The organism is Embleya sp. NPDC005971 (assembly GCF_040629175.1).
Taxonomy (GTDB): Bacteria; Actinomycetota; Actinomycetes; order Streptomycetales; family Streptomycetaceae; genus Embleya.
Window position 1 is genome coordinate 57672 of sequence record NZ_JBEXUX010000031.1, and the last position, 57529, is coordinate 115200.

50 protein-coding genes (1 of these 50 running past the window's edge) are annotated in these 57529 nt (G+C 71.4%); 24 read left to right on the plus strand and 26 right to left on the minus strand.

The window, feature by feature from the left end:
* Positions 1-352: 352 nt before the first annotated feature.
* Complete coding sequence (locus tag ABZ374_RS25915) at positions 353-646, plus strand: hypothetical protein (RefSeq protein WP_360315011.1); 294 nt, start codon at positions 353-355, stop codon at positions 644-646.
* A gap of 308 nt (positions 647-954) precedes the next feature.
* Here the strand turns inward: ABZ374_RS25915 and ABZ374_RS25920 are convergent, their stop codons facing one another.
* Positions 955-1638 carry a hypothetical protein gene (locus ABZ374_RS25920; RefSeq protein ID WP_360315013.1) on the minus strand — a complete coding sequence of 228 codons (684 nt, stop codon included), beginning with the start codon at positions 1636-1638 and terminating at the stop codon, positions 955-957.
* Positions 1635-2735: an RNA polymerase sigma factor gene (locus tag ABZ374_RS25925; RefSeq protein WP_360315015.1), complete on the minus strand. Its 1101-nt coding sequence runs from the start codon at positions 2733-2735 to the stop codon at positions 1635-1637. Before ABZ374_RS25925 ends, ABZ374_RS25920 begins: the two co-directional genes overlap by 4 nt.
* A 749-nt stretch (positions 2736-3484) precedes the next feature.
* Here ABZ374_RS25925 and ABZ374_RS25930 point away from each other — a divergent pair.
* A complete protein-coding gene (locus tag ABZ374_RS25930) occupies positions 3485-3733 on the plus strand; it encodes a hypothetical protein (RefSeq protein ID WP_360315017.1) in 249 nt (82 codons plus the stop codon).
* Between the two features lie 521 nt (positions 3734-4254).
* Positions 4255-5604 (plus strand): cytochrome P450, encoded by a 1350-nt coding sequence (locus ABZ374_RS25935; protein WP_360315018.1) that lies wholly within the window; start codon positions 4255-4257, stop codon positions 5602-5604.
* Here the strand turns inward: ABZ374_RS25935 and ABZ374_RS25940 are convergent.
* Complete coding sequence (locus tag ABZ374_RS25940; RefSeq protein WP_360315019.1) at positions 5549-6841, minus strand: wax ester/triacylglycerol synthase domain-containing protein; 1293 nt, start codon at positions 6839-6841, stop codon at positions 5549-5551. The two genes, ABZ374_RS25935 and ABZ374_RS25940, sit on opposite strands and share 56 nt — an antisense overlap.
* Positions 6842-7062: 221 nt before the next feature.
* On the opposite strand from ABZ374_RS25940, the gene ABZ374_RS25945 reads away from it, so the two are divergent.
* The 3 genes from ABZ374_RS25945 to ABZ374_RS25955 all read left to right on the plus strand — a co-directional run bounded on the left by ABZ374_RS25945 (position 7063) and on the right by ABZ374_RS25955 (position 10249).
* Positions 7063-8109, plus strand: a complete 1047-nt coding sequence (locus ABZ374_RS25945; RefSeq protein ID WP_360315021.1) for a polyprenyl synthetase family protein — start codon at positions 7063-7065, stop codon at positions 8107-8109.
* A 30-nt stretch (positions 8110-8139) separates the two neighbouring features.
* Entirely contained in the window at positions 8140-9045 is a 906-nt protein-coding gene (locus ABZ374_RS25950; RefSeq protein ID WP_360315023.1) for a UbiA family prenyltransferase, read from the plus strand.
* A gap of 229 nt (positions 9046-9274) precedes the next feature.
* Positions 9275-10249: an NAD(P)-dependent alcohol dehydrogenase gene (locus tag ABZ374_RS25955; RefSeq protein WP_360315025.1), complete on the plus strand. Its 975-nt coding sequence runs from the start codon at positions 9275-9277 to the stop codon at positions 10247-10249.
* 12 nt (positions 10250-10261) lie between these two features.
* Here the strand turns inward: ABZ374_RS25955 and ABZ374_RS25960 are convergent, their stop codons facing one another.
* The 3 genes from ABZ374_RS25960 to ABZ374_RS25970 form a co-directional block, all read right to left on the minus strand.
* A complete protein-coding gene (locus ABZ374_RS25960) occupies positions 10262-10609 on the minus strand; it encodes a WYL domain-containing protein (protein ID WP_360315111.1) in 348 nt (115 codons plus the stop codon).
* A 178-nt stretch (positions 10610-10787) separates the two neighbouring features.
* A complete protein-coding gene (locus ABZ374_RS25965; protein ID WP_360315027.1) occupies positions 10788-12488 on the minus strand; it encodes a DUF885 domain-containing protein in 1701 nt (566 codons plus the stop codon).
* A gap of 110 nt (positions 12489-12598) precedes the next feature.
* Positions 12599-14425, minus strand: coding sequence for a hypothetical protein (locus ABZ374_RS25970; RefSeq protein ID WP_360315029.1), 1827 nt, complete (start codon positions 14423-14425; stop codon positions 12599-12601).
* A 194-nt stretch (positions 14426-14619) separates the two neighbouring features.
* On the opposite strand from ABZ374_RS25970, the gene ABZ374_RS25975 reads away from it, so the two are divergent.
* Positions 14620-14853, plus strand: a complete 234-nt coding sequence (locus tag ABZ374_RS25975) for a hypothetical protein (protein WP_360315031.1) — start codon at positions 14620-14622, stop codon at positions 14851-14853.
* 80 nt (positions 14854-14933) lie between these two features.
* Here ABZ374_RS25975 and ABZ374_RS25980 read toward each other — a convergent pair whose 3' ends face one another.
* The gene (locus ABZ374_RS25980; RefSeq protein ID WP_360315033.1) at positions 14934-15830 is read right to left on the minus strand and encodes a hypothetical protein; all 897 of its coding nucleotides are present in this window, start codon (positions 15828-15830) and stop codon (positions 14934-14936) included.
* Between the two features lie 399 nt (positions 15831-16229).
* Here ABZ374_RS25980 and ABZ374_RS25985 point away from each other — a divergent pair, with 399 nt between their 5' ends.
* Positions 16230-17171: a hypothetical protein gene (locus tag ABZ374_RS25985; protein ID WP_360315035.1), complete on the plus strand. Its 942-nt coding sequence runs from the start codon at positions 16230-16232 to the stop codon at positions 17169-17171.
* A 151-nt stretch (positions 17172-17322) separates the two neighbouring features.
* On the opposite strand, the gene ABZ374_RS25990 is transcribed toward ABZ374_RS25985, so the two are convergent.
* The 3 genes from ABZ374_RS25990 to ABZ374_RS26000 all read right to left on the minus strand — a co-directional run bounded on the left by ABZ374_RS25990 (position 17323) and on the right by ABZ374_RS26000 (position 20035).
* A complete protein-coding gene (locus tag ABZ374_RS25990; RefSeq protein ID WP_360315037.1) occupies positions 17323-17544 on the minus strand; it encodes a YbdD/YjiX family protein in 222 nt (73 codons plus the stop codon).
* Positions 17541-19616 carry a carbon starvation CstA family protein gene (locus tag ABZ374_RS25995; RefSeq protein ID WP_360315113.1) on the minus strand — a complete coding sequence of 692 codons (2076 nt, stop codon included), beginning with the start codon at positions 19614-19616 and terminating at the stop codon, positions 17541-17543. Before ABZ374_RS25995 ends, ABZ374_RS25990 begins: the two co-directional genes overlap by 4 nt.
* Before the next feature lie 173 nt (positions 19617-19789).
* Complete coding sequence (locus ABZ374_RS26000) at positions 19790-20035, minus strand: DUF3311 domain-containing protein (RefSeq protein WP_360315039.1); 246 nt, start codon at positions 20033-20035, stop codon at positions 19790-19792.
* A gap of 280 nt (positions 20036-20315) precedes the next feature.
* Between ABZ374_RS26000 and ABZ374_RS26005 the strand changes: the two genes are divergently transcribed.
* The 6 genes from ABZ374_RS26005 (at position 20316) to ABZ374_RS26030 (ending at position 27092) form a co-directional block, all read left to right on the plus strand.
* The gene (locus ABZ374_RS26005) at positions 20316-21878 is read left to right on the plus strand and encodes a sodium:solute symporter (RefSeq protein ID WP_360315041.1); all 1563 of its coding nucleotides are present in this window, start codon (positions 20316-20318) and stop codon (positions 21876-21878) included.
* Between the two features lie 63 nt (positions 21879-21941).
* Positions 21942-22460, plus strand: coding sequence for a SigE family RNA polymerase sigma factor (locus ABZ374_RS26010; protein WP_360315043.1), 519 nt, complete (start codon positions 21942-21944; stop codon positions 22458-22460).
* Positions 22457-22735, plus strand: a complete 279-nt coding sequence (locus ABZ374_RS26015) for a hypothetical protein (RefSeq protein ID WP_360315045.1) — start codon at positions 22457-22459, stop codon at positions 22733-22735. Before ABZ374_RS26010 ends, ABZ374_RS26015 begins: the two co-directional genes overlap by 4 nt.
* Positions 22736-23004: 269 nt before the next feature.
* Complete coding sequence (locus ABZ374_RS26020; protein WP_360315047.1) at positions 23005-24639, plus strand: discoidin domain-containing protein; 1635 nt, start codon at positions 23005-23007, stop codon at positions 24637-24639.
* A 195-nt stretch (positions 24640-24834) separates the two neighbouring features.
* The gene (locus ABZ374_RS26025) at positions 24835-26127 is read left to right on the plus strand and encodes an MFS transporter (protein WP_360315049.1); all 1293 of its coding nucleotides are present in this window, start codon (positions 24835-24837) and stop codon (positions 26125-26127) included.
* Entirely contained in the window at positions 26124-27092 is a 969-nt protein-coding gene (locus ABZ374_RS26030; protein WP_360315051.1) for a hypothetical protein, read from the plus strand. Before ABZ374_RS26025 ends, ABZ374_RS26030 begins: the two co-directional genes overlap by 4 nt.
* A gap of 60 nt (positions 27093-27152) precedes the next feature.
* On the opposite strand, the gene ABZ374_RS26035 is transcribed toward ABZ374_RS26030, so the two are convergent.
* Entirely contained in the window at positions 27153-27839 is a 687-nt protein-coding gene (locus tag ABZ374_RS26035) for a class I SAM-dependent methyltransferase (RefSeq protein WP_360315115.1), read from the minus strand.
* A 53-nt stretch (positions 27840-27892) separates the two neighbouring features.
* The gene (locus tag ABZ374_RS26040) at positions 27893-28927 is read right to left on the minus strand and encodes a helix-turn-helix domain-containing protein (RefSeq protein ID WP_360315053.1); all 1035 of its coding nucleotides are present in this window, start codon (positions 28925-28927) and stop codon (positions 27893-27895) included.
* Between the two features lie 184 nt (positions 28928-29111).
* On the opposite strand from ABZ374_RS26040, the gene ABZ374_RS26045 reads away from it, so the two are divergent.
* The gene (locus ABZ374_RS26045; RefSeq protein ID WP_360315055.1) at positions 29112-30392 is read left to right on the plus strand and encodes an alpha/beta hydrolase; all 1281 of its coding nucleotides are present in this window, start codon (positions 29112-29114) and stop codon (positions 30390-30392) included.
* A gap of 84 nt (positions 30393-30476) precedes the next feature.
* Here the strand turns inward: ABZ374_RS26045 and glpK are convergent, their stop codons facing one another.
* Both glpK and ABZ374_RS26055 read right to left on the minus strand, forming a co-directional pair.
* Positions 30477-32000: a glycerol kinase GlpK gene (glpK, locus tag ABZ374_RS26050; protein WP_360315057.1), complete on the minus strand. Its 1524-nt coding sequence runs from the start codon at positions 31998-32000 to the stop codon at positions 30477-30479.
* A gap of 76 nt (positions 32001-32076) precedes the next feature.
* Positions 32077-32787, minus strand: coding sequence for an MIP/aquaporin family protein (locus ABZ374_RS26055; RefSeq protein ID WP_360315059.1), 711 nt, complete (start codon positions 32785-32787; stop codon positions 32077-32079).
* A gap of 467 nt (positions 32788-33254) precedes the next feature.
* Between ABZ374_RS26055 and ABZ374_RS26060 the strand changes: the two genes are divergently transcribed.
* The 6 genes from ABZ374_RS26060 (at position 33255) to ABZ374_RS26085 (ending at position 40081) form a co-directional block, all read left to right on the plus strand.
* Positions 33255-34022 (plus strand): IclR family transcriptional regulator, encoded by a 768-nt coding sequence (locus ABZ374_RS26060; protein WP_360315061.1) that lies wholly within the window; start codon positions 33255-33257, stop codon positions 34020-34022.
* Positions 34023-34212: 190 nt separating this feature from the next.
* On the plus strand, positions 34213-35787 hold the full coding sequence (locus ABZ374_RS26065) for a glycerol-3-phosphate dehydrogenase/oxidase (RefSeq protein ID WP_360315063.1): 1575 nt from the start codon (positions 34213-34215) through the stop codon (positions 35785-35787).
* Positions 35788-35925: 138 nt separating this feature from the next.
* Complete coding sequence (locus tag ABZ374_RS26070) at positions 35926-37563, plus strand: sigma-70 family RNA polymerase sigma factor (protein WP_360315065.1); 1638 nt, start codon at positions 35926-35928, stop codon at positions 37561-37563.
* Positions 37564-37687: 124 nt separating this feature from the next.
* Entirely contained in the window at positions 37688-38473 is a 786-nt protein-coding gene (locus ABZ374_RS26075) for a CAP domain-containing protein (protein ID WP_360315067.1), read from the plus strand.
* A gap of 181 nt (positions 38474-38654) precedes the next feature.
* A complete protein-coding gene (locus tag ABZ374_RS26080; protein WP_360315069.1) occupies positions 38655-38843 on the plus strand; it encodes a DUF1059 domain-containing protein in 189 nt (62 codons plus the stop codon).
* A gap of 185 nt (positions 38844-39028) precedes the next feature.
* The gene (locus tag ABZ374_RS26085) at positions 39029-40081 is read left to right on the plus strand and encodes a PHP domain-containing protein (RefSeq protein ID WP_360315071.1); all 1053 of its coding nucleotides are present in this window, start codon (positions 39029-39031) and stop codon (positions 40079-40081) included.
* A gap of 3 nt (positions 40082-40084) precedes the next feature.
* Here ABZ374_RS26085 and ABZ374_RS26090 read toward each other — a convergent pair whose 3' ends face one another.
* Positions 40085-40687, minus strand: a complete 603-nt coding sequence (locus tag ABZ374_RS26090) for a DoxX family protein (RefSeq protein WP_360315073.1) — start codon at positions 40685-40687, stop codon at positions 40085-40087.
* A gap of 59 nt (positions 40688-40746) precedes the next feature.
* Positions 40747-41754, minus strand: coding sequence for a non-homologous end-joining DNA ligase (ligD, locus tag ABZ374_RS26095; RefSeq protein WP_360315075.1), 1008 nt, complete (start codon positions 41752-41754; stop codon positions 40747-40749).
* Between the two features lie 100 nt (positions 41755-41854).
* Here ligD and ABZ374_RS26100 point away from each other — a divergent pair, with 100 nt between their 5' ends.
* A complete protein-coding gene (locus ABZ374_RS26100; RefSeq protein WP_360315077.1) occupies positions 41855-42919 on the plus strand; it encodes an ATP-dependent DNA ligase in 1065 nt (354 codons plus the stop codon).
* Between the two features lie 51 nt (positions 42920-42970).
* Here the strand turns inward: ABZ374_RS26100 and ABZ374_RS26105 are convergent, their stop codons facing one another.
* From ABZ374_RS26105 to ABZ374_RS26145, 9 genes are all read right to left on the minus strand, one after another.
* A complete protein-coding gene (locus ABZ374_RS26105) occupies positions 42971-44596 on the minus strand; it encodes a trehalase family glycosidase (protein WP_360315079.1) in 1626 nt (541 codons plus the stop codon).
* 1 nt (position 44597) lies between these two features.
* A complete protein-coding gene (locus ABZ374_RS26110; RefSeq protein ID WP_360315081.1) occupies positions 44598-45437 on the minus strand; it encodes a carbohydrate ABC transporter permease in 840 nt (279 codons plus the stop codon).
* 15 nt (positions 45438-45452) lie between these two features.
* Positions 45453-46412, minus strand: a complete 960-nt coding sequence (locus ABZ374_RS26115; protein ID WP_360315083.1) for a sugar ABC transporter permease — start codon at positions 46410-46412, stop codon at positions 45453-45455.
* A gap of 12 nt (positions 46413-46424) precedes the next feature.
* Positions 46425-47714, minus strand: a complete 1290-nt coding sequence (locus ABZ374_RS26120; RefSeq protein ID WP_360315085.1) for a sugar ABC transporter substrate-binding protein — start codon at positions 47712-47714, stop codon at positions 46425-46427.
* A gap of 96 nt (positions 47715-47810) precedes the next feature.
* A complete protein-coding gene (locus ABZ374_RS26125) occupies positions 47811-48578 on the minus strand; it encodes an SDR family NAD(P)-dependent oxidoreductase (protein ID WP_360315087.1) in 768 nt (255 codons plus the stop codon).
* Complete coding sequence (locus ABZ374_RS26130) at positions 48575-49681, minus strand: NAD(+)/NADH kinase (RefSeq protein WP_360315089.1); 1107 nt, start codon at positions 49679-49681, stop codon at positions 48575-48577. The genes ABZ374_RS26125 and ABZ374_RS26130 overlap by 4 nt, the downstream gene beginning before the upstream one ends.
* Entirely contained in the window at positions 49678-51234 is a 1557-nt protein-coding gene (gcvPB, locus tag ABZ374_RS26135) for an aminomethyl-transferring glycine dehydrogenase subunit GcvPB (RefSeq protein WP_360315091.1), read from the minus strand. Before gcvPB ends, ABZ374_RS26130 begins: the two co-directional genes overlap by 4 nt.
* A complete protein-coding gene (gene gcvPA / locus ABZ374_RS26140; RefSeq protein ID WP_360315093.1) occupies positions 51234-52568 on the minus strand; it encodes an aminomethyl-transferring glycine dehydrogenase subunit GcvPA in 1335 nt (444 codons plus the stop codon). Before gcvPA ends, gcvPB begins: the two co-directional genes overlap by 1 nt.
* Positions 52565-54553, minus strand: coding sequence for a beta-galactosidase (locus ABZ374_RS26145; RefSeq protein WP_360315095.1), 1989 nt, complete (start codon positions 54551-54553; stop codon positions 52565-52567). The genes gcvPA and ABZ374_RS26145 overlap by 4 nt, the downstream gene beginning before the upstream one ends.
* A 106-nt stretch (positions 54554-54659) precedes the next feature.
* On the opposite strand from ABZ374_RS26145, the gene ABZ374_RS26150 reads away from it, so the two are divergent.
* The gene (locus ABZ374_RS26150) at positions 54660-55316 is read left to right on the plus strand and encodes a GntR family transcriptional regulator (RefSeq protein ID WP_360315097.1); all 657 of its coding nucleotides are present in this window, start codon (positions 54660-54662) and stop codon (positions 55314-55316) included.
* Between the two features lie 210 nt (positions 55317-55526).
* On the opposite strand, the gene ABZ374_RS26155 is transcribed toward ABZ374_RS26150, so the two are convergent.
* Positions 55527-56855 carry an acyltransferase domain-containing protein gene (locus ABZ374_RS26155; protein WP_360315099.1) on the minus strand — a complete coding sequence of 443 codons (1329 nt, stop codon included), beginning with the start codon at positions 56853-56855 and terminating at the stop codon, positions 55527-55529.
* 327 nt (positions 56856-57182) lie between these two features.
* Between ABZ374_RS26155 and ABZ374_RS26160 the strand changes: the two genes are divergently transcribed.
* Positions 57183-57529, plus strand: partial view of an acyltransferase gene (locus ABZ374_RS26160; protein ID WP_360315101.1) — the start only. It continues 874 nt past the right edge of the window; only the first 347 of its 1221 coding nucleotides appear in the window; its start codon is at positions 57183-57185; its stop codon lies beyond the right edge, outside the window.

Here is a 57529-nt window from a genome sequence, read left to right on the forward strand (position 1 = left end):
GGGGTGCAAGAGGCCCTTCTGGTGCGGACATGGAGACCTATTGGCCACTCCATGATCGATCACGAAGAAGTGCCCTGTGTTCGCCTTTTGCTACCCCTCCGTTTCGGAGTCTAGCTTCCCGACGGCCGACGATGCACCCGACACGCACCTGATTGACACGTGTCTGGTGCATCTGAGCACCGTCAGGACTGCGATTCAGCCATTCCCAGCCGCCTGGATGATGTAAACCTGGTGTCCTGATGATGCAATCTCAGGCGGGGCGTGACATGATTTAGGGGCGCCTTGCCTTTTATGGGGGCAAGACACCCAAGGTTGTTGATAGCGGGCATCTCACCGGCGGCGAGGAGAGCAAGTGACCGCGAAGTCCACACACACAGCCGAGCAGCGAGAGCTGCCACCGAGCCAGGGGGTGGAAACGTTGGAGGGCACGGACGAGAGGCTGGCGCGACCGCGGTTCTCCGTCGCGTTGATCTCGGCGGCTGCGAAGTCGATGACATACCTACTACAACGCACCGAACTCAACAAGAACGACATCGTCAACCGCGCCCTCCAGGTGTACGCGTACCTGGAGCAACGGCAGGAAGAGGGCTACGACCTCTTCCTGCACGACGAGAACGGCAACATCGAACGCCTGCGCATCATGTGACATCGACAAGACCTTGACGACGACTGTCGACGGCCCGACGACTCGACGGGCTTCGACACGTGGAGCGTTCGGACGAGCCCCGCCGGAAGAGGGACCGGCGGGGCTCGTTCATTCCCGTCGACCGGCGACCGCGTTCCATGACGCCCCCGCGAGCGGGCCGGGGCGGGTCGATGCCGTCGAGGCGGGGACATCGCGCGTCCCGTACCGCGTCGCCGATCCCCCGGCCGACTCTCCCGCGGGCTCGCCCGAGGGGCGATGCCGGACGGTGCGCCGTCCGGCATCGCGCGTCCCCCGGTCGCGCTCCGCCGTCAGTTGGGCGTCGGGCAGGACGCGCGCTGCCCCGGCCGCGGCGAGTGCTCGACGGGTGCCTGCACACGCGACTTGAGCCACGCGTGCGGCACGCAGACCTCCCCGTAGTCGGGATCCTCCACGCCTCTTATCCCCGGTTCCACGCGCGCGACGTAGGTGTCGGCGGCCGGATCCGAATCATCGGACGCCGGGCGCGTAGGGGGGTCGGCGTCGGGCATGCGCCGGGTCCACCACGCCGCGTCGTAGCGATCGTTCTCGACGCAGTGGTGCAGGACCAGGAAGCGCATCGCCTCCGCGTCCTCGGCGCCCGCGCCGAAGCGCCACCAGAACGCGGCCGGTTCGGTCCGACCGGTCAGGTAGAGCAGGCAGCCGAACACGACGGCTCCGGCCGGCGTGCGGTGGTCGACGAAGTCGCTCAACAGGGCGGTGGTGTCGAGGCGGGCGACGACCAGCCGGCACAGGTGCTCCAGTTCGACGGCCGCCCGGGTGCGGACCGTCTCGTCGACGCCCGCGTCGCCCGCGGACGGAGCACGGGGCGGGGTCGGTCGGATCAGCTCGGCGGCGAGCCGTTCCTGCACGATGCGCGACGCCAGGCGCTGGACCGCGGCGGCCGGGTCGTAGTCGGCGAACGCCTCGTCGAGTGCTCGGCGTTGCTCGTGGAGTGCGTGTTCGAGAGGATTCATGTCGTCTTTCCCTCGGGAGGGTTGGGTCGGACGGGGTCGTAGGGGATGGTTCCGTGCTGCGCGGCGGTGAGTTCCCGGCGGGCGGCGTGGATGTGGGAGCGGACGGTGGAGATGGTGATCCCCAGGTAGTCGGCGACCTCGGCGGTGGGGACGCCCACGACCAGGTGCAGCCAGGCGCAGACTCCGCGTTTGCGGGGCATCAGCGAGATCGCGCGGTGGACGGTGTGCAGGTCGGGGACGAAGGTGGCGGGATCGCCTGCGGTGTCGACGCGGGCGCCCGTGGGAGCCGAGGGGGCGGTGAAGTCGACGCTGACCTCGCGGCGGTGGACGGCGCGGCGCTGCCAGTCGACGGCCTTGCCCTTGAGCATGCGGTAGGCCAGGGCCTGGGGTGGGCTCGGGTGTTGGACCAGAAGGTTCCAGCGCACGCACATGGCGAGCATCACCTCGGAGACGACGTCCTCGGCGTCCTGGTGCAGCGAGCCCAGCCGTCTGCGGGCGAGCGAGGTCAGGGTGGGCCGGTAGGCGCGGGCGAAGTCGACGAACTCGTCGGCCCAGGGCAGTTCGACCGGCAGTCGCGGGCCCTCGTCGGCGTTGCGGTGGGGCGCCATGGCGTGTCTGACCCGGGCGCAGCGGGCGGCGTGGTCGTCCAGGTGCTCCATCAGGAGTTTGACGACGGCGTCGACGGGTGGGCCCGGGGAGCGCAGGAGTTCGTCCCAGCGGCGGTCCACGACGACCATGACGTCCTCGACGGCCTGGACGGCGTCGTCCACGGATTCCAGGAATCGGTAGGCGAGGCGGGTCAGGATCGGCAGGTGGGTCCGGGCGAACGCGTGGTAGTCGTTGCGCAGGAGGTCGGTCAGGTCGACGTCGAGGGATCCGTCCGGGTCCGGCCGGGCATGGTCGGGTTCGACGCCGGGGGCGGGCGGTTCGGCCGCGGGGTCCGGGATGGCGAAGGGGTCGGCCGGGTCGATGCCGGCGAACACGTCGAGGTCGTCGAGGCCATGGAGGACGTCGATCGGTTCCAGGCCCAGCGCGCGGATCTCCGCGTCGGTGGGGTCGAACCAGTAGACCTCGATCCGTTCGGGGGATTCGCTCATCGTCCGCCGCCCTTCCCGCGCGCGGAGCGCGTGGCGCGCAGGCCGCACCCGGGGCGGCCGCGATGCCGGGACGCACCGGTCGGGCGCGGTGCGGGTGCTCCGGCCGTCTTGACGCGGAGGACGGCGAGTACGCCTATGAGGAGCTGGAGGTTCCCGGCTCCGGCGGGCCAGGTGGTGCCTGTCACGGGGGCGATCCTTCCGAACGGTTGATGCACGCGACCTACGGATAAACCGGGCGTACGCCCGGGGCGCGCAGGAGGCGTGAAATGCCTTCGTCGTTATCCCGTTTGCGCGGCGCGTTGCGTCCACTCCGGGTTTCAAGATCTTTGGGAAAGTGCTCGGACCCCGGCGCGTCGGAGGGGGCTCCGGTGGGGGTTCGGCCGAGTGTCGAGGTTGCAGTCCAGCTTCCCTCGAACGTACCTATCGCATCAATCACACATCCGAGTGATGCGTGAGCTGCCGCCACAGGACGCCAAGAGGACCGCGACGGGACGCCCGCGCGTCCTCGGAAGGGTGCCCCGAGGGTGCTCGGATCGCGGCAAATCGACGTCCTGCATCCTTCGGACGGGCGTATTCGCGACGTGGATCCGACGTTCCAACGGCGCGTTCATGACATGATTTAGCCACGCCTCGGCAGATATCAGAACAACAATTGCATAGCTACCTGAAGCGAACATTTCACTGAGGTAGGAGAGTTCATGGCCGCGAGGACCGCGAGAACGGCAGCCGAGAGGCGACCCTCACCACGCGTGGGCAAGGAAGGATCGACGGTGGAGGATTCCGGCGACAGGCAGGCCCGATCCCGCTTCTCCGTCGCACTGATCTCGGCTGCGGAAAAGGCGATGACATATCTGATGCGGCGAACAGAGATGAACAAGAGCGACATCGTCAACCGCGCGGTCCAGGTCTACGCCTACATGGAAGAACGCCAGGAAGAGGGCTACGAGATCTTCCTGCGCGCCGAGGACGGCACGATGGAACGCCTCCGCATCATGTGAGGCCCCGAGCCCACGAACACCCGCCATGCCCCTGACGGGCCCGACCGAGCCCCGTCGGAACCCGCGCGTTCCGGCGGGGCTTCGCCGTCCCGCCAAGGGGTGAAACCCGGCGTTGCGGTGGGGCGCGGGAGGGGGGTGAGGTATGGCTGCCGGCAGGGCTTCCACTGCGTGGACTTTCCGGTATTCGGTTGTGCCCATCCGGCCCCACCCCCCATGACCGCGGACCTCGAAGGTGCTCCGACCGGCCCCAATGAACGGAGACAGTAACCTGCCTCTCCGACACGGGAGTTCTCCGTACTCGACACGCGGCCCGCTTCGGGCGGTCGGCTGCTCGTCGGGGGACGGCACGAGGAGTCGAACCGGCTGCCGGGCGCTCGGGGAGCTGTGCCGTTCGGGTGGTTCTCGGCTGTGGGGTTGGGGTCGGGCGTCGGGTTGTGCTGGGGTTGCGGTCGGGGTTCGATCGGCGGGCTCGCTCGGGTGGGTTGGTTCGTGGGAAGAAGCGCGTACAGGTGCAGGCGGTTGTGAAGGTCGACGAAATTCCCAGGGCGCCCGGCGGATGGCCGTTGGTCGGGCACGGTGGGCAACTGTTGAGTGATCCGCTCGGGTTCCTCAGGTCTCTTCCCGCGCACGGGGATCTGGTCCGGATCCGCCTGGGTGCGGTGGACACCGTGGTGGTGTGCGATGTGGAACTGACTCGGCAACTGCTGTTGGACGACCGGACTTTCGACAAGGGCGGACCGGCCTACGACGGGGCGCGCGAGTTGTTGGGGGGTGGGTTGCTCACCTGTCCGCGTGACGCGCACCGCCGTCGGCGGCGGCTGGCCCAGCCGGCTTTCCAACCCGCGCGACTGGATGGATACACATCCGCGATGGTCGGTCAGAATCGGCTGGCCGTGGACGGCTGGCGCGATGGTGGGATCCTCGACGTGATGCCGCAGATGCTCTCGCTGATGGTGCGGACGCTGGCCGAGACGATGTTCTCCAGCGCGCTGTCGCCCGGGGCGGTGGACAGAGCGGTCGAAGACCTCACCTGTGTGGTGCGGGAGAGCTACACGCGGGCGATTCTGCCGCCGGCTCTCGGTCGGCTGCCGACCGCCGGGAAGCGGCGCTACGACGCGGCACAGGCCCGCCTGCGGTGTGTGCTGGACGAGGTCGTCGCCGGGTATCGCGTACGCGGCGAGGACCGGGGGGATCTGCTGTCCGCGTTGATGGGCGCGCGCAGTCCCGAAGACGCGGTGTGCGGTGGGCTGTCCGACGCCGAGCTGAGCGATCAGATGATCACGTTCTTTGTTGCCGGCGCGGAAACCAATGCGAATCTTTTGTCGTGGGTGCTGCATCTGCTGTCCCGGCATCCGGAGATCGAGGCCCGCCTGCACGAGGAGGTCGACGGCTGCGAGCCCGCCGGACCGGATGGGCGGGTGTGTCCCGACCGGGCGGTGTTCACCGGTCGCGTCGTCCGCGAGGCCTTGCGTCTCTACCCACCGGTGTGGCTGACCACTCGGCGGGTCACCACCGACACCGTCCTGGGGGGCCACCGGTTCGCTGCGGGCGCCGTCGTCGCGTACAGCCCCTATCTCATCCACCACCGGGCCGACATCTACCCGGCGCCCGAACGGTTCGATCCCGACCGGTGGGATCCCTCGCGCCCCGCGCCGCCGCGCCACGCGTTCCTGCCGTTCGGCGCCGGGGCCCGCAAATGCATCGGCGACCGGTTCGCCCTCACCGAGGCCGTCCTGGCGCTGGTCGCCATCACCCGTCGCTGGCGACTGACCTCGGTGTCGGATCGGCCGGTACGGGTGCGCGCGGCGGCCACGATCAGCCCGCACTCGCTTCGTCTGCGGGCCGTCGACCGTACGGTGCCGGTCCGCTGAACCCGCTCGCGGACGGCGTTCCCCCGGTCAGGACCCGGGCCCAGTGCTGCGGGATGGTGATCGCCCGGGCCCGGGGCCGGTCGGCAACCACGGTACAGCGCACCGTGGTTGGGGTACGGGTGAAGGAGACGTACACCGGGCTCGCGTCACCGACGTTGACGAACATCGAGGCCGCGTCGAAGCGGGCGCCGAAGCAGCCGAACGTCTCGGGGAAGGTGATGCTGCTCGCGGCGAGGGGGTACACCCGGCGTCCGAGCATCGTGCGCAACATCGTCGGGCCGGGACACAGGAGCGCGGGCAGGCCGAGCAGGGCCCGGAAGGCGTCCCGGCGGTCGCCGCGGCGCACCACATCGCTTTGCCGGCGTACGTCGGCGACCGCCGCGTCGAGGGTGGTCGCCGTGCCGGGAAGCACGATCCGGTATCCGCCGATGCGGTTGCCGGGGGCGTGCCTTTCGTGGGGCTGCCGGGTGGACATGACCGCCAAGAGGTGAGCGGGCTCCGGCGGGTGGACGGGGGCCGGGCCGGCGTCCCAGGACTTCAGGGCGAGCGAGAGGGCGGCCAGGCAGACGTCGTTGACGTTGGCGTGGTGCGTCTCGGCGAGGTCGCGCAGGCGGGCCGTCGGGACGTCGTGGTGGTTCCAACGCCGCCCGGAGTCGTCGGCGGGCGGGTGCAGGCCGGCCCATCCGGGGGTCGCGGACAGGAGCGGCGCGTACATCTGCGCACCGATCCGCAACATCGTCGCGGGACTGGCGCGGGCCGCCGGATACAACCTCGGACCGTCGGCGGGGTCGTCCGCGAAGAGGGCCAGGGTGCTGTACGCCCCGCCGACGCCGTCCTGGAACGCGTGATGGATGCGAAAGCACAGGCGGAACCGGTCCGGAGCGGACTCCTGGGTGAGCAGCCGGCAGTCCCATTGCGGGTGCGCGGGTCCGGGCAATGGATCGCTCAGGAGCGTGTCGCACGCGTCGGCGAGAACCTCGTCGCCCGCCGGGAGCACCTGGTGCCGTAGATGAACAGCGAGGTCCGGGGCGCCGGTTCGCACGGGCCACCACCGTTTCGCGTCCCCGGGGAGCAGGTGTGTCAGAGCGGGCAGCCCACCCGCCCGCTGCTCGACACGCCGGGCCAGTGCCTCGAAGGGGGGTGGCGTTCCCCGGAAGTCGAGGAAGAATCCGGTGATCGGCGGCTGGGTCGCCGGCATGCCCAGGAAGCTGCGGTCGACGGTTCCGATGGCGTACATGCACCGCCTAACGACGTGTCGCCGGCCGGGTCACCGATGGCCGCAACGAACCGACCGGCGGAGGCTGTTGCGGCACCGCGCACCGCGCCGAGGACCCGTATCACCCGAAGGGGCCACAGAAGAATGCATGACCCTTTTCGGCCATCACCTATCTTATGGGTGGATCACCGAGTGGCCTTCGCTGCATCTCCAGCGGACGTGACCGTACCTGGAGCCGACGCATGCCCATGCCCGCAAGCCTGTCCCTCGACTGCCCCCGTCAGGCAGGCCGTCTGCTTCTGACGAGGGCCCGTCGCATCGTCGACCCGGAACTGCGCCGCTGCATTTCGGGACTCCCACCGGGGGTGCGACGGCCCGCCGAGTACCACATGGGCTGGCGGGACGAGCGCGGCCACCCCGGCGAAGCGGGCGGCAAGGCGCTTCGGCCGGCGCTCGTCTTCGCGGCGGCCGCCGCCGTCGGAGGCACCGCCGAGATGGCGATGCCCGCGGCGGTGGCGGTGGAACTCGTGCACAACTTCACGCTGTTGCACGACGACGTGATGGACCGGGACACCATGCGTCACGGACGGGCCACCGCCTGGAAGGTCTTCGGCACCACGAACGCGGTGCTGGCCGGCAACGCGCTCCAGGCGCTCGCCTCGCACGTTTTGGCCGAGGGGCCCGCCGAACACCTCTCCATGGCGCAGAGCGCGCTGACGACCTGCGAGATCGAACTGTGCGAAGGGCAGTACCAGGACTGCTCGTTCGAGCAGCGCACCGATGTGTCGCTGCACGAATGCCTGGGCATGGCCGAGGGCAAGACCGGGTCGCTGTTGGGCTCCGCGTGTGCGCTGGGCGCTCGCTACGGCGGCGGTACCGAGGCCCAGGCCCGGTGCTTCGACCGGTTCGGCCGGGCGATCGGCGTCGCCTTCCAACTCCTGGACGACATTCTCGGCATCTGGGGAGATCCCGCGATCACCGGAAAGCCCGTGTACGCCGACCTGGCGGCGCGCAAGAAGTCGCTGCCCGTGGTGGCGGCCCTGCGGTCCGGAGCGCCCTGCGCCCACGAGTTGGCCGAGTTGTACTCCCGACCGGGCCGGCTGTCGTTGTCCGACCTGGCGCATGCCGCCCGGCTCATCGACCGCTGTGGCGGCCGGAGTTGGTCGCTGGAGCGGGCCACCGGCCAGTTGCACGAAGCGTCGGGACACCTCGCCCGGTCCGGCGTCGATCCGAGCGCCGCGGGCGACCTCCTGGCCCTCGCGGACCTGACCATCCGTCGCAGCCACTGACCCCGGCCCACACGAGGAGGGAGGTGCCGGATGAGGGCACCCACCGCGGCGACACCGTCCCGGCAACGCCCGGCGTTCACCCGCGAGGGCCTGGTGACCTGGCGGTTCGTCTATCGTGATCTGACCGCGTCGCTGCTTCCCGGCTGCCTGTTCGTCCTGGCGGGTGCCTCGCACAGCCACGCCGACGCCGCGGCCACCGGTCGGGCGCTGGCCCGCGCGGCGGTCTACCTGACGTTGTTCATCTACATCTTCTGCGTCGCCAACCAGCTCGGCGCCGACCCTCGCGAGGACCAGGCCAACAAACCCGACCGTCCCCTGGCCTCGGGGCTGGTCAGCCGAGCGGGAGCCTGGCGGCGCTGGCTGGTCGCGATGGCCGTCTTCCCCCTCCTGGGCTGGACCCTGGGGGTGCTGTGGTGGGCCCTCCTGTGGCAGGCGATCACCGTCGTGAACAACTTCACCCCGGTCAGTCGCTGGGGACCGACCCGGGACGCCATCATCGTCCCCGGTGCGATCGTGCAACTCGCGGCGGCCTGGCAGCAGATCGCGCCCCTGGACGCGACGGCATGGCGCTGGATCCTCACGCTCGCCGTCGTCCTGGGCGGACTCGGCCTGCAGATGCAGGACTTGCGCGACCTGGACGGGGACCGGATGATCGGCCGGCGCACCTTCCCCATGCTGCTGGGTGAGCGAACCAGTCGCCGATATCTGGCAGTTCTGATACTGGCCATGCCCGCGATCGTGCACATCCTGCTGTACGCCTCGCGCGTGGACCGCGCCGAGGTCCTGCTTTGCCTGGTCCCGGTCGCCGGACTGTCCTGGACGGTCGCCTGGCGGGTGCTCACCCTGCGCACACCGGCCGCGGACCGGCTCACGTACTCCCTGTACACGCTCGTCTATTGCGTCACCCTGGCCGGCGGCATCCCGCTGCTCCGCTGAGGTGCCCCGAACCACCGGCTCGGACGGTCCGGTTCGCCCGGGCGGCGAGCAAGTCCCGGTTCGGGCGGCTGGTCGGGGTTCGGGGCGATCGGGGCGATCGGGGCGATGGGGGCGATGGGGGCGATCCACTAGGGAAAGTCCCCGATGGTTGAGCGGAGTTCGCTGCCCTAGCGTCGTAGTGGGCCGGGCGGATCGTTCGGCGCGTCCATCCGCACGGGACGGAGATGCGATGAAGGCGATCGTCCAGGAGCGATACGGCTCACCCGACGTGTTGCGGGTCGGGGAGGTGGACAGGCCCACGGTCGCCGATCGCGAGGTGCTGGTGCGGGTTCGGGCCGCGTCGGTCAACGCGCGCGATTGGCACGTCATGCGGGGTGACCCGTACCTCGCGCGGCTGGTGTTCGGAGCGACCCGGCCGAAGGCGCGGATCCGGGGCACCGACTTCGCGGGGGTGGTCGAAGCGGTCGGCGCGCAGGTGCAGGGGTTCGCCGCCGGCGACGAGGTGTTCGGCGAGGCGGAAGGTGCCTTCGCGGAATACGTCTCGGCGCCGGAGGACCTGGTGGCATCCAAGCCGCCGAGCGTGACCTTCGAGCAGGCCGCCGCGTTGCCCCTGGCGGGGTACACCGCGCTGCAGGGTCTGCGGGATGCGGCCGGCGTGCGGCCGGGGCAGCGGGTGCTGATCAACGGCGCGTCCGGCGGTGTGGGTACCTTCGCCGTTCAGATCGCCAAGGTGCTCGGCGCGGAGGTGACGGGTGTGTGCAGCACTCGGAATGCCGATCTGGTCCAGTCGCTCGGCGCGGACCACGTGGTCGACTACACCCGGGCGGACTTCGCCGCAGCCGGCGTGTCCTACGACGTGGTGTTCGACCTGGTGGGAAACCGGACCCTGACGGACTGCCAGCGCGCGCTGACCGCGACGGGCACCCTCGTGCTCTCCGGCGGCGGGATGTCCGAAGGCGGCAGCCTGGTCGGCCCGATGGGCCTGCTCGTCAAGGGACGGGTGGTGTCGCGTTTCGCGCGGCAACGGGTGCAGGTGCTGACGGCGACGCCGAGTCGGGAGAGTCTGGCGACGTTGGCGGAACTGGCCGCCTCGGGAAAGGTCGTGCCGGCCGTCGACCGCACCTACGGGTTCGACGAAGGCGCCGAAGCCATCCGGCACCTGGAGGTGGAGCACGCCCGCGCGAAGGTCGTCATCGTCATGTGACCCGGCTGTGGGTCAGGCGAGTCCATAGGCTCTGGCCAGTACGCCCACCTTGTCGGCCATCGCCCGGCGCAGTTCGTCCGGCGCGACGACCTCGACGTCGATACCGAGCCGCAGCAGCTCGCCGCAGGCATGCTCGATGCCCTCGATCGGGACGACCGCCTCGACCCATCCGGTGTCGCCGACGGCGGTCGCGGTGGCGTCGACCGCACGCACCAACTCCGGGGGGACGTTGTCGGGCAGGCGTCGACGGCCCTGCGGGGACAGCCGAATGGTGGCCGTGCCGATGTGGCGGCGGGTCCGGAAGTCCTCCGAAGGGGTACCGATCTTCGCAGGTCCGCTCCCGCCCCACCCGTACGGGATGGTGTGCGCTGCGAGCCGAGCACGGCGGGCCCGGTGGCGTGCGACCCGGGAGGATCACGGCACGGACCACGCCCGCTCGGCTGCGGCGCCGGGTCCGCCGTGGCCGCACCGCACACGGGATCCCGCGCAGCCGGGTTCGGCGGCGGAGGATCCCGTGTGGTTGGTGTGGGGTCGCAGGCTAGGGGGCGGGGATGGCGGAGAGTTCGTCCGTCAGGTCGTCCAGGCCCAGCGAGCCCTGGGACAGCGCGGCCATGTGCCAGGACTTCAGGTCGAAGGCGGCGCCCTGGGCTCGGCGGGCGTTCTCGCGGCCCAGCAGCCAGGCGCGTTCGCCGAGCTTGTAGCCGATGGCCTGGCCGGGGATGGTCAGGTAGCGGGTGAGTTCGCTCTCGACGAAGTCGGCCGGGCGGCTGCTGTGCGCGCCGAAGAACTCCTGGGCCAGGCCCGGCGTCCAGCGCTCGCCGGGATGGAACGGGGAGTCGGCCGGGATCTCCAGCTCCAGGTGCATGCCGATGTCGACGATGACGCGGGTGGCCCGCATCATCTGGGCGTCGAGGTAGCCCAGGCGCTGCTCGGCGTCGGTGAGGAAGCCGAGTTCGTCCATCAGGCGCTCGGCGTACAGCGCCCAGCCCTCGGCGTTGGCGCTCACCACGCCGACGGTGGCCTGGTAGCGGGACAGGTCGCCGGCGATGTGCGCCCACTGGGCGAGCTGGAGGTGGTGGCCGGGGACGCCCTCGTGGTACCAGGTCGACACGAGGTCGTAGACCGGGAAGCTGGTCAGGCCCATCGTCGGCAGCCAGGTCCGGCCCGGGCGGGTGAAGTCCTCGGACGGGGGCGTGTAGTACGGCGCGGCGGCGCTCCCGGGCGGGGCGATGCACGACTCGACCCGGCGCACTCGCTCGGCGAGCTCGAAGTGGGTGCCGTCGAGCCGCTCGATCGCCTGGTCCATCAGGCCCTGCAGCCAGGCGCGGACCTCGTCGACGCCCTCGATGTGCGTGCCGTGCTCGTCGAGGTGGGCCAGTGCGACCCAGGGCGTGGCCGCGCCGGGCAGCACCTTCTCGGCCTCCTCGCGCATCTCGCCGAGGAGGCGGTGGTACTCCGACCAGCCGTAGGCGTACGCCTCGTCCAGGTCGAGGTCCGCGCCGTTGAAGAAGCGCGACCAGAGGGCGTACCGCTGGCGCCCGACGGTGTCGGGGGCGTCGGCGACGGCGGGTGCGTACACGTCCCGCATCCAGTCGCGCAGTTCCGCCACCCCGGCGGTGGCGGCGCGGGCGGCTTCGTCGAGTTCGGTGCGCAGGGTCTGCGGGCCGTCGGCGGCGAAGTCCTCGAACCAGCCTCGGCCGCTGCCGTCGGTGTCGGCCCACTCGCCGAGTTGGGTGATGCACGTCGCGGTCGGTCGAGGGCCCGCGTACAGCTTGCGCTCCAGGCCGAGGGCGAGCGACTCGCGGTAGCCGGCCAGCGCGTCCGGTACCGCGCGCAGGCGTTCGACGATCGCGGCCCAGTCCGCGTCGGTCTCCGCCGGCGTCACGGTGAACACCTCGCGGACGTCGTGCAGCGGTGTGCCGAGGTTGCCGACGGTGCGCAGGCCCTCGTCGGCCTCGTGCACCGCCAGTTCCGCGGTCAGCCGCTCCCGGAGCAGCCGGGCGCACCGGCGTTCGATGTCGCCCTCGGCGCCGGGCTGCTGCTCGGCCCGGTCGAGCCTGGCGAGGGTGGCCCGCGCCAGGTCGGCTCGCGCCTCCCGCCCGGCCGGGGAGAGGTCGGGCAGCCTGGCGGAACTTTCCGGGACGCCGAGATAGGTTCCGGTGATCGGGTCGATGGCGATGAGCTGGTCGACGTACGTGTCGGCGACCTGACGGGGCAGCGAGGACCTGGTGTCTGACATGTGGACATCCTCGTATGACGACGGCCTCGGCGTCACATGGGTTGCCCGGTCGGGTGTCGGGTGGGCGGCGGTGGCGGCGCGCCGGGCCGCCGGTTGTCTCGGTATGGGCTTCAACGTTGTTCGGACCACGCGGCGCACTGTTTTCGGGCCCGGAGGGTTTCCGGGTGTTCCGCACCGCGGATGCGCGTCAGGTCTTGGACGAGGATCGCGTACAGCTCTGCCGCCTTGCCCACCGCTCCGGCCTTGCCGGTCCAGTGGGCGAGGGCCGCCCGGATTTCCAGGGTGTGTGGGTGTTCGTGGCCCCGGTAGCCGATCAGGTCCTTCAGGAGGAGGGCGTACAACTCCCGTGCCTCGCGTGGTGCGGCCGTCGGGCTGCGCCAGGCGGCATGCCATCGACGGGCGTCCAGGGTGTCGCGGTGGTCGGGTCCACAGTGGTGGATCAGGTCGGGAATGAGTTCCTCGTATATGCGGACCGCGGCCGTCGTGTCGTCGGTGCAGCCGGTCCAGAACGCGTGCGCGTGGCGAATGTTCAGCGTGTCGAAATGGTCGGCTCCGTACACGCGGGTCATGTCCTCGACCAATACCCCGAGCGCCTGTGCCGCCCCCGTCGCGTGGCCGGCCTGCCCCAGCGCGTGCGCGTGTGCTCGGCGGGCCCGGAGGGTACCCAGCGCGTCCGATCCGAATGTGCGACGCGACTGCTCGACCTGCGACCAGGCCGCCTCCACCGCGGGCGTGTTCGGCATGTCGACGCAGGTCCGTTCCTCGTGAAGGGCTTTCCGTGCCTCGGGGTGGTCGCTGCCGTGCACCCGAGTCAGGTCGTCGGCGAGCACGGCGAACAGGCGTGCCGCCTCGTCGAGTTGACCGGTGTTCTTCGCCTCGTGCGCATGGGCCCAGCGCAGCCTGAGGGTGTCCACGTCCGTGCCGCGGACACCGGCGAGTTCCTCGGTGAGCCGGGCCCGGAGCCGCGCCGCTCCGGGCACGTCACCGGCCCGCTCGGTCCAGAGCACGTGTTCGCGACGGGCCTCGACCGTGGTGCCCGCCGCGCTGCCCCGTACCTGGGCGAGGTCGTCGGCCAGCGCGGCGAACAGCCGTGCCGCGCGCGCCGGGTCACCGGATTCGCCGACTCCGCGGGCGTACCTGTGGCGTTCGCGTAAGTCCTGGACGTATGGCCGTGTGAGCGACTCGTCGTGCCGCCGCTCCCGCCGGTAGGTGTCCCAGACATCGACCTCGGACTCGCCGCGCTCCGCCGGGTCCGCGTCGTCGCTCGGGTCGGATTCGGCGGCATCGAGCTGGAGTTCGAGGCCGCGGCAGTGGTTCTCGGCTTCGAGGACGCGGCGATGCGACTCGGCCAGTTCGGCCTCCAGTTCGGTCACCAAGCCGCGCAGCCGGGCCAACTCCGTTTGCAGCCGGGCGTTCTCCTCGTTCCAGCGCTCCAGCGCCCGGGTCTGCGCCACGCGTGATTGCTCGGCGCGCAGTCGGTGCTCGTCGAGTTGGCGTTGCAGCTCTGCAACGCGCTGCTGTTGATCCCGGAGTTCGTTGTCGAACATTCTTTCGCGCAACTGGGCCTGCTGGGCGTGTTCGTCGGCCAGGGCCAGCGCGTCCTTCAGGCGTTGCACCTCGGCAAGGTCGGGGTTGCGCGCCTGCAACACCGCCCGGTGCCGGGCCCGGAGGTCGGCGGCCGCCTCGGCGGTGATCCCCCGGCCCGTGTGTTTGGCCACGTGGTCCTGGAGTTGCACCACGAACTCCCAGGGGGGCACCCGGGTGCCGTTCAGGTAGCGCGAGACCGCTCCCTTGTCCCGGGCGCAGCGGGCGGCGTATCGGGTGATCGACACGTCCAGGACCGCGAAGAGCAGTCGCAGGCTTTCCGCCAGGACCCTCGATCCCTCGGTCAAGTCGGCTCCCAACGGGACCAGTTGGCCCCGCCCGGCTTCCGTCATCGCCACCTCCGTGTCCGGCCGATCGGTCGTTGCGTCCGTTCGGCAACGGACAGTTCACCGTGTGGGGTGCCGCCCGACCAGTCGTTGCCGGCGAATGGCAACGATCGGTTCACCGTGCCGGCCGGCGCAACGGAGTGTGGCCCGTCCAGGCTGAACCCATTCTCATCCACCGCGACGTCGACAAGGCACCGTCAATGACAACCGAACCACCCTCGCCGCCCCGGCGGTACACCGACCTGGTCGCGTTCCTCGCGGTCCTGGTCACCGGAATCGTCCTCGTCGCCTTCGGCGTTCCGGCCACCTCGCTCGCGGCGGTCGCCATGGCGTTGGCCGCCCTCTACAGCGCCTGGCGTTCCGGTCATCGGCCGGGTCCCCCTCCACGTGATCGCGGGTCGTCCTCGGAGGACGACGACTCGCCGGTCGGCTGAGCCGGAGACCCGGCTCGGGGCGCTGCGGGCCGGGTCGTGCTCCGGCCCGCAGCACACCGTCGGCGGTGGTCGGTCGACCGTCAGGGCGCCAGGGGGAGTTGGTCGCCGGTGGCGCCGGTCTCCAGATGCGCGTAGTCGGGGTGATGCAGGCGGTGGTGGACGTAGATCTGGTCGGCCCACGGCGGGTCGAAGGGGGTGAACGCGCGCAGGCCCAGGACCCGGCCGATCGCCCGGTCCGGGTGGGCGGCGTTGAACTCGGCAATCGCGGCGGCCTCGCCGATCTGCTCGACGGTGCCCGGGAGATCGTCGAGGTAGCAGGTGACCCTGGGCAGCAGGTGCTCGTGGTCGGGCCTGCGGAAGAGTTCCAGCGCGGTCGTGGTCGAGGTGTAGTGGTCCAGATCCAGGGCGACGAACCCGACCGGGTGGTTCCGCAGTTCGAGGGCCCGGGTGTCGAGGTAGTCGGGCAGCGTCCGGGCGAGGTCGCCGATCACCAGTTCGGCGTTGCCCAGGCGGGCGCGCAGTCGTTCGTGGTCCATCGTGTAGAAGCCGGGGCCGAACAGGTAGGGCAGGTCCCGCGGATCCTTGGCCGGCGGCATGCCCACCCCGCCGTCGAAGCCGACCACCCGGACCGTGACGCCGGTGGCGGCGGCGTAGTGCCGGGCGTGCTCGGCGAGCGCCAGCAGCCCGTTGCCGCCGGCGACCCCGAACTCGACCACCGTCACGCCCCGATGCCCCAGGCGGGCGGCCGACTCGGTGGCCCGGCGCACGCCGTACGCGTAGTGCGCCCGCTCCACCAGTCCGAATCGGTAGGCCGTCGCCGATCCGACTCCGGGCAGCCGGCGCAACAGCCGGTTCCGGGCCGCGTGCCGGGTGCCGGACTTCGACCAGTCCCACATCACGTCGGCCCACCCACCGGTGGGCCGACGACCGAACGGATGACCCTTCTGCGCACTCGAACGTGAACTTCCGCGCACCACGAGCGACTCCTTCTCGACACGACGAACGAACGGACAAACGAACGGACGAACGGACGAACAAACGGACGGACCAACGAACAGGCGCGTGGACGAGCGATCAGCGGCAACCTTTCCCGACTACCCCCTGCCCAACCCGTTCGACGGCTCGAACCGGTCGGCGACGTCGAGGAACACGACCGTGGCGACGCCCCCTGTGCCCAGGCCCGTTCCTCCCCCGCGGCCGGGAGTCCCTCGGGTGTGTCGGTATCGGATTCGTCACGCCCGGTGGCATTTCGGAACGTTGGGAACTGGTTCGGAGGCGTTCAGGTGGGGGGCGCCTGGCGGACACCGTGCTGCGTCATGGTCTTGGCGTTCGAACACGTTGGCGTGGGATCGGCGCGGTTGAGGAGTTCGGTGGCTATGAAGCTGGTCTCGAAGGGTTTGCGGGCGGCGTGGCGCGGGGCGTCGGTCGGCGCGGTGTGCGTCGCGTTGTGTGCGGGCGGCGGGCTCGCGGTTACGGCGCACGCGGCGGAGGCGGCGGGCGGTGACGCCCAGGCCGCGTTCCCGTCCGCCGTCAGTGGTTGGAAGCCGATCGGCAAGTACGAGATCGACGCGCAGTCCCAGGCCCAGGGGTTGGCCGGCGTGCGGCCCCACCATGGGAAGCCCTACATGTACTACGCCGGGAACACCTCGATTCCCGCGCCGGTGCGGGAGCGTGGCTGGGGGCACATCGGCGACCCGGACTCCTCGCGCGGCTACGTGTTCGACGCCTACCAGGGTGGTGGGGACGCGACCGCCAAGATGTTCCGGGTCACCACGCCGGCCGGGGACGCCTACGAGTACGTGCACCCGTTGGCGGCGGGTGAGGCTATGAACAACTCCTTCGCCGCGGTCTCCCCCAACGGCCGTTGGCTCGTCTCCGGCGAGTGGGACACGATGAATCGGTTGCTCGTCTTCCCCACGCCGATGCTGAATGAGGCCACGCCGCGGACCGGGGGCACCCTCCCGCTCGCCGCGACCATCGAACTGGACCGGCCGGTCAAGGACATCCAGGGGTGCACCTTCCTGGACGAGAAGCGCTTGGTGTGTGCGTCGGACGACTCCGACGCGAAGTTGTTCCCCGTCGCCAAGCCGCTGCTGCAGATCGAACTGAAGAAGGCGCTGAACGGGAAGACGGTAACCGGGCACGTGACTTCCCTCGGTGCACTGCCGCTGCTCAGCGCCTGCCCGGGCGCTGCCGCCGACTTCGAGACCGAGGGCAACGACTACGACCGCCGTACGGGCGTCCTGCGGGTCGAGATGATTCCGCCGCGTGACTGTGCCGCGCAGGCCACCGTGTACGAGTTCAAGCGCAAGCGCTGACCCGGGCCCCCACGCGGGACCGCGAACGCGCGGACCGCGTGGGCGGGTTCGACGCCATGACAGCCGATGCTGCCGTGGGCCGCGGGCGGTGGGCGGGCGGCGGCGAAGACCCGCTCCGCCGCCCGCCGTCGCGCGGTGCCGGCAACGGGTGTCAGCAGCAGCGTGCCTGCGGGTTCTCCTCGCGCCGCCTGGTCCGCCAGGCTTCGTACGCTCGGCGGGAGGGGATCGGCCGGTCCGGATGCTCGCGTCGGTGCCGCAGGCAGTGCCGGTCGTAGTCCGCCGCGCCGGAGATCTCCCGGAGATACCACCGGATCCACCGGAACAGCCGGTTCCGGGCGAACCGTGCGCCGATACCCGGGGCCGGCCCGGTCACGACGCTCCCGCCTCGTCGCCGGGACCGCCGGCGCCCGCGGTGGCGAGTTCCTTCTCCCTGGGCGAGGCCGTCGGTTCGAGCACCAGCGTCGAGGCGACGTAGGGCGTCTCGGTGGTGGGCAGCGGTACGCCGGCGCGGATCGCCCGCGCGCAGACCACGGCCGCGTTGCCCATCACCACCGCGATCAGGACCAGGAACAGGGCGATCAGTACGCCGTCCACGGTGCAGTTCAGCACCACGGTGTGCATGTCGTCCATGTTCTTCGCCGGGCCCAGCACCTTGCCCGCGTCGATCGCGTCGGCGTAGCGGTCGCGTTGGGCGAAGAAGCCGACCCGGGGGTCGTCGGAGAAGATCTTCTGCCATCCGGCGGAGTAGGTCACGGCCACGTCCCAGGCCAGCGGGATGCCGGTGACCCAGGCCCAGCGCAGTCGACCCGACTTGATCAGCACGGTGGTGGCCACGGTGAGCGCGACCGCGGCCAGGAGCTGGTTGGCGATGCCGAACAGCGGGAAGAGCTGGTTGATTCCGCCGAGCGGGTCGGTGGTTCCGGCGTAGAGGAAGTAGCCCCAGAGGCCGACCACCACGGCGCTGGTCAACCAGATGCCGGGCTTCCAGTCGACCCGGCCGATCGGCTTCCACACGTTGCCCAGCATGTCCTGGAGCATGAAGCGGCCCACCCGGGTGCCCGCGTCCACGGTGGTCAGGATGAACAGCGCCTCGAACATGATCGCGAAGTGGTACCAGAACGCCTTCATCCCGGAACCGCCGAACACCTCGGCGAAGATCTCCGACATGCCCACGGCCAGCGTGGGCGCGCCGCCGGAGCGGGCGATCAACGTCTTCTCCTCGACCACCGAGGCCGCCGAGCGCAGGTCGTCGGGGGTGATCGTGAAGCCGAGGCCGGCCACCGCGTGCGAGGCGCTCTCCGCGGTGGCGCCGAGCACCCCGGCCGGGGCGTTCATCGCGTAGTACAGGCCGGGGTCGATCACGCAGGCCGCGATCAGCGCCATGATCGCCACGAACGACTCCATCAGCATGGCGCCGTAGCCGATCATCCGGACCTGCGATTCCCGCTGGATCAGCTTCGGCGTGGTGCCGGAGGCGACCAGGGCGTGGAAACCGGAGAGGGCGCCGCACGCGATGGTGATGAACAGGAACGGGAACATCGACCCGGCGAACACCGGCCCGGAGCCGGAGCTCGCGAACGAACTGATCGCGTCCGTCTTCAGGTTCGGCGCGGCCAGCAGCACGCCGAGCGCGAGCAGCACGATGGTGCCGACCTTCATGAAGGTGGACAGGTAGTCGCGCGGGGCCAGCAACAGCCACACCGGCAGTACCGACGCGACGAAGCCGTAGCCGACCAGACAGAACACCAGCGTGGTCGGACTCCAGGTGAACGCGTCGCCCAGCGCGGTGTCCTCGATCTGCCCACCGCCGATGATCGCGGCCAGCAGCAGCGCCACCCCGATCACGCTGGTCTCCAGCACCCGACCGGGGCGCAGGAAGCGCAGATAGACGCCCATGAACAGGGCGATCGGGATGGTCAGCGTGACCGAGAAGGTCCCCCACGGGGAGTTCGCCAGCGCGTTGACCACGATCAGGGCGAGCACCGCGAGCAGGATGATCATGATCACGAACACCGCGAGCAGCGCCGCGACCCCGCCGACCCGGCCGATCTCCTCGCGGGCCATCTGGCCCAGGCTCTTGCCATCGCGGCGCATGGACAGGAACAGGATCACCATGTCCTGTACGGCTCCGGCGAAGATCACCCCCACCACGATCCAGATGGTGCCCGGCAGATACCCCATCTGTGCGGCCAGTACCGGGCCCACCAGTGGTCCGGCGCCCGCGATCGCGGCGAAGTGGTGGCCGAACAGCACCCGCCGGTCCGTCGGTTGGTAGTCGACGCCGTCGTCGAGCCGTTCGGCCGGGGTGGCCCGGGTGTCGTCCGGTTCCAGCACTCGTTCGCTGATGAAGCGGGAGTAGAAGCGGTAGGCGATCGCGTAGGAGGCGACCGCCGCGAAGATCAGCCAGACGGCCGAGATCTCCTCGCCGCGGGCGAGGGCGACCATGCCCCAGCCGGCCGCGCCGAGCAGCGCGACGACGGTCCAGATCAGGATCGATCTCGGGCGGTACGTACGGGGGTTGCGGGTGTCGGTCGTGGGGGGCACGCGGACTCCTCATCGGGCAGGGGGCGAAACGGCGACGGACGAGAACCTGCGGGTCGGCCGGGGGGCGGCACGGGTCAGGGAGGTTGCCGGTCGGGGCGGCGCAGCAGGAGACGGGCGACGAACATGGCGGCGGCGCACCCCGGCACCCAGGCGAGTTGGTACCAGTAGAAGAACGGGACGCCGGCCGCCGCCGGCTCCCGGCGCGCGTACAGGGGCACCCACAACAGCGCCACGACCGGCGCGGCGAGGCAGAGGCCGGCCGCGAGCCGGCGGGCCGCACGGGGCCGTGCGGGGGTGGGTGGGGGGTGCTGCCCGGTCATCGCGCCTCCTCCGGGTCGGTGGTGCGGGCCGCCGGTTCGTCGGCCCTGTGGAAGAGTTGTCCGGGCTCGCGTTTTGGTTGACAGCCGATGTCCCGCGGTTTTCCGCGGGGTTGCCCGACCGGGACGACGGACGTTTTTCGGCCACGCGCGCGGGCCCGGACCGATGGGCCGGGCCGCTCGGCGGCAACCCCGCCGGAATCGGCCGGTCAGGGCCTAAGGTCGGTACGCTCGCGGCAACCCGTGCCCGAGTGCGCTCGCACGCCGATCCGGACGGTGACGGATGACCGACGGGGCCATGACCGCGGCCGTCCTGATCGTGGTCGGCGGTGCCTCGCTGCTGGCGGTGGCCGCGCCGCGGCTGCACCGCAGTCACGACCTGCCGTCGTTGGAGGACTGGGCGCTGGCCGGTCGTGGCCTGGGCGCGGTCTGGACCTGGTTGGTGCTCGGCGGCACGATCTTCACCGCGTATACCTTCACCGCGGTGCCGGGCCAGGTGTACGGCCGAGGCGCGTCGGCGTTCTTCGCGCTGCCGTACACGGTGATCGTCTGCCCGATGGCCTTCGTGCTGCTCCCCCGGTTGTGGTCGGTGGCGCGCCGGCACGGCTATCTGACGGTGGGCGACTTCGTCCGGGGTCGCTATGGTTCGCCGGCGCTGGCCCTGGTGGTCGCGTTGACCGGGATCCTGGCCACGATGCCCTACCTGGCCCTTCAGGTGCTCGGCATCCGGGCCGTGCTCGCCGCCGCCGGGCTGCATCCGCGCGGTGCGCCCGGCGACGTGGGCATGGTCGTGTTGTTCGCCGGGCTCGCGATCGCCACATATCGGCACGGGTTGCGGGCGCCGACGGTGATCTCGGCGCTGAAGGCGGTGGCGATCTTCGGTTCCGCCGCGGTGGCGGTCGTGTTCGTGCTGCGCCGCTTCGGTGGCCCGGGGCCGATGTTCGAGGCTGCGGATCGGCGGCTAGCCGGGCGTGGGCCCGGTGATGCGTCGTTGGTGCTCGGCGCGCATCAGCAGGCCGGATTCGCCACGCTGGCGCTGGGTTCGGCACTGGCGTTGTTGTTGTATCCGCACGTGCTGACCGCGGGGTTCGCCGCGGCCGGCCCCGACACGCTGCGCCGGGTGTCGATCGCGTTGCCCGCGTGGACCGCGGTACTGGCGATGTTCGGGGTGCTCGGCGTCGCGGCGTTGGCGGTGGACGTGGACACGCGCTCGGGCACCGCCGAGGCGGCCGTACCGCTGCTGGTGGACCGGCTGTTGCCGGCGTTTCCGGCCGGACTGGTGTTCGGCGCGATCATCGTCGGCGCGCTGGTGCCGGCGGCGGTGATGTCGATCGCCGCCGCGACCTCGTTCGTGCGTAACGTCTATGTCGAGTACTTCCATCCGACGGCCACTCCGAAGCGGCAGATGCGGGTCGCGCAACTGGTGTCGCTGACCGCGAAGGTGGGCGCGGTGGCGTTCGTCTTCGGGCTGCGCGACCAGGCCGCGATCAACCTGCAACTGCTGGGCGGGGTGTGGATCCTGCAGATCTTCCCGGCCGTGGTGATCGGGTTGTTCACTCGGCGACTGCACCATCGGGCCCTGCTGGTGGGCTGGGCGGTGGGCATGCTGACCGGTACGGTCGCGGTCGTGCGGGAGGGCTTCGTCTCGCTGATCCGGGTCGAACTGGGAGGTCACGGCGTGCAGATGTACGCGGGGCTCGCCGCGCTGCTGCTCAACCTGGCGGTCACCCTGGCCCTGACCGAGGTGTTCGACCGGTTCGGTGCGACGCGCGGCCCGGACGACACGGCCCTGCCGTCCCGGTCGACCGGCCGGGGCGTCGCGGGGAAGGAGGCGAACGGCTCGTGAAACGCCTGCGCCGCGACGGGCCCCGGGCCGGCCCCGGAGCAGCCCGAGCCGGGCCCGAATCGGGTGCCGCCGCAGTTCGCCGCGGGTGCGACCGAATCCGAGCGCGAGGCGCAGGTCGCGCGCCTGTTCGACCTGCACTATCCGTCCATGTTGCGGCTCGCCACGCTGCTCGGCGCGGACGATCCGGAGAACATCGTCGCCGAGGCGTACTACGAGATCTACCGCAAGTTCCGCAGGCTGCGCACGCCCGAGGCCGCCGCGGCCTATCTGCGGTCGGTGGTGTGCAATCTGGTCCGGATGCGAATACGCCATCTCCAGGTCGTCCGCCGGCATGTCGAGGAGCCCTTGGGCACGGTGGCCTCGGCCGAGACCTCGGCCCTGTTGCGCGACGACCAACAGGCGCTGATCCGCGCTTTGCGCGAGTTGCCGGCGCGCCAGCGCGAGGCGCTGGTGCTGCGCCATTGGCTGGGGCTGAAGGAGAAGGAGATCGCGTCGACCATGGGCATCTCGGTCGGCTCCGTCAAGACGCACACCGCGCGTGGGATCGCCGCTCTCACGCAGGCGATGGAGGTACGGCGATGAACAACCCTCCCGACACCGAGGCGACGAACAACCCTTCGGGCACCGAGCGGCAACTGCGGGAGGCACTGGAAACGTTGGCCGCCGGTGTGCACCCTGCCCCCGACGCGTACCGCACCGCGCACGGCGACTGGCAGCGCCGCGAGCGCCGCCGCCGGCTGATCCTGGCCACGCTGATCCTGCTGGTCTTCGCCGCGGCCACGGTGATCGGCGTCCTGGTCCTCAATCACGCGCCGGCCGATCCGGGCCCGACCTTCGAGCATCCGCCCGCTCCGTGACGCCCGCGCGGCGCGGGTCGAGACGGCCCGCCACCGCTGTGCGACGCCTCGAAGTCTTGTTAGTAAAGTTTCCTAACAAGTCTTGACGGCGCGCGCGGCGCCTTGGGATCGTCGGGGCCAACAACCGGGCCGGAGGCTCCTGTTGGGGCACCGCGGGCACCCGACCGCGGTGGTGTCCGAGCACGCGACGGCACCTCTCCGGCCCATTCGAGCGCACCATCCTGCCCGGCTCAGGCACGACGATCGGCTCCTCAACGCTGGAGGACGACGTGCACCTGTCCCTGCCCCCGCGCCCGACCCGCCGAAGTCCCTCGTTCCGCACCGCTCGGCGAGCCGTGTCCCGACTGCCCAGATTTCCCGCCGTTCTCGCCGTGATCGCCATGTTGGCCACGGTGTTGACCTTCGTCGAAACCGCCTCCGCCGCGGAGGTGTTGCTCTCCCGCGGCAAGCCCGCCACCGCCTCGTCCAGCGAGGACTCCACCCTCGGCCCGGCCAAGGCCGTGGACGGCAAGACCACCACCCGATGGGCCAGCACGGAAGGCGCCGGCGCCCAGTGGCTGAGCGTCGACCTCGGCTCGGACGTCTCCATCTCCCGGGTCAAGCTGACCTGGGAGGCGGCCTACGCCAAGGCGTACCGGATCGAGGTCTCGCCCGACGGCGCGTCCTGGACCAAGGTCTACAGCACCTCCGCCGGCGACGGCGGCACCGACGACCTCGGCGCACTGTCCACCCACGGTCGCCACGTGCGCGTGTACGCGACCACGCGAGCCACCGACTACGGCTACTCCCTCTGGGAGTTCGAGGTCTACGGCGCCGGCGGCCCGGACACCACCGCGCCCACCGCGCCGACCGCGTTGCGGGTGACCGGCACCACGCCCACCGGCGTCTCGCTGGGCTGGACCGCGTCCACCGACAACGTCGGGGTGACCGGCTACGACGTGCTGCGCGACGGCGTCACGGTCGGCACCAGCGCGGGCACCTCCTACACCGACACCGGCCTGAGCACCGGAGTCGGCTACACCTACACCGTCCGCGCCCGCGACGCGGCGGGCAACCTGTCCGCGCCGAGCGCGTCGGTGGTCGGCACCCCGCAGGCCGGCGGCTCCTCGTTCACCGTCGTCGCGGCGGGCGACATCTCCGACCCGGGCTGCACGTCGGCCCAGGAGTGCGGGGCCGAGCAGACCGCGCGCCGGGTCGAGGCGATCAACCCGGACGAGGTGATCACGCTCGGGGACAACCAGTACGACACCGGCAGCCTCTCCGACTACCGCAAGTACTACGACACCACGTGGGGTCGGTTCAAGGACAAGACCCGTCCCGCCCCCGGCAACCACGAGGCCGACGACAACCCGTCCGAGGCCGGCTACAAGGCCTACTTCGGCAACCGCGCAACACCCAACGGCACCACCTGGTACAGCTGGGACCGCGGCGGTTGGCACTTCATCGCGCTCGACTCCGAGCAGTCGATGTCGGCGACCTCGGCACAGATCCAATGGCTCAAGGCGGATCTGGCGAACAACGCGCAGGGCTGCGTGGCCGCCTACTGGCACAAGCCCCTGTACAGCTCCGGGCCGCAGGCCGACAAGGTGAGTCAGGCCGCGTGGCAGGTGCTCTACGACGCGCGCGCCGATCTGGTCCTCAACGGACACGACCACCTCTACGAGCGCTACGCGCCGCAGAATCCCAAGGCCAAGGCGGATCCCGCCGGCATCCGCGAGTTGCTCGTGGGCACCGGCGGCGCGGACCCGTACGACTTCGAGAGTCCGCAGCCCAACAGCGAGAAGCGGGTCACCGGTTCGCCGGCCGTGCTCAAGCTGACCCTCTCCGCCGGCAGCTATTCCGGACAGCTCGTGCGCTACGACGGCAAGCAGCTCGACACCTTCGGGCCGGTCGGCTGCCACTGAGCCAACCGAACGTGCGGGCCGGCCGGCGACCTGTTCCCCGGCCGGTCCGCACCAGGCCCGGCCACCGCCTCCCGTCCGGTGGTTGCCGGCCGGTGGCTGCCGGCCGTCGCACCGCGACACACCCCGTTTCCACCCCGTCCCGCTCCGACCCGACCCGAGTCCACCGTCCCCGGACGGATCGAGGGAGGACCGCCCGTGTACATCGCCGCCACCCGGCGCGCGGATCAGGCCGGTGGGATCGCCTCGGCCAAGGCACCGCGCAGATTCGCGCGCAACGTCCCGGCCAACGTGCTCGCGCTCGGCGCCGTCAGCCTGGTCACCGACATCTCCTCGGAGATGGTCACCGCGGTATTGCCCACCTACTTCGTGCTCACCCTGGGACTGAGCCCGCTGCAGTACGGGCTCCTGGACGGCACCTACTTCGGCATCACCGCCTTCGTGCGCCTGCTCGGCGGCCAGGTGGCCGACCGCACCCGTCGGCGCAAACTGGTCGCGGGCACCGGCTACGGGTTGTCCGCCGTATGCAAACTCGGCCTCCCGCTGGCCGGTTCCTCGATCACCGGGCTGGGTCTGGTGCTCGCGGCGGACCGCACCGGCAAGGGGCTGCGCACCGCGCCACGCGACGCGCTGATCACGCTCAGCACCCCCGCGCCCGACCTGGGTCGGGCGTTCGGCGTGCACCGCGCGATGGACACGGTCGGCGCGTTCCTGGGCCCGCTCGCCGCGTTCGCGGTGTTGTGGGCCACCCACGACGCGTACGACGCGGTGTTCGTGGTGAGCTTTTGCGTCGCCTCGTTCGCGGTGTTGCTGATGGCGCTGTACGTGCGCGACCACCACGAACCGGTCGGGCCGCGCCGCGAGTCGTCGCTGCGGGCCGCGTTCGCGCTGCTGCGGCTGCGCCCGTTCCGGCGCACCTGTATGGCCGCGACCATGCTCGGACTGCTCACCGTCGGCGACACCTTCGTGTACCTCGTGTTGCAACACGGCTTCGACATCCCGTTGCGCTACTTCCCGTTGCTGCCGCTGGGCACGGCCGGCGCGTATCTGCTGCTCGCGGTGCCGCTGGGTCGCCTCGCCGACCGGGTCGGTCGTTTCCGGGTCTTCCTGGGCGGCCATCTCGCGCTGCTCGCGGCCTACGCGGTGGCCGCCGCACCCGACGGCGACCGCACGCCGGGCTCGCTGCTGTTGTGGACGGTGTTGTCGGCCGTGCTCGTGCTCCAGGGCCTGTTCTACGCCGCCACCGACGGGGTGCTGATGGCCGCCGCCGGGCCGCTGTTGCCGGTGCACCTGCGCACCAGCGGCCTGGCCCTGCTTCAGACCGGTCAGGCCGGCGCCCGACTGTTCTCCTCGGTGCTCTTCGGCGCGGCCTGGACGTTGTGGGGTGCGGGCCCCGCGTTGCTCGTCATGGGCGTCGGGTTGGCCGGCGCCCTCGTCGTGGCCCGATGGCTGCTGCCGTCGCGGTCCCCACTGCCGGAGGTGACCGGATGAAGCGCGCCCTCGGCCTGCTGCTCGGCCTGCTCGTGCTGGTCGGGGTGGCGGTCGGCTACTCGACCTTCGCGGCCGGCCGCGAGGACGACGCACAGGTGCGGCGCCGGCCGCTGGACCTGGCCGCCGGCGGGCAGTTGGTGTTCGTGGACACCGCCCGCAAGGGCGGCCACCGCACCGTGGCCGCGACCGCGATGGACCCGGCCGGCGCCACCGGCCCGGCCCGTACCGACAGCGGACTGCGCTGCGAGCGCTTCGCCGTCGGCGCGGCCACCGGTGTCTGCCTGCAGACCCGCGGCGGCCCGCTGCCCGGTACCGACGCGCTGATCGTGGACCCGGCGATGAACGTGCGACGCCGGATCGAACTCGCGGGCACCCCGTCCCGGGCCCGGGTCTCGGCGAGCGGGCGCATGGTGTCCTGGACCGTCTTCGTCACCGGCGAGTCCTACAACAAGACCGGGTTCTCCACCTGGACCGGCATCCTGGACACCCGCACCGACTACACGCTGATCAACATCGAGGCCATCCCGCTGACCATCGACGGCAAGCGCTACCGATCCGCCGACGTCAACTACTGGGGCGTCACGTTCGCCGCCGACGACAACCGCTTCTACGCCACCGTGTCCACCAAGGGCCGCACCTACCTGGTCGAGGGCGACTACGCGAACTGGGAGGCGCACACGGTGCGGGAGAACCTGGAATGCCCGTCGTTGTCCCCGGACGGCACCCGGATCGCGTTCAAGAAGCGCTCCGGCGCCACCACCTGGCGACTGCACGTGCTGGACCTGGCGACCATGCGCGAGACCGCGCTGGCCGAGCGGGAGAGCATCGACGACCAGGCGGCCTGGCTGGACGACCACACCGTGATGTACGGCCGGGGCCGCGACGTCTACGCGACGCCCGCCGACGGATCGGGCACCCCACGCCTGCTCGTCGCGAAGGCGTCCTCGCCGACCGTGCTGCGCTGAGCACCCCCTCCCCCGAGGCCGCACCTCGCGCGCCGGGTCCGTACGCCGGGCCCGGCGCGCTCAGTGCACCGGCACCGCCCGGACCCAGGTGCCCGCCTCGTCCAGAAGGTCCTCCACCGCGAGACCGGACCCGGCCAGGAGGTCGGCGAACCCCGCCTCGGTGAACACCCGGGACCGGAACTCGTGCACCCACCGCGCGTCGGGATACTCGTAGAGCATCCGCACCGCGCGCAACGTTTCGTCACCGTCGATCGGCTCGGAGCCGAGCATGTGCACCGCGCCGCCCGGGTATTCGCGCACCCGGGGCACGTTCTCGTGCCAGCCGGCACCCTCGCGTTGGATCAACACCACGCCGTCGTCCGCGACATGCGCCCGGCAGGTGTCCAACAGGGCCCGACACGCCTGTGCCTCGGCGGTGTTGACCAGGTAGGACGCCAACAACACCACGTCGAACCGCTCGTCCAGCCGCAGTTCCTCGATGCCGGCGGCCACCGTGCGTGCCCCGCGCACCCGGGCGAGCATCTCGGGCGACTCGTCCACCGCCGTCACCGACCAGCCGCGCTCGACCAACGCGTGCGTCACCCGGCCGGCACCGCTGCCCAGTTCGAGCAGCGTGCGGGCGCCCGACCGGGCACCCAGGGCGATCGTCTCCGGCTCGTCCCCGACCGTCATGCGCTCGTACATCTGCACCGCACACCCGTCCGGGGTGAACGCCCCGGGCCCCTCGCCGTGATGTCCCTCGCGCATGCGTGTCATCGACTCGTCTCCCTTGGTCCGGCGACATCCGACCACCAGCGAAGTCAGCCGCGCCGAACCGCGTCAACTCCTTCGGCCAGGACCGAAAGCCGCCCCGATCCGCCGGGCCGGCCGGTGTGCCGACCGACCAGCAGGGCACCCAGGGTGGTGCGTTCGTGGCGCACCGACCGACCGGCCCGGGTGCTCGTGAGCAGTCCCGCGCCCCGCAGCGCGGCGGTGTGCGCGGAGACGGTGGCGTTGCCCACCCGGAGCCGGCGGGCGAGTTCGCCGGTGTTGTGCGCGCCGGTGCCGAGCAGTTGCAGGATGTCGAGCCTGGTCCGGCCGATCACGGCCGCCAGTGCCTCCTCGGTGCCGCCGGGCCCGGCGAGGGCGAGCGGCAGGCCCGGCCCCGCCGGATAGGTGACGACCACCGGCCGATCGGGCAGGTTCGACAACAGCGGGTGTGCGCTCCAGTGGAAGGTGGGCAGGAGCAGCAGACCGCGGCCGTGCAGCTCGATGTCCGCGTCGCCCGCACCCGCGAACTCCCAGACGTCCCCGTGCAGTCGGCTGCCCGGGACCAGTTCGGTCAACGTCGCGCCGAGGCCGTGTTCGGCCGTGGTCAGCGCGTGCCGGGTGAACTCCGCGTGATGCAGGTCCTGTACCAGGGACCACACCGGGCCCAGCACCGTCTCGAAGGCCGCGTGCTGGGCGCGGCGCACCGACCGCCAGGCGTCCGCGTCGCCGCGATGCAGGCTGCGGATCCACGGCGGCACGGGGGTCGGGTGTCCGGCGTAGACACGTTCGAGCTCCGCGCGCACCATCTCCGGCCGGGTGCTCCGGATCTCGTCCAGCCCCTCGGTCAGCGAGTCGGCGAACACGTCCAGGAACAGCGGCGGGCGCCCGCCGGGGACCAGGTCGGCCAGCGGATCGACGGCCGCCGGCAGTGCCCGCAGCAGTCGTTGCCGCCAACGCCCGAAGAGCAGTGGGTCGTCGGGGCGGACCATCCGCGACAGCGCGACGTTCAGCTCCTGGAGCGGGGCCGGTCTCGGAGCGAACCGGACCCGGGCGAAGTCGGCGGCGGTGAAGCGGATCCGGACCATTACTCCCCCTACGGCTGCGGCGCCGGCTTTTCGGCCCTGGCCACAACCTTCGCGGCTGCTCCCGGGCACGAGCCAGCCTTCGGGACATGCCCCCGACATTGGCACGCAGGGGCGGTCGATACCACAAGGGTGCAGGTCGCGCGGCGGTGCCGCAGCCGGCCGCAGCACGACACGAGGAGGGTTTGTGAAACGCAAAGCGGAAGCGCAGACGACAGATCGGGTCGAGGGGATCGGGCGCCGCCGGCTCGTCGCCTCGGCCGTACCGGCCGCCGCGCTGCTCCTGGCGGGCGGCATCACCCGCGCCGCTCCCGCGTCCGCGCGACCGGTCGATCGGCGACCCGCGAGCGACGCCGTGTTGCGGCTCGTGCCGCCGACCGGTCCGCATGCGATCGGGACCACCACGCTGTATCTGGTGGATCGTTGCCGATCGGACCCCTGGGAGCCGATCCCGGTGCGCGAGGTGATGGTCACCGTGTTCTACCCGGCCCGCGGGGTGCGCGGATTCCCGATCGCCCCGCAGTTGCCCGCCCGGGCCGCGGCGGAATTCGCGACCGCGGCCCGGGCGACCCATCCCGAGTTGCCGGCGGCGGGCGTGGACTGGGCGGCCACCGCCGCGCACACGCACGAGAACGCGCCCGCGCGGGCCGGCCGACGTCCGGTGTTGCTGTACAGCCCCGGCGGCGTCGACCCGCGCGGCATGGGTACCGGCATCGCCGAGGAGTTGGCGAGCCGGGGCTATGTCGTGGTGAGCATCGACCATCCGGGAGACGGCGCCGTGGTGGAGTTCCCGGTCGACCTGCCGGGCCGGGACGGCCGGGTGCGCTGGACCGTGCTCCGAGCCGACCCGCGCAGCGATCCCGGACTCTTCCGCACCCTGATCGACACCCGGATCGCGGACACCCGGTTCGTCCTGGAACAACTGGCGGTCCTGGCCTCGGGCGGCAACCCGGACCCGACCGCCCCCGCACTGCCCGACGGCCTGCATCGGGCGCTCGACCTGCGACGGGTGGGCGTCTACGGCCACTCGGCGGGCGGCACGACCGCGGCCGAGACGATGCACGAGGACCGCCGCATCGCCGCCGCGATCAACCTGGAAGGATATCTGGACCACCCGCCGCCGGCGCCGGGCGAGGCGGGCGAGTTGTACCCGATCGCCCGCGAGGGCACCGACCGGCCGCTGCTCCTGGTCGGCAGCGACGGCTTCGGGCATCGAGCGGACCTGGAACCCTCGTGGTCCGCGCTGCGCGCGAACTCGCGCGGGCCCATCCCTCGGCACCTGATCGAGCACGCCGCGCACCACGTGTTCACCGACCACGCCGTGCTCGCACCGCAACTTCAGGCCACCGGGCTGATGTCGGCGGCCGACCGGACCGCCCTGATCGGCACGATCGCACCGGCGGCATCGGTGCCCCTGGTCCGTCGGCTGGTACACACGTTCTTCGCCCGACACCTGCCCACGCGCTGACCACCGGGCACGGTTCCCGAACCACTCGGGCGGGCACCGAGAGCGTGCTCGGTGCCCGCACGACCGTCCCGATCGCGGCGCCGCTCAGACCCCGGGGGCCGGATCGCCCTCCTCGACCCAGTCCATCGTGCGCGCCACCGCCTTGCGCCAGTTGCGGTAGCCCAGATCGCGGGTGGCGTCGTCCATCCGCGAGGTCCATTCCGCGGCGCGGTGCCAGTTCGCCCGCAGCGAGTCCAGGTCCGGCCAGTAGCCGACCGCGAGCCCGGCCGCGTACGCCGCGCCCAGCGCGGTGGTCTCGGCCACGAACGGGCGGGCCACCGGGGCGTCCAGCACGTCGGCGATGGTCTGCATGAGCAGGTTGTTGGCGGTCATCCCGCCGTCCACCTTGAGCGTGGCGAGCTTGACGCCGGAGTCGCGTTCCATCGCGTCCACCACTTCGCGGGTCTGCCAGGCGGTGGCCTCCAGCACGGCGCGCGCGATGTGCCCCTTGTTCACGTACGCGGTCAGACCCGCGATCACCCCGCGCGCGTCCGAGCGCCAGTACGGCGCGAACAGGCCGGAGAAGGCCGGCACGAAGTAGGCGCCACCGTTGTCCTCGACGGTCAGCGCGAGCGTCTCGATCTCGGCCGCGGTGCCGATCAGTCCCATCTGGTCGCGCATCCACTGCACCAGCGAACCGGTGACCGCGATCGAACCCTCCAGCGCGTAGACCGGCGCCTCCTTGCCGAGCCGGTAGCCGACCGTGCTGAGCAGGCCGTGGTGCGACTGCACGATCCGCGATCCGGTGTTGATCAGCAGGAAGCTGCCGGTGCCGTAGGTGCTCTTGGCCTCGCCCTCCTCGAAGCAGGTCTGCCCGAACAGCGCGGCCTGCTGATCGCCCAGCGCGGAGGCGACCGGGACGCCCTCCAGGATGCCCCGGGCGGTGCCGTACACCTCCGAGGAGGAGCGGATCTCGGCCAGCACCGAACGCGGCACGTCCATCGCCCGCAGGATCCGGTCGTCCCAGTCCAGCGTCTCCAGGTTCATCAACATCGTGCGCGAGGCGTTGGTGACGTCGGTGACGTGCACCCCGCCGTCCGGGCCGCCGGTGAGGTTCCACACCACCCACGACTCCATCGTGCCGAACAGGATGTCGCCGCGGTCGGCCCGCTCGCGCAGCCCCTCGACGTTGTCCAGCAGCCAGCGGATCTTGGGCCCGGCGAAGTAACTGGCGAGCGGCAGCCCGGTCTCGACCCGGAACCGGTCCTGGCCGACGTTGCCGCCCAGTTCGCGACACAGCGCGTCGGTGCGGGTGTCCTGCCACACGAGCGCGTTGTGCACCGGCACCCCGGTATGGCGGTCCCACAACACGGTGGTCTCGCGCTGGTTGGTGATGCCCAGCGCGCGGATCTGCTCGCGGCGGATGCCCGCCTGGGCGAGCGCGCCGGCGACCACGGCCTGCACCACGCCCCAGATCTCGGCGGCGTCGTGCTCGACCCACCCCGGACGGGGGAAGATCTGCCGGTGCTCGCGCTGGTCGACGGCGACGATGCGCCCGTCCGCGCCGAAGATGATGCATCGGCTGGACGTGGTGCCCTGGTCGATCGCGGCGATGTAGGTGTCGGACATGGCTCCTCTTCCGAAGGATCCGAGGGAAAGGTCGGGGTCGGTGCGCACGCGGGGGGCGGGCGGCGCACGCGCGGACTCAGTATGCGAGCCGGTACAGCCCGCCGGCCGCCAGCCCGCCCAGGGTGGGACCGACCACGGGGACCCACGCGTAGGCCCAGTCCGAGCCGCCCTTCTTGGGAATGGGCAGCAGCGAGTGTGCCAGGCGCGGGCCGAGGTCGCGGACCGGGTTGATGGCGTAGCCGGTCGGACCGCCCAGGGACAGGCCGATGCCCACCACCAGGAGCGCGGTCATCAGGATGCCGGTGCCGGAGAGGGCGAGCCCGTCGGTCAGGCCCTGGGTCAGGATCACGATGACCAGCACGGTGGTGGCTATCGTCTCGGTGATCACGTTCTGCACCGGGTTGCGGATCTCCGGCGAGGTGGCGAACACGCCGAGCACCGGTTCGCCGTGCTCCTTGAACTGACCCAGGTAGGTGGCCCAGGCCAGCACCGCGCCGATCACCGCGCCGGTGAACTGCCCGGCGAGATACACCGGCACCTTGTCCCATTCCCCCGTCTTGACGGCGATGCCGAACGTCACGGCGGGATTGAGATGGGCGCCGGACAACGACACGCTCGCGTACGCCCCGGCCAGCACCGCGAAGCCCCAGCCGAAGGTGATCGCCAGCCAGCCCGCGTTCTGCGCCTTGGATCGGTTCAGGGTGACCGCCGCACACACGCCGACGCCCAGGAGCAGCAGGATGGCCGTACCCAGGGTCTCGCCGATGAAGATCTTGTCGCTCGTCACAACAACACGGCCCCTTCTTGACTGCACGTTCGCGACTGCACGTTCGTGCCTGCACGGGTGGGACGGCGCCGGGTTCCGGCGCCGGACGGACGCACGGCGCGCCGGGATCGACGCGCCGTGCGGGGAAGCGGGAATCCGCGCCGCGTCGGGGCGGCGCGCAGGGACCGCCGCTGCGGTGCCGCGCAGTGGGTACGCCGGGCGGATCCGATCGCGTTCGGATCGGAATCGTCCGGGCCTGGTCCATTCGATGACTCTGACTGGCATTCGACATTGACGACCGCTGTCCGGCAGTGTTCTCCGCAGGTTGCGCCGCCGTCAAGAGTCCGTGAACATCTCGTTCCCGACCCCGCCCGTGAGCGCCGGGCCCGACGGGCGGACGGTGGACCCGACCGGCATGTGTACGACCGCTGTTCTACATTGCCAACCCGATCTTCATTGCCAACCTGATCTTCGATGGAGGAGTGGGTATGCCCGGTCCCATCCAGTCGCTCGAACGCGCAGCGGCGATCCTGCGGCTGCTCGCCGGCGGCGAACGGCGCTTCGGCCTGAGCGAGGTGGCCACCACCCTGGGTCTGGCCAAGGGCACCGCGCACGGCATCCTGCGCACGCTGCACCAGGAGGGGTTCGTCGAGCAGGACGCCAAGAGCGGCAAGTACCAGCTCGGCGCCGAGTTGCTCCGGCTGAGCAGCTCCTACCTGGACGTGCACGAGTTGCGCGCCCGGGCCCTGGTCTGGGCCGACGATCTGGCCCGGGCCAGTGGCGAGAGCGTGCGCATCGGCGTGCTGCACAAGGGCGGCGTGCTGGTCGTCCATCACGTCTTCCGGCCCGACGACAGCCGCCAGGTGCTGGAGATCGGCGCGATGTTGCCGCTGCACTCCACCGCCTGGGGCAAGGTGCTGCTCGCGGTCGACCCGGCCGCGCGCGCCGAGTTGGACGAGCGCGACCCGGTCGCCTTCACCGCCCGCACGCTGACCGACCCGGTCGCCATCGACGCGGAGAGCGTGACGGTGCGCGAACGCGGCTGGGCGTGCGACAACGAGGAGTCGGTCCTGGGCCTGGCGGCCATCGCCGCACCGATCCGCGACCGGCGCGGCACGCCGCTGGGCGCGGTGGGCATCAGCGGCGCGGTCGAGCGGATCATCGCCGACGGCGCACCGCGTCCCACGCTGGTGGCCTCGGTGCGCGACGCGGCACGCGCCATCTCGCGCGACCTGGGTGCCACCTTTCCGTACTGATATCTGCCATATCGACCTATTTCGGACGCCGCGCCGCGCTTCGCCGTCCGGCGCGGACCGGGGCACTTGACCACTGCCCGACCGGCAATGAAAACTGTCGTTCGTCGTTCGACAATGCCGACCACGTAGATTCGGATCGGGACTCCGTCCCACCGCTTCGCGGCCCGGCCCAGTGGAAAGAAGACGCGTGATGAGCACCGCCACGGATCCGACCGTTCCCGCTCGTGCCCACAGCCGCGCCGAACTCTCGCGCGGCACCCACGACCTGCTCGTCATCGGTGGCGGCATCCTCGGCACGGCGGTGGCCTGGACCGCGGCCCAGACCGGGTTGCGGGTGGCCATGGTCGACGCGGGCGACTTCGCCGGCGCCACCTCGTCCGCGTCCTCCAAGCTCGTCCACGGCGGCCTGCGCTACCTACAGACCGGCAACCTCAAGCTGGTCGCGGAGAACCACCGCGAACGCCGCACGCTGGCCCGCGACGTGGCCCCGCACCTGGTGCGACCGTTGTCCTTCCTGGTGCCGGTCTACAAGGACGGCCCGCACGGCTCGGCCAAGCTCGGCGCCGGCGTGTTCCTGTACTCGGCGCTGTCCGCGTTCGGCGACGGCATGGGCAAGGTGATCGGCCCCGAGAACGCGCTCGAACTCGTCCCGGCCCTGCGCAAGGAGGGCCTGCGCCGCGCCGCGGTGTACGGCGACCACCAGATGAACGACAGCCGCGTCGCGGTGACCACCGTGCGGGCCGCGGTCGAGGCCGGCGCGGTGGTGCTCAATCACGCCGAGGTGGTCGGCCTGCGCAAGGACCCCGGCGGCCGGGTCACCGGCGCCGAACTGCGCGACCGGCTCGACGGCACCGAGTTCGGCGTGCACGCGCGGGTCGTGCTGAACGCGACCGGCCCGTGGGTGGACCACCTGCGCCGGATGGAGGACCCGACCGCCGAGCCGAGCATCCGGCTGTCCAAGGGTGTGCACCTGGTGCTGCGTCAACAGCAGCCGTGGCGGGCCGCGTTGACCATCCCGATCGACAAGTACCGGGTGTCCTTCGCGATTCCGTGGGAGGAGCACCTGCTGCTCGGCACCACCGACGAGGCCTACGAGGGCGACCCGGGCAAGGTCTCCCCCACCGAGGCCGACATCGCCCAGATCCTGGACGAGGCGGGCAGCGCGGTGGACCCGGCCCAGTTGCGCCGCGAGGACATCACCTACGCGTTCGCGGGCCTGCGGGTCCTGCCCGGCGGCGCGGGCGCCACGAGCGAGGCCAAGCGCGAGACCGTGGTCACCGAGGGGCGCGGCGGCATGTTGTCGGTGGCGGGCGGCAAGTGGACCACCTACCGGCACATCGGCCGGACCGTGCTGGACAAGCTGGCCAAGGCCGGCGTCGTGGCCCTGGAGCAGGACATGGCGACCCCGCTGCGCCGGGTGGCACTGCCGGGCTCGGCGAACCCCGAGGCGGTGGCCCACCGGCTGCTCGGCGAGGCCACCCCCGAGGACGGCGTGGACCCGGTGGTGGCCCGCCACCTGGCGTCGCACTACGGCAACCTCGCCTACGACCTGGCCGCGCTGGTGCGGGGCGACCGCGAACTCGGCGAGCGCATCCACCCGGACGGGCCGGACATCTGGGCCCAGGTGGCCTACGCGCGCGACCACGAGTGGGCGATGACGGTGGACGACGTGCTGCGCCGCCGGACCACGGTGACCATTCGTGGGCTGGACACCCCCGAGGTGCGCTCCCGGGTCGAGAAGCTGCTGGCGACCCGGCCGAACTGAGCGACGGCCGGCGGCGCCGGGTCGGTACGTTCGGAACTCGTTCGGCGATTTCCGTTATCCGCGCCGCCCCGGACGCTCTCCCGAGTGGCGGATGCCCGGGAGTGGGCCCGGCACGCCGGTCGAGGAGAGTGGACGTACGTGGACAACGAGCCCAACACCGCCCTGGTCGTCGCGGCCCAGGGTGGTGATCTGCGTGCCCGGGACCGACTCGTGGCCGACTGGTTGCCGCTGGTCTACAACATCGTCGGCCGGGCGCTGAACGGGCACGCGGACGTCGACGACGTGGTGCAGGAGACCATGCTGTGCGCGGTGTCCGGCCTCGGCGACCTGCGCGATCCGGAGCGCTTCCGGTCCTGGTTGGTGGCCATCGCGGTCAATCAGGTGCGCCGTCGGCACGCCCGCCGGGCGACCACGACCCCGCTCGACGAGATCGCCGAATACCCGGACCCGGCAGCCGACTTCGCCGACCTGACCATCCTGCGACTGGGCCTGTCCGGACAGCGCCGCGACGTCGCGGAGGCGACCCGCTGGCTGGACCCGGACACCCGCGAACTGCTCGCCCTGTGGTGGCTGGAGGCGGCGGGCACCCTGACCCGGGCCGAACTCGCCGCGGCCCTGGACCTGCCCGCGACCCACGTGGCGGTCCGGGTCCAGCGCATGAAGGAGCAGTTGGAGGCGGCCCGGGTGGTGGTCCGCGCCCTCGCCGCCGACCCGCGCTGTGCGCAGGCCGGCGCGCTGCTCGCGGCCTGGGACGGGCAGCCGACGCCGCTGTGGCGCAAACGCATCGCCCGCCACGCCCGCGGGTGTGGCGCGTGCGGCGCGCACCGGTACGACCTGGCCCCGGTCGAGGGCCTGCTCGCGGGCCTGGCCCTGCTGCCGCCCACCGCCGTCCTGCTGCACCTGCTCGCCCGGGGCCCATGGTCGGCGACCGGCGCGACGGCCCCCCTCGCCGCCCCGGGCCCGCCAGCCCACGCGAGCCCACCCACCGACCCGAGCGCGCTCACCCAGGCAGGTCCACCCACCCATCCCGGCCCGCCCGGCGCCACCGGCCCGGCCGCCCCGTCGCCCGGGACGCACGCGGCCCCGCCGGGCCACGCCGCGCCGCGCCCGAGTCGCCGCCCGCGCGGGCTCGCGCTCGGCGCCGCGGCAATCGGCCTGCTCGTCCTTGCCGCTGTCGTCATCGTCGACCGCCCCCACCACGCCCCGCCGACCCGAAGCACGCCCGCCGCCCACCCGCCGGGCGCCGACGCCGCTCCGACGCCCACCACCGCGCCCACCACCGACCCGCGGCCCGCCACCGCGCCGAGCGCCACGCGGCCGGCCACGCCCACACCCACGACCGAGCCCGTCGGCACCCGCACGACCGCCTCCGCCTCCACCGACCCTCGGCCCCGGCTCGAACGTGCCGTGGTCGACCTGGTCAACGCGGCCCGCGCCGAGCACGGTTGTGCTCCGGTCCGGGTGGACGACCGGCTGCGCGGCGCCGCCCGCAAACACTCCGACGACATGCTCGCCCGCCGGTTCTACGACCACGTGACCCCGGACGGGGTGCGCCCCGACGCCCGGATCACCGCCGCCGGCTACCGGTGGCGGCAGTGGGGCGAGAACCTCGATCGGGGTCGGTCGGACGCCGCGTCGGTGGTCGCACAGTGGCTGGCCAGTCCGATCCACCGGGGCAACATCCTCGATTGCGGCTTCACCGACATCGGCGTCGGCGCCGCGGTCGGCCCGGGCGGCACGACCTGGTGGACCCAGATCTTCGCGACACCGGCCTGACCCGCCCCGCCCGCCCGGAACTCGATTCGGTATTTGTGTTATCCACCCGCGCCCCGCGGCTCTCCCAGGTGTCCCCGGCGTTCGTGCCGGGCGAGTAGCCGTACCTTTCGAGGAGTTGCGCATCGTGCAGTACCGACACCACCGGCTGTACCGACACCACCGGGCCGTGTCCACCACCCTCGCCGCGACGCTGGCCGCGTTCGTGCTGGCCGGCTGCGGCTCGCCCGCCGAGCGGCACGACGGCGCGGCCCGGCCGGCGGCTCCGACCGACACCGCGGCCACGGCCCCCACGTCGGCGGCGCCCACCTCGCCCGCCCCCGGGCAGCCGGCCGGCAGCACCGGCCCGAGCACCGGCACCGCGCCCGCGACGCGCACGCCGACCCCGACCGGCAGCCCCAGCCGCGTCGGGACGAACGGCAAGGCCGCCCCGGCGACCAGGAGCACCCGACCCACCACTGCCTCGGCGGCGGACGGGCCGCCCGGGGCCAACCCCACCGTGCGCGGCAACCGGCCCGCGTCCCAGTCGAGTGCCGACGCCGAGGCGATGTCCCTGGAACTGCTCAACGCCGAACGCGCGAAGGTCGGCCTCCGGCCGCTCCGGGCGAGCACCGACCTGAGCGACTTCGCCCGCAAGTGGGCCGAACACATGCGTCGTACCGGCTTCGCCCACTCCGGCCCCGAGGCGGACGTCCTGGTCACCGGCGCCCGCACCGGCGTGGCCGAGAACATCGTGTGGTGGGGCGACCCGGCCATGACCGCCCGGCAGGCGGCCGAGAAGTTCCAGGACATGTGGCGACACAGCCCGGGCCACTACCGCAACCAGACCGACCCGACCCACACCGAGGCGGGCATCGGCATCTACCGCGACGAAACCGGCTGGTGGGGCGTGCACGAGTTCGCCAACGGCTAGCACCGGCCGGCGGCCCGGTCACCGCTGCGACCCGCGTCATCACGGGTCGCAGCGGCGGGGCCGGGCCACTCACTCGAGCCCGAAAATAGCCACAAAACGGACTAAACTATGACCATGGTCTCGCGCCGTCGTGCCCGGGACCGTGCCCCTCGGGGACGAGAGCCCAGTCCGGGAGGACGTCATGCGCAAGATCGTCGATTGCCGGGACATGCCCAGTGAGTCCGGGTGCACGCTCACCATCGCCGGCTCCGAGGACGAAGTCCTCGTGGCCGCCACCCAGCATGCCCAGACCGTGCACGGGCACACCGACTCGCCCGAACTGCGCGAGGAGATCCGCAAGGGCATGAAGGACGAGGAACCCGGTCGCTAGCCGTATTCACCCGCATCCCGAATTCACCCGCACCCGGGACACGCACCCGGTCGACGCCGGCTCGTGTTCCGCACCGCAACTCCCACGGGAACTCGCGCACCGGCTCCCGCGCCGACTCCCGCGGATGAACGCCGATCGGCCCACTCGCGCGGTTTACCCTCGCCCGGCGCGGCCACAGTCCCCCCATGGCTCCCCGACCCTCGCCCGCCTCCCCGCCCGGCCCCGCCCCCGACCCCGTGACCGCACTGGATCGCATCGCGTTCCTGCTCGAACGCGACCAGGCGCCGACGTACCGGGTCAAGGCGTTCCGGACCGCGGCCGCGGTGGTGGCCGGACTGACGCCCGACGAGTTGCGCCGCCGGGTCGAGCAGCGCACGCTCGGCGGGCTGAAGGGCATCGGCCCCAAGACGGCGGACGTCATCGAGCAGGCCCAGGCCGGCCGGCTGCCGGGTTACCTCGCCGACCTGGAATCCCGCCCCTCGCCGGTACCCACCGACGGCGCGGCGCTGCTGGCCGCGCAGCGCGGCGACTGCCACATGCATTCCGACTGGTCCGACGGCGGCAGCCCGATCGACGTGATGGCCCGCACCGCACGGGACCTGGGGCACGAGTGGGTCGTCCTGACCGACCATTCGCCGCGGTTGACCGTGGCTCGCGGTCTGACCGCCGAGCGGCTGCGCGCGCAGTTGCGCGTGGTGGCCGAACTCGCCGCCGAACTGGCCCCGTTCCGACTGTTGACCGGCATCGAATGCGACATCCTCGACGACGGCTCGCTGGACCAGGACCCGGATCTGCTCGCCCGCCTGGACGTGGTGGTCGCCTCGGTGCACTCCAAGCTGCGGATGGAGGAGCCGGCGATGACCCGCCGTCTGTTGACCGCGGTGCGCAATCCGCGGGTCAACGTGCTGGGCCACTGCACCGGTCGACTGATCGGGGGCAAGCAGCGCCCGGAGTCCACGTTCGACGCCGACGCGGTGTTCGCCGCATGTGCCGAGTCGCACACCGCCGTGGAGATCAACTGCCGCCCCGAGCGCCGGGATCCACCGTCCCGGCTGCTGCGCCGGGCGCTGGCCGCCGGGGTCTGCTTCTCGATCGACACCGACGCACACGCGCCCGGCCAACTCGACTGGCAGGGCCACGGTTGCGCCCGGGCCACCGCATGCGAGGTGCCGGCGGACCGGGTGATCACCACGTGGCCCGTCGAGCGCCTGCTCGCCTGGGCCGGCGCCGGCCGCTGAGCCCTACTCGGCCGGTGTGTCCGTCTCGTCCTGGGCGGCGGCCCGGCGGCGGCCGATCACCGCGGCGGCCGCGGCCGCGCTGCCGGTGAACGCGATGCCGACCACCCACGGGCGGTCCAGCACGTGGCAGGTCAGGTGGTCCACCGAGAACCGCCCGGGGCCGGCGAGACCGAGCCCGGCCGCGACGAAGCCGAGGAACGCCGGATACTCGAAGCCGCCCGATTGCGCGAAGAAGCCGGCCGGCGCGTGTACCGCGACCGCACCCGCCATCGCGCCGGCCGCCGCCGCGCCCGCCGCGGGAGTGGCCAGGCCGAGCGCGAGGAGCACCCCGCCGCCCGCCTCGCCGAGACCGGCCGCGATCGCACTCTGCCGACCGGGCCGAAAGCCCATGTGTTCCATCGCCGAGCCGGTACCGGCCAGGCCGTGGCCGCCGAACCAGCCGAACAACTTCTGCGCGCCGTGTGCGAACAACACGCCGCCGGTGCCCAGGCGCAGCGCGAGCAGACCCACGTCCTTGCGCACGGACAGCCGGGCGCGGGTCGAGAAGGGATGGTGGATCGACACGGGGTTGTGCACGGACAGCGGCGCACGAAACGACAGACACATGAGGGACTCTTTCCTGTCTCGGATCCCGATTTCGCATTCGGTTTTCGTGGATTTCGCCTTCAGTGTTCGCGGGCCCGGCTGGGTTGGACCCGGGGTGGTTCGCCGGGCATCTTGGGGTGATCCGGCGGATAGGGCAGGTCGCCCGCGCCGTGGTCGCGGGCCTGCCGCTCGGCCAGTTCGAGCGCCGGGCGCAGGTCGAAGGCGTGCTCCGACATGTCCGCGTGCACGTCGCCGAGCCGGGCGTAGCGCTCGGGCATGCTCGCGAGGTCGAAGTCGTCGGGGTGCGCGTCGTCGACCTCGTCCCAGGTCAGCGGGGCCGATACGGTCGCCCGGGCGGTGGGCCGCGGCGAGTAGGCGGCGGCGATGGTGCGGTCCCGGGCCATCTGGTTGTAGTCGACGAAGATGCGTTCGCCGCGCTCCTCCTTCCACCAGGCGGTGGTCACCCGATCGGGCATCCGCGCCTCCAGTTCGCGGCCCAGCGCGATCACCGCGCGGCGCACCCCGGTGAACTCCCACTCGGGCCGGACCGGCACGTAGAGGTGCAGGCCGCGGCCGCCGGAGGTCTTCGGCCAGGCGGTCAGCCGGTAGTCGGCCAGTACCTCGCGCATCGCGTGTGCGGCGCGGACCGCGTCGGCGAAGTCGGTGCCCGGTTGCGGGTCGAGGTCGATGCGCAGTTCGTCGGGGTGTTCGGTGGCGTTGCGTCGGACCGGCCAGGGGTGGAAGGTCAGGCAGCCGAGGTTGCCCGCCCAGACCAGTGCGGCCACGCTGTCGGGGGCCATCTCGTCGGCGTGCCGACCGCTGGGGAAGGTGATCCGGGCGGTGGGGATCCAGTCCGGCAGGTATTTGGGCACCCGCTTTTGGAAGAACGACTCGCCGTCCACACCCTCGGGGAAGCGTTGCAGGGTGGTGGGTCGATCCCGCAAACCGCGCAGCAGGCCACCGCCGACCGAGATCAGGTAGCGGACCACGTCACCCTTGGTGAAGCCGCGTTCCGGGTAGTAGATCTTGTCGACGTTGCTCACCCGGACGGACCTGCCGTCGACCTCGAATTCCTCGGCAGCGCTCATTCCTCAGGGTAGGCAGATTTGCCCCGCTTCGTCCCGATGGCGTGCCGCCGTTCGGCCGCTGCGGAGGCGACCGGTGCGGCGCCCGAGCACACTGAGCCGCATGCGCCTTCCCGTGATGCCCCCGGTCAAGCCGATGCTCGCCAAGGCCGCCGCGCGGATTCCCGCCGGCCTGCACTACGAGGCCAAGTGGGACGGGTTTCGGGCGATCGTCTTCCGGGACGGCGACGAGGTGCTGATCGGCAGCCGTAACACCAAGCCGCTGGATCGTTACTTTCCGGATGTGGTGGACGCGGTGTTGCGGCTGCTTCCGTCACGCTGCGTACTGGACGGCGAGCTGGTCATCGCCCGGGAGGGACGGCTCGACTTCGATCGGCTCCAGGACCGGATCCACCCGGCGGCCTCGCGGGTGCGGTTGCTGGCCGAGACCACCCCGGCGTCGTTCGTGGCGTTCGACCTGCTGGCGCTGGGCGACCGGGCGTATCTGTCGCGTCCGCTGACCGAGCGGCGCGCCGCGCTGGAGCGGGCGCTGGCCGAGGTGTCGGCGCCGATCCACCTGGCGCCCGCCACCACCGATCGGGGCGTGGCGCAGGATTGGTTCGACCGGTTCGAGGGCGCGGGCCTGGACGGCATCGTGGCCAAGGACCCGGCCGGGCCGTATCTGCCGGATGTACGGGCGATGGTCAAGGTCAAGCACGAGCGCACCGCGGACTGCGTGGTGGCGGGCTATCGCGAGCACAAGTCGGGCCCGGTGGTGGGTTCGCTGTTGCTCGGTCTGTACGACGACCGTGGTCGGCTGCAACACGTGGGTGTCAGTGCGGCGTTCACCGCGGCCCGGCGGGCCGAGTTGGTCGAGGAGTTGGCGCCGTACCGGATGGCGGATCCGGCCGGGCATCCGTGGGCGCACTGGGCCGAGGCCGAGGCGCACGAGGCGGATCGGCTGCCCGGCGCGGTGACCCGCTGGTCGGGCGGTCGGCTGTCGGACTGGGTGCCGTTGCGGCCGGAATCGGTGTGCGAGGTGGCCTACGACCACGTCCAGGGCGACCGGTTCCGGCACACGACCCGGTTCCGCCGGTGGCGCACCGACAAGGATCCGGCCCAGTGCACGTATGAACAACTCGCCGAACCGGCCCGCTACGACCTGGCCGACGTGCTCGACGCCCGCTGAACCGCGCGTCCGGCCCGCCGTCGCCGGATGCGGCGACGGCGGGCGGTGTGCTCAGCTCCGGGCCAGGTCCACGAACAGCGCGCTGGACCAGCCGAATCCGGTGGTCGCCCGCCCGGCCCGGCCGCCGGTGAGCGGGTTCCAGTACTCGTACAACCCGCCGCCCTCGGCCACCATCCGCACCGTGCGTTCGGTCAACTCGTCGGCCACGTCCGGGTATCCGGAGCGGCGCAGGCCCTCGATCAACAGGTAGTTGACGTTGAGCCAGACCGGCCCGCGCCACATCGCCTCGGGATCGAAGTTCGGGTCGTCGAACGCCACGGTCGGCACCGGGCGTTCGCCCCAGAAGCTCGGCGAGCGCAGGTCCTCGACCAGTCGGTCGGCGATCTCGCGCGGCAACCGTCCGGTGAGCAGTGGCAGCAGTTCCAGCGGGGTGCGGACCGGGACCGTGCGGCCCGCCGAGACGGTGGTGAAACGTTTGCCGTCCCACCGCCGGGACACCAGGAGTTCGGTGTGCGCCGCGGCCCGCTCGCGCCAGGTCGCGGCCTCCTCGGTTCGGCCCAGTTCCTGGGCGATGTCGCCCAACACGTCGAACTGGAGCGCCAGATAGGCGTTCAGGTCCGGCGGCTCGGCGCGCGGGCCGTAGTCCCAGACCGGGCTGTCGTCCAGGCCGCTGGAGTACGGGTGCAGGTATTCGGCCAGGCCGTCGCCGTCCGGGTCGGAGTGGGTCAGCCACCATTCCTGGGAGCGGGCGATCGGCTCGTAGACCTCGGCCAGGAAGGCGAGGTCGGGGGCCGCCCGGTGGATCTTCCAGACCGCCCACGCGGTCAGCGGCGGCTTGGTCACCGGAACCGCGTCGCCGGCCGCGGCGGCGGGTGCCGCGTCCTCGCCCAGGGCCTGGCCGACGTGCTCGGCCAGCCGGGCCCGGTCCGAGCGCGGCAGGTCGTTGGTCTCGGCCAGCACGCCCTCGTCGTGCACGACGTCGGGGATCAGCCCGTCGGCGCGCTGGTGGGCGAGCAGGATCCGGATCTGGTCCCGGGCCAGTTCGGGGTCGCCGTGCCGCAGCGCGATGGCGTGGAAGTAGGAGTCCCAGTTCCACACGCCGACGTAGCCGAACCGGGACGGGACCAGGCCCTCCCGGCCGCCCGCGAAGCGGATCGGCAGCAGGTTCACCCCGAGCGTCCACCACGCCATCGCGGCGCGCTCCCGCAGGTCCGCGCGGACCGCCGGCATGCGCTCGAACCAGGCGTTCCAGCGCGCGCCGGCCGCGGCCAGGACGGCGGGCCCCTCGATTCGCGCGTCCCGGCCCACCAGCACCCGGCAGCCCTCGATCGCCGCCTCGTGCGCGGCGCCGTCCGCCGTCCGCCAGCGCGCCCGGGCACCGGTACCGATCAAGACGAGCGTGTCCGGATCGGCGAAGGCCAGGTGCACACCGCCCGCGAAGGAGATCCGGTCCGGGTGCGCGGAGCGGATCGGCAGCGGGTCGCCGCCCGCCGACTCGATGCGCAGCCCGGTGAGCACGGTCGTGTCGGTGAGTCGGGTCTCGTACTCGGACCGGGCGATCCACAGGTCGCCGTCCTCCTGCGCCAACACCAGCAGCCGCGAACCGCGGTCGGTGAAGGGGCGTTCACGCAGGTCCGGCGCGACCCGGTCGAGCAGGTCGCGGTCGTGCGCCGTCATCTCAGCGGCCTCCCATGCCGGATGCCGCCATGCTGTTGATGATCTTCCGCTGCCCGATCATGAAGGCGATCAGCATCGGCACCACGGAGATCGTCGAAGCGGCGAGGAGCATGCCGTAGTCCAGTCCGCCGTGCTGGCCCTTGAACGAGGCGAGCAACATCGGAACGGTGAAGTTTTCCTCGGAGTTGAGGAAGATCAACGGGTAGATGAAGCTGTTCCAGCTGCCCAGGAAGACGATGATGCCGAGCGCGGCCATGCCGGGCTTGATGTTGGGCAGCACGATCCGGGTGAAGATCGTCCACCGGTTCGCGCCGTCCAGCCGGGCGGCCTCCTCCAGTTCGATCGGCACCGCCCGGATGAACTGGCGCATCATGAAGACCGCGAACGGGTTCGCGATGGCGGGCAGGATCAGCGCCAGGTGGGTGTCGATCCAGCCGAAGTGCGACAACATCACGTAGAGCGGCACCAGGGTGACCTGGGTGGGCACCATCTGGGTGAGCAGGAAGACCACGAACAGCGAGCGGGAGAACGGGAATTCGATCCGGGTGAAGGCATAGGCCGCCATCGAGGCGGTGAGCAGGGTGGCCACGACCGTGATCGCGGCGATGTAGAAACTGTTCCAGTAGGCGCGGCCGAACGGCATCGCGTCCAGGGCGTCGGGGAAGTTGCTCGCGCGCCAGGGGTCCGGCAGCCAGGCCAGCGGATCCTGGATCATCTGCCCCTCGCCCTTGAACGCGGTGAGCAGCATCCACACGAACGGGAACGTCATCAGCAGCCCGCCCACGATGAGCAGGGTGTGCAGTGCGACGGTGCCGACGCGTCGGCGGATGGCAGTGACCATCACGACCCTCCTCTCTTACGACTCGTAGTGGACGAAGCGCTTCTGCATGCCGAACTGGGCGACCGTGACCACGACCGTCATCAGCGTCAGGAGCAGGGCGGCGGCGCTGCTGGCGCCGAATTCGAACTTCTTGAAGCCCAGGTCGTAGACCTGGTAGACGATCGTGCGGGCGCCCTCGTTGTGGTCCGGGTCGACCAGCACGTAGATCTGGTCGAAGGCTTGGAACGAGCTGATCACCGCGACCACGAAGGAGAAGAAGATGGTCGGGGACAGCAGCGGCAGCGTGACGTGCCGGAAGATGCGCAACGGTCCCGCGCCGTCGATCCGGGCCACCTCGGTCAGGTGCGCCGGGATGGACTGCAGGCCGGCCAGGAAGATCACCACGTTCAGGCCCAGCGAGGACCAGATGGTCACCGCCGCGATCGCGACCATCACCCAGTCGGGGTCGTTGAGCCAGTCCGGCAGGGTGATGCCGAACCAGTCGTGCACGGTGTTGTTGAGCATCCCCAGGTCACCGCTGGCCAGCAACATCTGCCAGATCACCGCGACGGCGACCGAACTGGTGACCACGGGCAGGAAGTAGATCACCCGGTAGATGGTCTTGCCGCGCACGTTGTTGAGCGCCATCGCGATCAGCAGGGCGAGTACCAGCCCCACCGGCACCGTGATCAGGCCCAGGGTCAGCGTGTTGAGCACCGCGTCGCGGAAGGTGGGGTCGGAGAACTGGGTCTGGAAGTTGTCGAAGCCGACCCAGGACTTCTCACCCAGGCCGTCCCACTTCATGAAGGCCAGCACGACGGCGAAGCCCAGCGGTATCAGGGTGAAGACCAGCAGGGCGGCCAGTTGCGGCCCGAGGAAGAGGGCGGCCCACCACCGTTCCCGACGCCGCCGGCCCAAAAGGGTCCGGCGGCTGTCGGGCTTGTCGGTGGCCGGGCGCCGTGCGTCGGTGGTGCGGCTGAGCGTGGACGTGGTCACGGCGGCCCCCGGTCAGCTCAGTTTGCCGGAGACGAGCGAGCCGAGGTCGTTCATCGCCTGGTCGAACCCGACCTTGCCGGTCCACAACTTCAGCAGCAACTCGTTGATCTTCGCCGTCAGTTCCGGCACGCCGGCCTCTTCCGGGTAGTTGGCGAAGCCGCCGTCCCGGGCGTCGACGAAGGTCTGCGCGTGCGCCGGGTAGCCCTCCATCACCACGCTGTCCGCGCCCTTGACCGAGGGCACCGCGTTGCCGCCGCCCTTCAGGCGCAGGGTCTGGCCCTCCTTGGAGACGAACTCGGACATGAAGGTCCAGGCCGCCTGCGCGTTCTTGGCGTCCTTGTTCAGTGCCAGGAAGGAGGTGCCGACCGTCTGCGGCATCAACACGCCGGACTGGGACGGGAACGGCACGATGTCGTAGTTGTCCGGCTGCCCCTTCTTGACCGTGTCGATCATCCACCGTCCGCCCGCGGCGAAGCCGACCTTGTGCTTGATGAACTGCACGTCGGAGCCGTTGCCCTCGGGCAGGATGTCGGCGACCAGGAAGGTCCCGTTCTGGTAGCCGTCCGCCAATGCCTTCAATGCCTCGCGCGACTTGGGGTCGGTGTTGCCGACGAACTTGCCGCCGTCGTACACCTTGCCGCCGAAGCCGTTGATCATGCTGTAGGTCGAGCCGTACCAGTTGTAGAAGACCGAACCGGCCTTGTCCGCGCCCTTGAGCTTGCGGTTCATCTCCAGGAAGGTGGCCATCGTCCACTTGCCCTGCGCGTTCAGCGCGGCCGGGTCCTCGGTGATCCCGGCGTCCTTGAGCGTCTGCTTGTCGTACCAGAGCACCTCGGGGTTGGCGTCGTTCGGTATGCCGTAGATCTTGCCGTCCTTCTTCGCGCCGCCGTACAGCCCGTCGAAGAAGTCCTCCTGCTTGGCCTTGCTGTCGGGGGCCGCCATCTTCTCGTTGAGCGGCGCGAGCGCCCCGGCGGAAACAAATTTGCCGGCGAAGTCGTCACCGACGTAGAACACGTCGGGCGCGGTCTTGGAGGAGAGCTGGGTGAGCAGCTTGGCGTGGTAGTCGCTGTAGGACGGCACCGCCTGGAGCTTCAGCTTGATGTCGGGGTGGCGCTTGCCGAAGTCCTTCTCGAACTCCTTGAACCGGGCCAGTTCCTCGGGGTTGCCCCAGGTCGACCAGGTGACGGTGGTCTTGCCGGAGCCGGAGCCGGAGCCGCTGCTCCCGCCGCAACCGGTGGTTGCGGCGAGTGCGGCACCGACGGCCAGCACGGCGACGGTCTTCGCTGCGCGGGAAAATGACACGATGTGCCTCCGGGGGGAATGGTGCGGGACGTGCACGTACCGGGACCGGGCCCGCGCCCGTCGCCGACGGCGACGACGGGAGCGGGGCCGGGATGACTAGGCGAGGCCGCCGCCGTCGACGACCAGGGCGGTGCCGGTGATGTAGCTCGCCGCGTCGGAGGCCAGGAAGAGCACCGCGCGGGCGATCTCGTCCGGCGTGCCGGCGCGGCCCATCGGACGGTCCGCCGCGTCGGCCGCGAACGCCGTCCAGTCCTCGGCCAGTTGCCGGGCCTCCTCGCGCAACATCGGGGTGTCCGTGTCACCGGGGTTGACCGAGTTGACCCGGATGCCGGCCGCCGCGTGGTCGATCGCCAGGGCCCGGGTCATGTTGACCACGGCGGCCTTGGACGCGCAGTAGGAGATCGCGTTGCCGCCGCCCTTGAGACCCCAGCCGGAGCCGGTGTTGACGATGGACCCACCGTCGCTCATCGCGGGGACGGCGTGCTTGCACATCAGGAAGACCGAGCGCACGTTGACCGCCATCACCCGGTCCCACTCCTCGACCGAGGTGCCGATCGCGTCGGCGCGCCGGATGATGCCCGCGTTGTTGAACAACACGTGCAGCCCGCCGAACGTCTGCACCGCCGTGGACACCACGGACACGCAGTCGGCCTCGGCGGAGACGTCCGCCTTAACCCCGACCGCCCGGGAGCCCTGGTCGGTGATCTCCTGCGCGGTGCGGGTCGCCGCCGCCGCGTCGATGTCGGCGATCACCACGTCCGCACCCTCTGCGGCGAACATCAGCGCGGTGGCCCGGCCGATGCCCGAGCCGCCGCCGGTGACGATGGCGACCTTGCCGTGCAGGGATCCAGTCATCCCGTTCATCCGCAGCACTCCTCACTCGCAGGAACAATTCGATAGGGGACGCTCTCGCGGTAGCCGGTGACCACCCGGACGAAACCGCTCAACCGGGCGTCCGTGGCCGGGTCCCCGGTGTCCGCCAACAGCGGCCGGCCGCCGAGCGCGGCCAGCTTGGTGCGGGTGGCGAGCACGGTCAGGCCGTGCACGCGGGCCAGCACCGACGGGCTGATCTGCTGGTTGCCGCGGCCGAACACGAAGCCTTGGCCGCCGATCACCGACACGACGGCGTCCGTCTCGTGCCCTTCCACCAGGTCGAGCAGCGCGCGCTCGCTCAGGTCGACCCCGATCGGCACGCCGTCGGCGACCACGTCCACGCCGAGCAGGGTGGATTCGGCGCCCAGCGCGCGGCCGACCGCACGGGTGGTGGTGCCCGGTCCCAGGATGTAGCGCACACCCGGGCGCATCCGGGCGACCACTTCGCGGGCGATGGCCTCGATGCTTTCCGGCGCGGCGCCCGAGGAGCCGGTCTTGCGACCGGACAGCCGGACCCGGACCGCGGGCACGGTCAGCGTGCCGTACAGGCGGGGGCCGACCCGGCCCTCGCGGTAGCCCTGTTCGTCCAGGTCCACCACCTCGGCCTCGGTGGTGTCCCCGGCGAACTCGGCGGCGGCGTGGCCGGCCGCCGCCGGGCCGACCGCGAAGCAGCCGGAGTAGACCTTGACCCCGGCCGGGATGCCGAGCACCGGCATGCCGGGCGCGGCGTCCAGCACGTCCCGGGCGGTGCCGTCGCCGCCCGCGAACAGCAGCAGGTCCACCGCCGCCAACGCCCGGACGCAGGCCCGGGTGTCGGCGGACGAGGACGGCTCCCCCGGTGTGCACGCCACCAGTTCGGGCACCGCGCCGGCGGCGCGCACGGCGTGCTCGCCCATCGCGCCGGGCACGGTGACCACGGTGGCGTCCGGGCGGGTGGCCAGGAGCGCGCGCACGGCCGCGGTCGCGCGCTCCCCGGCTCGGGCGATCGCCCCGCGTGCCAGCGCCTCGCGCTGCACGTCGGCGCCGTCGCTGCCCTTGAGCCCGGCCGCCCCGCCGAGGCCGGCCACCGGGTTGACGACCAGGCCGACTCTCATGACAGGTGCTTGCGGACGTACGCCCGCCAGGTCGTCGCCCACTGCTCCGGGTCGTCCAGGCAGGTCGGGTCGATCTTGTGCACGGTCTGGTTGTACGGCGCGCCCTTGACGAACTCCGGTTCGCTGCGCGCCTCGTCCGCGACGTGCGCCAGGATCGCGGCGTATTCGTCGAGGTCCTCCTTGGAGTACGACTCGGTCGGCTCCAGGGTGAACGGCTCGGGCACCAGGTACGGGTGGTGGCTGGTCCAGTAGTGCACCCCGAAGTCGGACGCGCGCACGCCGATCTCCTCCGAGTGCACGCCCGTGTCCTCGTAGAGCGCCTGCCACGAGTAGCGGACCTGCTCCAGCCGGTCCTTGTTCCACGGCGCGGAGGCACCGGGGATCTGCAACACCTTGTGCATCAGGTAGTTGTTGTTCAGCACCGCCGTCTCGGCCACCTGCCGCAGACCCTCGGCGCCCAGCGCCATGATCCACGCGTAGGCGCGCACCACGTTCGGGGTGACCCCGAGGTAGGGCCGGATCTTGCCGACCGACTGCGGCCGGTCGGTGTCCAGGAAGTAGCGTTCGCCGTCGAACTCGATGGTCGGGCCGGGCATGAACGGCACCAGCTTCTCCGCGACACCGCACGCGCCCGCCGCCGGGCCGCCGCACGCGTGCGGGGTGGAGAAGGTCTTGTGCAGGTTGAAGTGGCACAGGTCGAACCCGGCGTCGGCGGCCCGGGTGATGCCCAGGATGCCGTTCGCGTTGGCCTGGTCGTAGCAGGCCAACCCGCCCGCCCCGTGCACGAGTTCGACGAACTCGGCGATCCGGGGGTTGTAGATCCCGGTGTCCTCCGGGTTGGTGATCATCAGCGCGGCGGTGCGCGGGCCCACGGCGGCGCGCAGGGCCTCGATGTCCGGGTAGCCGTCGGCGTCGGGCATCAAGGTGATCACCTCGTACCCGGCGACCTTGGCGCAGGCCGCGTTCGAGGGGTGCGAGAACATCGTGGTGATCACCTGGTCGCGCTGTTCGCCCTCGCCCCGCGAGGCGTGGTAGGCGCGGATCATCGCGATGTTGGCGTAGATCGCCGCCGAGCCGGAGCCCGGTTGCAGGCAGACCCGGTTCAGGCCGGAGATCTCCTTGAGCATCTGCTCCAGGTGCCAGTAGATCGCGAGCACGCCCTGCACGCTGTCCTCGGGCTGGGCCGGGTGCAGTTCGGCGATCTTGGCGTCGGCGACGAACCGGTCGTTGATCTTGGGGCTGTACTTCATCGTGCAGGTGCCCTGGCCGACGGCGATGCCCAGGTCGACGCCGATGGTCTCCTGGGAGAGTCGCATGTAGTGCCGGAGCACGTGCAACTGGGACATCTGCGGCAGCGCGGGCGGCGTCTCGCGCCGGATGCCGGCGGGCAGTTCCACGGCGGGCACGCCCGCCTCGGGCACCCCGATGCCGCGCCGGCCGGGGCTGGACAGCTCGAAGATGATCGGCTCGTCCCAGCGCGCCTGGTGGAACCGGCGCAGCGGCGGCTTCGCCTCGATCGGCAATTTCGCGAAGGATTCTCCGACGGCACCCATCAGCCCTGCACCTCTCGTACCGCTCGCACCAGCGCGTCGATGTCGTCCTTGCCGTGCCGCTCGGTCACGCAGACCAGCAGCGTCGTGGCGTCCAGCGCGATGCCGGCGTAGATGCCGTGCTCGCGCAGCGCCGTGAGCAGCGCGTCGGTATCGGCCACCTCGATCGCGAACTCGCGGAAGTGCACCGCCTGGGCGTGCTTGACCGACACCCCGGGTACGGCGGCCAGTTCGTCCATCGCGTAGCGGGTGCGGGCCAGGATCGTCTCGCCGAGTTCGCGCATGCCCTCGGGGCCCATCAGGGCGAGGTAGACGCCGGCCGTGATGCCCCACAGCGAGGCGGCGGTGCCCACCCATTCCTTGCCCTCCTCGCGCAGTGCGAAGGAGGTGCGGTCGTAGAAGACGTCGCCGAAGCCGTATTCGCCGGGTACCGCGGTCGGCGCGATGCCGAACAGGCGCGAGGGGAACTCGGCGACCAGGCGCGGTTCGTCCCGGGTGGCGATGTAGCCGGCGTGGCCGCCGCCGTAGCTCTGGTGCATGCCCAGCGACTGGATGTCGCCGCAGACGATGTCCGCGCCGAGGGTGGCGGGCGGGGCGAGTACGCCGAGCGAGATCGGGTCGGCGCTCACCACGAGCAACGCGCCCTGGGCATGCGCGAGTTCGGCGATCTCGGCGGTCCGGCTCTCGACCACGCCGTAGAGGTTGGGGCTCTCCAGGTAGACCGCGGCGACGGTGTCGTCGACGGTGAACTCGGCTGCCTCGCCGGTCTCGGTGATCGCGATCATGACGATCTCGACGTCGGGCGCGAGGAAGTCGTGCAGCTTGCTCAGCTTGTCCGCGCCGATCGCGGCGGTGACCAGCACCTTGGATCGGCCGGTGTAGCGGGCGGCCATCCGCAGCGCGGTGCCGGTCGCCTGGAAGCCGTCGTAGGTGGGGACGTTGACGACGTCCATCTCCAGGAGTTCGCCCATCATGCTGACGTACTCGAAGAGCGCCTGGAATCGGCCGTGGTCCTCGTACGGCTCGCCGGCGTAGGCGGTGAGGAACTCGCCGCGCGAGTTGACCTCGTCGCACACGGCGGGCACGTGGTGCGGGTAGCAGCCGCCGCCGAGGAAGCTGAGCACCTCGGTGGTGTCGGTGTTGCGTGCGAGCAACCCGCGCATGTGCCGGACCAGTTCGTGTTCCGAGGCCATCGGCGCGGGCAGGTCGAGCGGCCGGTTCAGGCGCAGCGCGGCGGGGATGGCGGCATAGAAGTCCTCGATGGACTCGACCCCGATCGCGGCCAGCATCTCGGCCCGGACGGCCGGCTCGGCATTGGGTATGTAGGGGTGGGTCACTTCTCTCCCTCGTGAGCGGTGCGCAGCACCACGGCGTCCCTGGGCCCGATCTCGATCGGGCCGTGCAGGTCGCGCCCGGTCGGCAGGTCCGTGCCGGGGGCGCGCAGGGTCACAGTCGCGGTGGTCGTGCCGTGATTGAGCAGGAACAGGTAGTCGGCGTCGGGTCCGCTGCGGCGGGTGGCCTCGACCCCGGGGGGCACGTCCGCGACGGGGCGGACGCCCGCGCGGGTGAGTACCTCGGTCAGTACGGGCGTGACGTCGTCGAGGTCGCAGCCGACGTAGGTGGCGCGGCCGTGTCGGGTGATCGCGGGTTGCCCGGCCAGGTCGCCGTCCGCGTAGGTGGCGATCGGTGTGGCCGCCTCGACACGCAGCCACTCGGCCCATCGGGTCGCGCCGCCCGCGGTGCCGTCGGCGTGCCGGACGAGCCTGGTGTCGCCGTCGGCGAGCGGCCAGAACTCGTCGACGCTCACCCCGAGCAGCTCGCGCAGGGGGCCGGGGGCCCCGCCGGGATGGATCCGGTCGGCCGCGTCGACCACGCCGCTGAACGGGCCGACGATCAGCTCGCCGTCGAACGCCCGCAGTCGGGCCGCCTGTTCGTCCGTGCAGAGGTACAGGTTGGGCGCGATGACCAGGCGGTAGTCGGACAGGTCACGGTCCGGCGGGGCCAGGTCGACGGTGATTCCGAGGGCGTGCAGCGGGGTGTACCAGGCGGTGAGCAGGCGCTTGAGTTCCAGCCGCTTGGACGGCATCGACTCGGGCGCCTCCAGGCCCCACCAGGAGGACCAGTCCAGCAGCAGGGCGACGTCCGCGCGGCTGGTGGTGCCGGCGAGTTCGGCGAGCCTGGCCAGTTCGCCGCCCAGACGCAGCGTGTCCTGCCAGCCGCGGGTCTGCACGCCGCCGTGCGGGAGCAGGGCGGAGTGGAACTTCTCCGGCCCGTAGTGGGCCTGGCGCCACTGGAAGAACATCACCCCGTCGGCGCCGTGCGCGAGTGCCTGGAGGCTGTCCAGGCGCATCTTGCCCCGCGGCTTGGGCACGTTGACCTCGCGCCAGCTCACCGCGCTCGGGGCCTGCTCCAACAGCAGCCACGGGCGCCGCTTGAGCGAGCGCATCAGGTCGTAGCTGAGCGCGATGCCCACGTGCGAGGTGGGGTCGGCCGGGTCGGGGTAGGCGTCGTCGCTGACGAAGTCCTCGGCCTCGGCCCATTTCCAATAGTCCAGGCCGGCCAGGATGCTCATGAAGTTCGTGGTCACCGGAATGTCGGGGGTGACCTCGCGCAGTACGCGCTGCTCCGCCTCGAAGCACTCCAGGAGCGCGTCCGAGCAGAACCGGCGCCAGTCCAGCACCTGGGTCGGGTTGATCGGGCCCGGCGCCGCGCGCGGCGGGGCGATCTGTTCGAAGTCGGTGTAGTGCTGACCCCAACACGAGGTGCCCCACGCGGCGTTGAGGCCGTCGATGTCCCGGTATCGCTCGGCCAGCCAGCGGCGGAAGTGCCGGGCGGACTCGTCGCAGAAGCATTCCAGCGTGTGGTCGGCGTACTCGTTGCCGATATGCCACATCGCCAGCGCCGGGTGCTCGCCGTAACGCTCCGCCATCGCCCGGGCCAGTCGCACGGTGGCCGCGCGGAAGATCGGCGAGCTGGGACAGTAGCCCTGCCGGGAGCCGAATTCGAGCCGGGTGCCGTTCGCGTCGACCGGCAACAGCTCCGGGTGCTCGCGGACCAGCCACGGCGGCGGGGTGGCGGTCGCGGTGGCCAGGTCGGCGGCGATGCCGTGCTCGTGCAGCAGGTCGAGTACCCGGTCCAACCAGCCGAAGTCGTACTCGCCGGGCCTGGGTTCCAGCCGTGACCAGGAGAAGACGGCGACCGTCGCCATGTTCACCCCGGCCTCGACCATCAGCTTGGCGTCCTCGACCCAGACCTCCTCGGGCCATTGCTCGGGGTTGTAGTCACCCCCGAACAGCAGCCCGGGTACTCGCGTCAACCCCACGTCGACCTCCCGTTCATGTATTCTGTATTCATAATTCAAGGTGTCTACGGTGTGACATGTCAAGCACCAGTTATCGACGTCGATCGACACGAGGAGTAACCGACCCATGGGAATCCAGCGGCGACCTCTGCGGGAGCAGATCCGCGAGGAGTTGCTTCTGCGCCTCGACCGGGGTGACTTCGCGGCAGGCAAGGACATCAACGAGGTGGTGCTCGCGGGCGAGTTGGGGGTGAGCCGCACTCCCCTGCGCGAGGCCCTGATCACCCTGGCCGGCGAGGGCGTCCTGGAGAGCAATCAGGGACGCGGCTTCCGGTTCGCGCCGGTCAGCAGCAAGGAGTTCCGCGACCTGTGCGAGATCGTCGCGGGCCTGGAATCGCTCGCGCTCGAACTCTCCGACCCAGCCGAACTCCAGGAGATGGCACCGGAGTTGCTGCGCCTGGCCCGGGACTTCCCGGATCCGGTGGCGGAGCAGTCGGAGATCGAGTGGCACGACGACGAGTGGCACGACCTGCTGCTCGGCCGGTGTCCGAACGAGCGACTGTTGGATCTGGTGACCAGCGTGAAGGCGGGCATGCGGCGCTACACCCACCTGATCGCGGGCGAGGACACGCTGTTGGAACGCGAGGCGGAGGAGCACTGCCGGATCGCCGAACACCTGCGCGCCGGGGACGTGGCCGCCGCCACCGCCGCGCTGCGCGACAACTGGATCAGCGGCATGGAGCGCATGACCAGCCGAATCCCGGTGTCCCCGGAATCGGCCTGACCGCTCCCGCCCCACCCCGGCGGGCCGCCTTCGTCCACTCCGGGCGAAGCCGACCCGCCCCTTGGCATGCCCGGACGCGGCGGATCGACGCCCCCGGGCCGGCGCAGCACCGAGCCGCCGCCGAACCGGCCCGGACGCGCGGTCGGGGCGGGCTCAAGGCGACGGCGGGGTCAAACGGGCTCGGGCGGACCGGACGCGGTCACCCGGTTCTCACGCGAACGCGGCCGTCCAGTCCACCGCGACCCCGTGCACGTACGCTTCCGCCAACGCGGCGAGGAAGCGGCCCATCCCGCCGTCCTCATTGCGCAGCGTCGCCATCAGTACGGCCGAACGACCGAGTTCCTCGACGATGTCCTGGATGCCGACGGACAGCACCGGCTGGGCGCTGCACTCGACGAAGATCGAGTGCCCGTCGGCGACCAGCGAACGCACCGCCTCGTCGAACCTGACGGTCTGGCGCAGATTCCGGTACCAGTACTCGGCGTCCAGTTCGTCGGTGTCGATGCGCCGTCCGGTCACCGTCGAGTAGAACGGCACGTCGCCGCGCGCCGGTCGGATGTCGGCCGCCAAGTCGAGCAGGGTCTCGCGCAGATCCTCCACATGAGCCGAGTGCGCGGCGAAGTCCACTCCCGGCACCCGCCAGCGCATCATCCGAGCCGCGGAGAGCGCGGCACCGAACTCGGCCATCGCGCCGACGTCACCCGACACGGTCATGGTGGCCGGGCCGTTCACCGCCGCGATCGACAACACGCCGTCCCAGTCGGCCAGCATGGTGCGCACCCGCTCGTTGGGGGCCAGCACCGTCAACATCTCGCCGCGACCGCGGATCGCCGTCAGCGCCCGACTGCGCAGCGCGACGATTCGCGCCGCGTCCTCCAGCGACAACGCGCCCGCGACGTGCGCGGCCACGATCTCGCCCTGCGAATGGCCGACCGTCGCCTTGGGCTCCACGCCGAATCGGCGCCACAGCCGGGCCAGCGACAACATCATCGAGAACAGCACCGGCTGTACGACGTCCACCCGGTCCAGCGGCGGCGTTCCCGCCACCCCGCGCAGCACGTCCTCCAGGGACCAGTCCAGGTGCGGCGACAGCGCCTTCTCGCAGGCCCGGATCTCCTGGGCGAACGCGGGCGAGGTGTGCAAGAGCTCGACGGCCATGCCGACCCACTGGGTGCCCTGGCCCGGGAAGACGAACACCGGCCGGGCATCGGCCTGGGCCTGCCGGGTCGCCCGTCCGCTGATCACGTTCGGCGCGGGCCGCTCCTCGACCAGCGCCCGCAAGCCGGCGAGCAACTCCGCCCGGTCGCGCCCCAGCACCACGGCCCGATACTCGAAGAGCGCGCCGGCCGCCACCAGCGACCGGCCCACGTCGGTGAGGTCGGCGGCGACGTTCGCCGCCGCGTCGGATTCGAGCCGGGCCAGCAGCCGCGCGGCCTGGCCGCGCAGACCCTGTTCGGTTCGCCCGGACAACACCCACGGCACGGTGCCGGCTCCGGCACCGACTGCGGTCGGGACGTCTTGTGTGGCCGGCTCGGTCACGAGTACTCCTCGTCATTGCCAATCGGCGGACTGCGCATTGCAAGATATCGCGCGGGCCGCGAGTTTCCGCCCACCGTGCGGTAATTCCGCCGCCCGGACCCGGTTACCGACGGATTACCCGGCAGGGAACAAATCGTGCAAGGCTGCCGACCCCCAGATCACGTCCGCTTTCCAGTACGGAGGCCACTCGTTGTCGGGCTATCCGATAGCGCAGGCTCTTATTCCTGCGCATCCGCAGATCACATCCATTCATTCCGGATCGAATCCGCCGCGCTCCGCTCGGGAAAGCGCGAAACCCGCTGGTGAACTCCTACCCCCGACGATCACATGGTGACCAGGGAAGTCGGCCCGAGCCGCGCCGGCGATGCGCACACGTCCGATCACCCGGAACCCGCACGGTTGCCGTCGTTGACGGGACTGCGCATCGTGGCGGCCCTGCTCGTCTTCACGACGCACATCCTGTTCTACACCCGGCTCGTCCCGGGTGACACGGGGGACGACCTTCGCGAGACCTTCGCCCTCTTCGGCTCCTACGGCGTCGGCTTCTTCTTCATCCTGAGCGGCTTCGTGCTCACCTGGACGGCCCGCTCGGGCGACACGACCGGTTCGTTCTGGCGCCGCCGGCTGGCGAAGATCGGCCCGATGCACGTGGTCACCTTCGGCCTGGCGGCCCT

Bases quoted from the DNA above. Each gene is read 5' to 3' on its own strand.
- ABZ374_RS26110 (WP_360315081.1), bottom strand. From the start codon at position 45,437: ATGGTCACTGCCATCCGCCGACGCGTCGGCACCGTCGCACTGCACACC.
- ABZ374_RS26150 (WP_360315097.1), top strand. From the start codon at position 54,660: ATGGGAATCCAGCGGCGACCTCTGCGGGAGCAGATCCGCGAGGAGTTG.
- gcvPB (WP_360315091.1), bottom strand. From the start codon at position 51,234: ATGGGTGCCGTCGGAGAATCCTTCGCGAAATTGCCGATCGAGGCGAAG.
- ABZ374_RS25955 (WP_360315025.1), top strand. From the start codon at position 9,275: ATGAAGGCGATCGTCCAGGAGCGATACGGCTCACCCGACGTGTTGCGG.
- ABZ374_RS26035 (WP_360315115.1), bottom strand. From the start codon at position 27,839: ATGCGCGAGGGACATCACGGCGAGGGGCCCGGGGCGTTCACCCCGGAC.
- ABZ374_RS25985 (WP_360315035.1), top strand. From the start codon at position 16,230: ATGAAGCTGGTCTCGAAGGGTTTGCGGGCGGCGTGGCGCGGGGCGTCG.
- ABZ374_RS26015 (WP_360315045.1), top strand. From the start codon at position 22,457: ATGAACAACCCTCCCGACACCGAGGCGACGAACAACCCTTCGGGCACC.
- ABZ374_RS25950 (WP_360315023.1), top strand. From the start codon at position 8,140: ATGAGGGCACCCACCGCGGCGACACCGTCCCGGCAACGCCCGGCGTTC.
- ABZ374_RS26040 (WP_360315053.1), bottom strand. From the start codon at position 28,927: ATGGTCCGGATCCGCTTCACCGCCGCCGACTTCGCCCGGGTCCGGTTC.
- ABZ374_RS25925 (WP_360315015.1), bottom strand. From the start codon at position 2,735: ATGAGCGAATCCCCCGAACGGATCGAGGTCTACTGGTTCGACCCCACC.
- ABZ374_RS26000 (WP_360315039.1), bottom strand. From the start codon at position 20,035: ATGACCGGGCAGCACCCCCCACCCACCCCCGCACGGCCCCGTGCGGCC.
- ABZ374_RS26105 (WP_360315079.1), bottom strand. From the start codon at position 44,596: ATGACGGCGCACGACCGCGACCTGCTCGACCGGGTCGCGCCGGACCTG.
- ABZ374_RS26100 (WP_360315077.1), top strand. From the start codon at position 41,855: ATGCGCCTTCCCGTGATGCCCCCGGTCAAGCCGATGCTCGCCAAGGCC.
- ABZ374_RS26065 (WP_360315063.1), top strand. From the start codon at position 34,213: ATGAGCACCGCCACGGATCCGACCGTTCCCGCTCGTGCCCACAGCCGC.
- ABZ374_RS26130 (WP_360315089.1), bottom strand. From the start codon at position 49,681: ATGAGAGTCGGCCTGGTCGTCAACCCGGTGGCCGGCCTCGGCGGGGCG.
- glpK (WP_360315057.1), bottom strand. From the start codon at position 32,000: ATGTCCGACACCTACATCGCCGCGATCGACCAGGGCACCACGTCCAGC.
- ABZ374_RS26030 (WP_360315051.1), top strand. From the start codon at position 26,124: ATGAAGCGCGCCCTCGGCCTGCTGCTCGGCCTGCTCGTGCTGGTCGGG.
- ABZ374_RS25970 (WP_360315029.1), bottom strand. From the start codon at position 14,425: ATGACGGAAGCCGGGCGGGGCCAACTGGTCCCGTTGGGAGCCGACTTG.
- ABZ374_RS25975 (WP_360315031.1), top strand. From the start codon at position 14,620: ATGACAACCGAACCACCCTCGCCGCCCCGGCGGTACACCGACCTGGTC.
- ABZ374_RS26090 (WP_360315073.1), bottom strand. From the start codon at position 40,687: ATGTGTCTGTCGTTTCGTGCGCCGCTGTCCGTGCACAACCCCGTGTCG.
- ABZ374_RS25965 (WP_360315027.1), bottom strand. From the start codon at position 12,488: ATGTCAGACACCAGGTCCTCGCTGCCCCGTCAGGTCGCCGACACGTAC.
- ABZ374_RS25995 (WP_360315113.1), bottom strand. From the start codon at position 19,616: ATGGTCGCCCTCGCCCGCGGCGAGGAGATCTCGGCCGTCTGGCTGATC.
- ABZ374_RS26060 (WP_360315061.1), top strand. From the start codon at position 33,255: ATGCCCGGTCCCATCCAGTCGCTCGAACGCGCAGCGGCGATCCTGCGG.
- ABZ374_RS26080 (WP_360315069.1), top strand. From the start codon at position 38,655: ATGCGCAAGATCGTCGATTGCCGGGACATGCCCAGTGAGTCCGGGTGC.
- ABZ374_RS26125 (WP_360315087.1), bottom strand. From the start codon at position 48,578: ATGAACGGGATGACTGGATCCCTGCACGGCAAGGTCGCCATCGTCACC.
- ABZ374_RS26005 (WP_360315041.1), top strand. From the start codon at position 20,316: ATGACCGACGGGGCCATGACCGCGGCCGTCCTGATCGTGGTCGGCGGT.
- ABZ374_RS25945 (WP_360315021.1), top strand. From the start codon at position 7,063: ATGCCCATGCCCGCAAGCCTGTCCCTCGACTGCCCCCGTCAGGCAGGC.
- ABZ374_RS25920 (WP_360315013.1), bottom strand. From the start codon at position 1,638: ATGAATCCTCTCGAACACGCACTCCACGAGCAACGCCGAGCACTCGAC.
- ABZ374_RS26085 (WP_360315071.1), top strand. From the start codon at position 39,029: ATGGCTCCCCGACCCTCGCCCGCCTCCCCGCCCGGCCCCGCCCCCGAC.
- ligD (WP_360315075.1), bottom strand. From the start codon at position 41,754: ATGAGCGCTGCCGAGGAATTCGAGGTCGACGGCAGGTCCGTCCGGGTG.
- ABZ374_RS25940 (WP_360315019.1), bottom strand. From the start codon at position 6,841: ATGTACGCCATCGGAACCGTCGACCGCAGCTTCCTGGGCATGCCGGCG.